62 protein-coding genes and 1 tRNA gene (1 of these 63 running past the window's edge) are annotated in these 55,178 nt (G+C 66.8%); 24 read left to right on the top strand and 39 right to left on the bottom strand.

The genetic code is table 11. The features are described from left to right. The 9 genes from aroA to VF649_RS12400 form a co-directional block, all read left to right on the top strand. Positions 1 to 214 carry the 3' end of a 3-phosphoshikimate 1-carboxyvinyltransferase gene (gene aroA, locus VF649_RS12440; RefSeq protein ID WP_331012269.1) on the top strand. Its footprint begins 1,127 nt before the window's first position, so only the last 214 of its 1,341 coding nucleotides appear in the window; its start codon lies beyond the left edge, outside the window; its stop codon occupies positions 212 to 214. After that, positions 211 to 1,194 carry a proline iminopeptidase-family hydrolase gene (locus VF649_RS12435; protein WP_331012268.1) on the top strand — a complete coding sequence of 328 codons (984 nt, stop codon included), beginning with the start codon at positions 211 to 213 and terminating at the stop codon, positions 1,192 to 1,194. The genes aroA and VF649_RS12435 overlap by 4 nt, the downstream gene beginning before the upstream one ends. Then, positions 1,191 to 1,820: a (d)CMP kinase gene (locus tag VF649_RS12430; RefSeq protein WP_331012267.1), complete on the top strand. Its 630-nt coding sequence runs from the start codon at positions 1,191 to 1,193 to the stop codon at positions 1,818 to 1,820. Before VF649_RS12435 ends, VF649_RS12430 begins: the two co-directional genes overlap by 4 nt. Before the next feature lie 242 nt (positions 1,821 to 2,062). Beyond that, a complete protein-coding gene (gene rpsA / locus VF649_RS12425; RefSeq protein ID WP_331012266.1) occupies positions 2,063 to 3,781 on the top strand; it encodes a 30S ribosomal protein S1 in 1,719 nt (572 codons plus the stop codon). A gap of 209 nt (positions 3,782 to 3,990) precedes the next feature. Then, positions 3,991 to 4,281, top strand: a complete 291-nt coding sequence (locus VF649_RS12420; protein WP_331012288.1) for an integration host factor subunit beta — start codon at positions 3,991 to 3,993, stop codon at positions 4,279 to 4,281. A 53-nt stretch (positions 4,282 to 4,334) separates the two neighbouring features. Next, positions 4,335 to 4,419: transfer RNA gene (locus tag VF649_RS12415), tRNA-Leu, on the top strand. A 120-nt stretch (positions 4,420 to 4,539) separates the two neighbouring features. Beyond that, on the top strand, positions 4,540 to 5,373 hold the full coding sequence (locus VF649_RS12410; RefSeq protein ID WP_331012265.1) for a ferredoxin--NADP reductase: 834 nt from the start codon (positions 4,540 to 4,542) through the stop codon (positions 5,371 to 5,373). Positions 5,374 to 5,437: 64 nt separating this feature from the next. Further along, positions 5,438 to 6,883: an ABC transporter substrate-binding protein gene (locus tag VF649_RS12405; protein ID WP_331012264.1), complete on the top strand. Its 1,446-nt coding sequence runs from the start codon at positions 5,438 to 5,440 to the stop codon at positions 6,881 to 6,883. 12 nt (positions 6,884 to 6,895) lie between these two features. After that, complete coding sequence (locus tag VF649_RS12400) at positions 6,896 to 7,330, top strand: DUF4112 domain-containing protein (RefSeq protein ID WP_331012263.1); 435 nt, start codon at positions 6,896 to 6,898, stop codon at positions 7,328 to 7,330. A gap of 8 nt (positions 7,331 to 7,338) precedes the next feature. Here VF649_RS12400 and VF649_RS12395 read toward each other — a convergent pair whose 3' ends face one another. The 12 genes from VF649_RS12395 to VF649_RS12340 all read right to left on the bottom strand — a co-directional run bounded on the left by VF649_RS12395 (position 7,339) and on the right by VF649_RS12340 (position 15,394). Beyond that, positions 7,339 to 8,061, bottom strand: a complete 723-nt coding sequence (locus VF649_RS12395; protein WP_331012262.1) for a ribonuclease T2 family protein — start codon at positions 8,059 to 8,061, stop codon at positions 7,339 to 7,341. A gap of 32 nt (positions 8,062 to 8,093) precedes the next feature. Further along, the gene (gene nadC / locus VF649_RS12390) at positions 8,094 to 8,939 is read right to left on the bottom strand and encodes a carboxylating nicotinate-nucleotide diphosphorylase (RefSeq protein WP_331012261.1); all 846 of its coding nucleotides are present in this window, start codon (positions 8,937 to 8,939) and stop codon (positions 8,094 to 8,096) included. Positions 8,940 to 8,983: 44 nt separating this feature from the next. Continuing rightward, positions 8,984 to 9,985 (bottom strand): quinolinate synthase NadA, encoded by a 1,002-nt coding sequence (nadA, locus tag VF649_RS12385; RefSeq protein WP_331012260.1) that lies wholly within the window; start codon positions 9,983 to 9,985, stop codon positions 8,984 to 8,986. A gap of 45 nt (positions 9,986 to 10,030) precedes the next feature. Continuing rightward, complete coding sequence (locus tag VF649_RS12380; protein WP_331012259.1) at positions 10,031 to 10,648, bottom strand: DUF2238 domain-containing protein; 618 nt, start codon at positions 10,646 to 10,648, stop codon at positions 10,031 to 10,033. Further along, entirely contained in the window at positions 10,638 to 11,339 is a 702-nt protein-coding gene (locus VF649_RS12375) for a DUF4230 domain-containing protein (protein WP_331012258.1), read from the bottom strand. Before VF649_RS12375 ends, VF649_RS12380 begins: the two co-directional genes overlap by 11 nt. Beyond that, positions 11,321 to 12,166 carry an MBL fold metallo-hydrolase gene (locus VF649_RS12370; protein WP_331012257.1) on the bottom strand — a complete coding sequence of 282 codons (846 nt, stop codon included), beginning with the start codon at positions 12,164 to 12,166 and terminating at the stop codon, positions 11,321 to 11,323. Before VF649_RS12370 ends, VF649_RS12375 begins: the two co-directional genes overlap by 19 nt. A gap of 146 nt (positions 12,167 to 12,312) precedes the next feature. Continuing rightward, positions 12,313 to 12,645 (bottom strand): Grx4 family monothiol glutaredoxin, encoded by a 333-nt coding sequence (gene grxD, locus VF649_RS12365; protein WP_331012256.1) that lies wholly within the window; start codon positions 12,643 to 12,645, stop codon positions 12,313 to 12,315. A 31-nt stretch (positions 12,646 to 12,676) separates the two neighbouring features. Next, complete coding sequence (locus VF649_RS12360; protein WP_331012255.1) at positions 12,677 to 12,913, bottom strand: BolA family transcriptional regulator; 237 nt, start codon at positions 12,911 to 12,913, stop codon at positions 12,677 to 12,679. Positions 12,914 to 12,918: 5 nt separating this feature from the next. Beyond that, on the bottom strand, positions 12,919 to 13,242 hold the full coding sequence (locus VF649_RS12355) for a DUF1476 domain-containing protein (protein WP_331012254.1): 324 nt from the start codon (positions 13,240 to 13,242) through the stop codon (positions 12,919 to 12,921). Between the two features lie 76 nt (positions 13,243 to 13,318). Continuing rightward, complete coding sequence (locus tag VF649_RS12350) at positions 13,319 to 14,323, bottom strand: NADPH:quinone oxidoreductase family protein (protein WP_331012287.1); 1,005 nt, start codon at positions 14,321 to 14,323, stop codon at positions 13,319 to 13,321. A 49-nt stretch (positions 14,324 to 14,372) separates the two neighbouring features. After that, positions 14,373 to 15,128, bottom strand: a complete 756-nt coding sequence (locus VF649_RS12345; RefSeq protein WP_331012286.1) for an NAD-dependent deacylase — start codon at positions 15,126 to 15,128, stop codon at positions 14,373 to 14,375. A 17-nt stretch (positions 15,129 to 15,145) separates the two neighbouring features. Further along, positions 15,146 to 15,394 carry a hypothetical protein gene (locus VF649_RS12340; RefSeq protein WP_331012253.1) on the bottom strand — a complete coding sequence of 83 codons (249 nt, stop codon included), beginning with the start codon at positions 15,392 to 15,394 and terminating at the stop codon, positions 15,146 to 15,148. Between the two features lie 103 nt (positions 15,395 to 15,497). On the opposite strand from VF649_RS12340, the gene VF649_RS12335 reads away from it, so the two are divergent. Then, positions 15,498 to 16,223 (top strand): fatty acid desaturase CarF family protein, encoded by a 726-nt coding sequence (locus VF649_RS12335; RefSeq protein ID WP_331012252.1) that lies wholly within the window; start codon positions 15,498 to 15,500, stop codon positions 16,221 to 16,223. A 6-nt stretch (positions 16,224 to 16,229) separates the two neighbouring features. Here VF649_RS12335 and VF649_RS12330 read toward each other — a convergent pair whose 3' ends face one another. The 18 genes from VF649_RS12330 to VF649_RS12245 all read right to left on the bottom strand — a co-directional run bounded on the left by VF649_RS12330 (position 16,230) and on the right by VF649_RS12245 (position 32,381). Then, entirely contained in the window at positions 16,230 to 16,643 is a 414-nt protein-coding gene (locus tag VF649_RS12330; protein WP_331012251.1) for a flagellar export chaperone FliS, read from the bottom strand. A 49-nt stretch (positions 16,644 to 16,692) separates the two neighbouring features. Beyond that, a complete protein-coding gene (fliD, locus tag VF649_RS12325) occupies positions 16,693 to 18,300 on the bottom strand; it encodes a flagellar filament capping protein FliD (RefSeq protein WP_331012250.1) in 1,608 nt (535 codons plus the stop codon). A gap of 87 nt (positions 18,301 to 18,387) precedes the next feature. Beyond that, complete coding sequence (locus VF649_RS12320) at positions 18,388 to 19,527, bottom strand: flagellar type III secretion system protein FlhB (RefSeq protein ID WP_331012249.1); 1,140 nt, start codon at positions 19,525 to 19,527, stop codon at positions 18,388 to 18,390. Between the two features lie 3 nt (positions 19,528 to 19,530). Further along, a complete protein-coding gene (fliR, locus tag VF649_RS12315) occupies positions 19,531 to 20,316 on the bottom strand; it encodes a flagellar biosynthetic protein FliR (protein ID WP_331012248.1) in 786 nt (261 codons plus the stop codon). Next, positions 20,313 to 20,582 carry a flagellar biosynthesis protein FliQ gene (gene fliQ, locus VF649_RS12310; RefSeq protein WP_331012247.1) on the bottom strand — a complete coding sequence of 90 codons (270 nt, stop codon included), beginning with the start codon at positions 20,580 to 20,582 and terminating at the stop codon, positions 20,313 to 20,315. The genes fliR and fliQ overlap by 4 nt, the downstream gene beginning before the upstream one ends. A 10-nt stretch (positions 20,583 to 20,592) precedes the next feature. Continuing rightward, positions 20,593 to 21,510: a flagellar type III secretion system pore protein FliP gene (gene fliP / locus VF649_RS12305; RefSeq protein WP_331012246.1), complete on the bottom strand. Its 918-nt coding sequence runs from the start codon at positions 21,508 to 21,510 to the stop codon at positions 20,593 to 20,595. Positions 21,511 to 21,556: 46 nt separating this feature from the next. Then, positions 21,557 to 21,847, bottom strand: a complete 291-nt coding sequence (locus VF649_RS12300) for a flagellar biosynthetic protein FliO (RefSeq protein ID WP_331012245.1) — start codon at positions 21,845 to 21,847, stop codon at positions 21,557 to 21,559. After that, positions 21,844 to 22,140 (bottom strand): flagellar motor switch protein FliN, encoded by a 297-nt coding sequence (gene fliN / locus VF649_RS12295; RefSeq protein ID WP_331012244.1) that lies wholly within the window; start codon positions 22,138 to 22,140, stop codon positions 21,844 to 21,846. Before fliN ends, VF649_RS12300 begins: the two co-directional genes overlap by 4 nt. A 5-nt stretch (positions 22,141 to 22,145) precedes the next feature. Beyond that, positions 22,146 to 23,093, bottom strand: coding sequence for a flagellar motor switch protein FliM (locus VF649_RS12290; RefSeq protein WP_331012243.1), 948 nt, complete (start codon positions 23,091 to 23,093; stop codon positions 22,146 to 22,148). A 12-nt stretch (positions 23,094 to 23,105) separates the two neighbouring features. Continuing rightward, complete coding sequence (locus VF649_RS12285; protein WP_331012242.1) at positions 23,106 to 23,666, bottom strand: flagellar basal body-associated FliL family protein; 561 nt, start codon at positions 23,664 to 23,666, stop codon at positions 23,106 to 23,108. Between the two features lie 13 nt (positions 23,667 to 23,679). After that, positions 23,680 to 25,518 carry a hypothetical protein gene (locus tag VF649_RS12280; RefSeq protein WP_331012241.1) on the bottom strand — a complete coding sequence of 613 codons (1,839 nt, stop codon included), beginning with the start codon at positions 25,516 to 25,518 and terminating at the stop codon, positions 23,680 to 23,682. Next, entirely contained in the window at positions 25,515 to 25,937 is a 423-nt protein-coding gene (locus VF649_RS12275) for a hypothetical protein (RefSeq protein WP_331012240.1), read from the bottom strand. The genes VF649_RS12280 and VF649_RS12275 overlap by 4 nt, the downstream gene beginning before the upstream one ends. Continuing rightward, positions 25,934 to 27,256, bottom strand: a complete 1,323-nt coding sequence (locus tag VF649_RS12270; RefSeq protein WP_331012285.1) for a FliI/YscN family ATPase — start codon at positions 27,254 to 27,256, stop codon at positions 25,934 to 25,936. Before VF649_RS12270 ends, VF649_RS12275 begins: the two co-directional genes overlap by 4 nt. Positions 27,257 to 27,309: 53 nt before the next feature. After that, positions 27,310 to 27,954, bottom strand: a complete 645-nt coding sequence (locus VF649_RS12265) for a hypothetical protein (RefSeq protein ID WP_331012239.1) — start codon at positions 27,952 to 27,954, stop codon at positions 27,310 to 27,312. Next, positions 27,947 to 28,966, bottom strand: a complete 1,020-nt coding sequence (gene fliG / locus VF649_RS12260; RefSeq protein ID WP_331012238.1) for a flagellar motor switch protein FliG — start codon at positions 28,964 to 28,966, stop codon at positions 27,947 to 27,949. The genes VF649_RS12265 and fliG overlap by 8 nt, the downstream gene beginning before the upstream one ends. Continuing rightward, positions 28,959 to 30,737: a flagellar basal-body MS-ring/collar protein FliF gene (gene fliF / locus VF649_RS12255; protein ID WP_331012237.1), complete on the bottom strand. Its 1,779-nt coding sequence runs from the start codon at positions 30,735 to 30,737 to the stop codon at positions 28,959 to 28,961. Before fliF ends, fliG begins: the two co-directional genes overlap by 8 nt. 1 nt (position 30,738) lies before the next feature. Continuing rightward, on the bottom strand, positions 30,739 to 31,116 hold the full coding sequence (gene fliE, locus VF649_RS12250) for a flagellar hook-basal body complex protein FliE (protein ID WP_331012236.1): 378 nt from the start codon (positions 31,114 to 31,116) through the stop codon (positions 30,739 to 30,741). Beyond that, on the bottom strand, positions 31,113 to 32,381 hold the full coding sequence (locus VF649_RS12245; protein ID WP_414713676.1) for a sigma-54 interaction domain-containing protein: 1,269 nt from the start codon (positions 32,379 to 32,381) through the stop codon (positions 31,113 to 31,115). Before VF649_RS12245 ends, fliE begins: the two co-directional genes overlap by 4 nt. Positions 32,382 to 32,637: 256 nt before the next feature. Between VF649_RS12245 and VF649_RS12240 the strand changes: the two genes are divergently transcribed. Together VF649_RS12240 and VF649_RS12235 are read left to right on the top strand one after the other, a co-directional pair. Continuing rightward, on the top strand, positions 32,638 to 33,471 hold the full coding sequence (locus tag VF649_RS12240; RefSeq protein WP_331012235.1) for a flagellin: 834 nt from the start codon (positions 32,638 to 32,640) through the stop codon (positions 33,469 to 33,471). A gap of 197 nt (positions 33,472 to 33,668) precedes the next feature. Next, the gene (locus tag VF649_RS12235) at positions 33,669 to 34,502 is read left to right on the top strand and encodes a flagellin (RefSeq protein WP_331012234.1); all 834 of its coding nucleotides are present in this window, start codon (positions 33,669 to 33,671) and stop codon (positions 34,500 to 34,502) included. Between the two features lie 431 nt (positions 34,503 to 34,933). Here the strand turns inward: VF649_RS12235 and VF649_RS12230 are convergent, their stop codons facing one another. Both VF649_RS12230 and VF649_RS12225 read right to left on the bottom strand, forming a co-directional pair. Continuing rightward, positions 34,934 to 37,288, bottom strand: a complete 2,355-nt coding sequence (locus VF649_RS12230) for an HAD family hydrolase (RefSeq protein WP_331012233.1) — start codon at positions 37,286 to 37,288, stop codon at positions 34,934 to 34,936. Positions 37,289 to 37,370: 82 nt separating this feature from the next. After that, positions 37,371 to 39,251 carry an FkbM family methyltransferase gene (locus VF649_RS12225; protein ID WP_331012283.1) on the bottom strand — a complete coding sequence of 627 codons (1,881 nt, stop codon included), beginning with the start codon at positions 39,249 to 39,251 and terminating at the stop codon, positions 37,371 to 37,373. On the opposite strand from VF649_RS12225, the gene VF649_RS12220 reads away from it, so the two are divergent. The 3 genes from VF649_RS12220 to VF649_RS12210 all read left to right on the top strand — a co-directional run bounded on the left by VF649_RS12220 (position 39,159) and on the right by VF649_RS12210 (position 42,534). Further along, a complete protein-coding gene (locus VF649_RS12220; protein ID WP_331012289.1) occupies positions 39,159 to 39,485 on the top strand; it encodes a hypothetical protein in 327 nt (108 codons plus the stop codon). The two genes, VF649_RS12225 and VF649_RS12220, sit on opposite strands and share 93 nt — an antisense overlap. 206 nt (positions 39,486 to 39,691) lie before the next feature. Then, positions 39,692 to 41,500 (top strand): hypothetical protein, encoded by a 1,809-nt coding sequence (locus VF649_RS12215; protein WP_331012232.1) that lies wholly within the window; start codon positions 39,692 to 39,694, stop codon positions 41,498 to 41,500. 32 nt (positions 41,501 to 41,532) lie between these two features. After that, positions 41,533 to 42,534 (top strand): KpsF/GutQ family sugar-phosphate isomerase, encoded by a 1,002-nt coding sequence (locus tag VF649_RS12210; RefSeq protein ID WP_331012231.1) that lies wholly within the window; start codon positions 41,533 to 41,535, stop codon positions 42,532 to 42,534. Between the two features lie 122 nt (positions 42,535 to 42,656). Here VF649_RS12210 and VF649_RS12205 read toward each other — a convergent pair whose 3' ends face one another. The 7 genes from VF649_RS12205 to VF649_RS12175 form a co-directional block, all read right to left on the bottom strand. Beyond that, positions 42,657 to 43,382: a FliA/WhiG family RNA polymerase sigma factor gene (locus tag VF649_RS12205; protein ID WP_331012230.1), complete on the bottom strand. Its 726-nt coding sequence runs from the start codon at positions 43,380 to 43,382 to the stop codon at positions 42,657 to 42,659. 54 nt (positions 43,383 to 43,436) lie between these two features. After that, entirely contained in the window at positions 43,437 to 45,494 is a 2,058-nt protein-coding gene (gene flhA, locus VF649_RS12200) for a flagellar biosynthesis protein FlhA (RefSeq protein WP_414713677.1), read from the bottom strand. A gap of 154 nt (positions 45,495 to 45,648) precedes the next feature. Beyond that, positions 45,649 to 45,978, bottom strand: a complete 330-nt coding sequence (locus VF649_RS12195; protein WP_331012228.1) for a hypothetical protein — start codon at positions 45,976 to 45,978, stop codon at positions 45,649 to 45,651. Continuing rightward, positions 45,975 to 46,253, bottom strand: a complete 279-nt coding sequence (gene flgM / locus VF649_RS12190; protein WP_331012227.1) for a flagellar biosynthesis anti-sigma factor FlgM — start codon at positions 46,251 to 46,253, stop codon at positions 45,975 to 45,977. Before flgM ends, VF649_RS12195 begins: the two co-directional genes overlap by 4 nt. A 69-nt stretch (positions 46,254 to 46,322) precedes the next feature. Then, positions 46,323 to 46,868, bottom strand: a complete 546-nt coding sequence (locus VF649_RS12185; RefSeq protein WP_331012226.1) for a flagella basal body P-ring formation protein FlgA — start codon at positions 46,866 to 46,868, stop codon at positions 46,323 to 46,325. A 97-nt stretch (positions 46,869 to 46,965) separates the two neighbouring features. Further along, positions 46,966 to 47,427: a flagellar motor protein MotB gene (locus tag VF649_RS12180; RefSeq protein WP_331012225.1), complete on the bottom strand. Its 462-nt coding sequence runs from the start codon at positions 47,425 to 47,427 to the stop codon at positions 46,966 to 46,968. Beyond that, the gene (locus VF649_RS12175; protein ID WP_331012224.1) at positions 47,424 to 48,104 is read right to left on the bottom strand and encodes a motility protein A; all 681 of its coding nucleotides are present in this window, start codon (positions 48,102 to 48,104) and stop codon (positions 47,424 to 47,426) included. The genes VF649_RS12180 and VF649_RS12175 overlap by 4 nt, the downstream gene beginning before the upstream one ends. Positions 48,105 to 48,351: 247 nt before the next feature. Between VF649_RS12175 and VF649_RS12170 the strand changes: the two genes are divergently transcribed. The 9 genes from VF649_RS12170 to VF649_RS12130 all read left to right on the top strand — a co-directional run bounded on the left by VF649_RS12170 (position 48,352) and on the right by VF649_RS12130 (position 55,155). Further along, positions 48,352 to 48,705, top strand: coding sequence for a flagellar basal body rod protein FlgB (locus tag VF649_RS12170; RefSeq protein ID WP_331012223.1), 354 nt, complete (start codon positions 48,352 to 48,354; stop codon positions 48,703 to 48,705). Between the two features lie 3 nt (positions 48,706 to 48,708). After that, positions 48,709 to 49,113 (top strand): flagellar basal body rod protein FlgC, encoded by a 405-nt coding sequence (flgC, locus tag VF649_RS12165; RefSeq protein ID WP_331012222.1) that lies wholly within the window; start codon positions 48,709 to 48,711, stop codon positions 49,111 to 49,113. Next, positions 49,110 to 49,781, top strand: coding sequence for a flagellar hook assembly protein FlgD (locus VF649_RS12160; protein ID WP_331012221.1), 672 nt, complete (start codon positions 49,110 to 49,112; stop codon positions 49,779 to 49,781). The genes flgC and VF649_RS12160 overlap by 4 nt, the downstream gene beginning before the upstream one ends. A 43-nt stretch (positions 49,782 to 49,824) precedes the next feature. After that, positions 49,825 to 51,120 (top strand): flagellar hook protein FlgE, encoded by a 1,296-nt coding sequence (locus VF649_RS12155; RefSeq protein WP_331012220.1) that lies wholly within the window; start codon positions 49,825 to 49,827, stop codon positions 51,118 to 51,120. A gap of 214 nt (positions 51,121 to 51,334) precedes the next feature. Further along, the gene (locus VF649_RS12150) at positions 51,335 to 52,090 is read left to right on the top strand and encodes a flagellar basal body rod protein FlgF (RefSeq protein ID WP_331012219.1); all 756 of its coding nucleotides are present in this window, start codon (positions 51,335 to 51,337) and stop codon (positions 52,088 to 52,090) included. Between the two features lie 22 nt (positions 52,091 to 52,112). Continuing rightward, positions 52,113 to 52,901, top strand: coding sequence for a flagellar basal-body rod protein FlgG (flgG, locus tag VF649_RS12145; RefSeq protein WP_331012218.1), 789 nt, complete (start codon positions 52,113 to 52,115; stop codon positions 52,899 to 52,901). A 133-nt stretch (positions 52,902 to 53,034) separates the two neighbouring features. After that, positions 53,035 to 53,685, top strand: coding sequence for a flagellar basal body L-ring protein FlgH (locus tag VF649_RS12140; RefSeq protein ID WP_331012282.1), 651 nt, complete (start codon positions 53,035 to 53,037; stop codon positions 53,683 to 53,685). A gap of 10 nt (positions 53,686 to 53,695) precedes the next feature. Further along, positions 53,696 to 54,796, top strand: a complete 1,101-nt coding sequence (locus VF649_RS12135) for a flagellar basal body P-ring protein FlgI (RefSeq protein WP_414713675.1) — start codon at positions 53,696 to 53,698, stop codon at positions 54,794 to 54,796. Beyond that, positions 54,793 to 55,155 (top strand): rod-binding protein, encoded by a 363-nt coding sequence (locus tag VF649_RS12130; RefSeq protein ID WP_331012216.1) that lies wholly within the window; start codon positions 54,793 to 54,795, stop codon positions 55,153 to 55,155. Before VF649_RS12135 ends, VF649_RS12130 begins: the two co-directional genes overlap by 4 nt. Positions 55,156 to 55,178: the final 23 nt, after the last annotated feature.

The following is a 55,178-nucleotide window of genomic DNA, read 5'->3' as shown; positions in this document are numbered from 1 at the left end:
GCTGGTGATCGATGGCCGCGACGGGGCGCCCTTCCCTGGCGGCGCGACGGTGGCCGCCCGGCTGGATCACCGCATCGCGATGAGCTTCGCGATCGCCGGGCTGGTGTCCGCCGCACCGGTGGTCATCGACGATATCGCCCCGATCGCGACCAGCTTCCCGACCTTCCCGACCTTGCTCGAATCGCTCGGCGCGCGGCTGGATCCGGCGCCGTGAGGGCGCTCGGCCGGCGCGCGCTGCTGATCGCCACCGCCGGCGGCGCCCTTGCGGGCCGCGCATCCGCCGCCGACCCCGCCGTCCCGCCACCTACCCGCGAACTGCGGGTGGCGGTGCCTGGCGGGTCGATCTACGTCCGCGTCAACGGGCGGATCGGCGATGGCCGGGCGCCGCTGTTGCTCGCTCATGGCGGCCCGGGCGGCTGCCACGCGTCGCTCGTACCCGCGCTCGCGCTGGCGGGCGACCGGGCGGTCATCCTCTACGACCAGCTCGACGGCGGCCGGTCCGATCGCCCGGCTGATCCCGCCAACTGGACCGTCCCGCGCTTCGTGGCGGAGGTTCAGGCGATCCGCGCCGCGCTCGACCTCGATCGCTTGCACCTGCTGGGCCATAGCTGGGGCGCCACGATCGCGCTGGAATATGGCGCGCGCCGCCCGGCCGGGCTGCAAAGCCTGATCCTGATGGGACCATTGATCTCCACCCCGGCCTGGCTGGCCGACGCCGCCACCCTGCGCGCCCGGCTACCGGCCAGGGTGCAGGCGGTGCTCACCGCGTGCGAAGGACCGAACCCGCCCGATGCCGCCGCCTGCGCTGCGGCCACCGACGCTTTCTACGCCCGGTACTGGCGGCTGCGCCCGGTCGCGCCGGCGGTCGCCGCCTATGAGGCGTCGATCCCGCAGTGCCGCGCGACCGGCCTCTATGAGGCGATGTGGGGGCCAAGCGAGTTCCGCGCGACGGGCACGCTCCGCGACTATGACGGCACGGCCTTGCTCGCCCGGCTCGACGTCCCCACATTGGTGATGATCGGCGATCAGGACGAGGTCACCGTCCCGACCGCCCGGCACTTTGCCGGCCTGGCGCCGCGGGGCGAACTGATCGTCGTCCCCGATGCCGCGCACCGGCTGCAAAGCGACCGGACCGATCTGTTCCTCGCCCATCTGCACGACTGGCTGCGGCGCCACGACGGAGACACCGCATGATCATTGCCGTGGACGGCCCTGCCGCATCGGGCAAGGGTACCATCGCCCGTGCGCTCGCGGCGCATTATGACCTGCCCTATCTCGACACCGGGCTGCTCTACCGCGCGGTCGGCACCAATGTCGTCCGCGGCGGCGGCGATCCGGCCGATCCCGATGCCGCGCTGGCGGGCTGCGCGTTCGATGACCTGCTGCTCCGGGATGCGGCGCTGCGGTCGGAACAGGCCGGCGCCGCGGCGTCGATCGTTTCCGCCCATCCCGCGGTCCGCGCCGCGCTGATCGAACGCCAGCGGGATTTCGCCGCGCGCCCTGGCGGCGCGATCCTGGACGGCCGCGACATCGGCACCGTCATCGCGCCGCATGCCGATGCCAAGCTGTTCGTCCGCGCCAGCCCCACCGTGCGTGCGCAACGGCGCCATGCGGAGATGCTGACCATGGGGCAATCGGTTTCGGTCGACACGCTGCTGGCGGAGATTCGCGATCGCGACCGCCGCGATTGCACGCGCGATGCGGCGCCCCTGGTTCAGGCTCCGGATGCCGACTTGCTGGACACGAGTTTTTTGAGTATAGACGCGGCCGTCCAGCGGGCGATCGCGCTCGTGGATGCCCGGACGGCCGTGCGCACCTGAGCGTCGACCCTCAAGGCGCGCAGGTCCGGTCCCCGATCGGCTGGTTCATGATCGGCCGTTGACCGATCGGGATTTCCGGCGCGCCCTTTTGCCTTGAGCCTCCGCGCTGAAGGTTCCCCGCATCCGCGTACTTGATCGGCCAAGGATGCTGCGCCGGCATGGGGTCGTCGCGGCAATTCGGCCTCCCAAAGACCTCCGGATCCAACCGGATGGCCGGAAATACTCTAGGAATATCCATCTTTATGGCCACTGCGGCAAACCCGACCCGCGACGATTTCGCGGCGCTCCTCAATGAAACGCTTGGCGGCGAGAATGAAGGCTTTGAAGGCCGCGTCGTCAAGGGCACCGTCACCGGTATCGAAAACGACATGGCCGTCATCGACGTCGGTCTGAAGTCCGAGGGCCGCGTGCGCCTCAGCGAATTCGCAGCGCCCGGTCAGAAGGCCGAACTGGCGATCGGCGACACCGTCGAAGTCTATGTCGATCGCGTCGAAAACGTCCACGGCGAAGCGATGCTGTCGCGCGACCGCGCCCGCCGCGAAGCCGCCTGGGACAAGCTGGAAGCCGAATTTTCCACCACCGCCCGCGTCGAAGGCGTGATCTTCGGTCGGGTCAAGGGCGGCTTCACGGTCGACCTGTCCGGCGCCGTCGCGTTCCTGCCCGGCAGCCAGGTCGATATCCGCCCCGTGCGCGACGTCACCCCGCTGATGGACATTCCGCAGCCGTTCCAGATCCTGAAGATGGATCGTCGCCGCGGCAACATCGTCGTGTCGCGCCGCGCCATTCTGGAAGAGACCCGCGCCGAACAGCGCACCGGCCTCATCCAGTCGCTGGCCGAAGGTCAGGTGATCGAAGGCGTGGTCAAGAACATCACCGATTATGGTGCGTTCGTGGATCTCGGCGGCATCGATGGCCTGCTGCACGTCACCGATCTCAGCTACAAGCGCGTCGGCCATCCGAGCGAGATGATCAACATCGGCGATACGCTGAAGGTGCAGATCATCCGTATCAACAAGGATACGCAGCGCATCTCGCTCGGCATGAAGCAGCTCGAAAGCGATCCATGGGAAGGTGCCGCGGCGAAATATCCGATCGACGGCAAGTTCACCGGCCGTGTCACGAACATCACCGAATATGGTGCGTTCGTGGAACTGGAGCCGGGCATCGAAGGTCTCGTTCACGTTTCCGAAATGTCCTGGACCAAGAAGAACGTCCACCCCGGCAAGATCGTCTCGACCAGCCAGGAAGTCGACGTCGTCATCCTCGAAGTCGATCAGGACAAGCGTCGCATCTCGCTGGGTCTCAAGCAGGCGATCAACAATCCCTGGGATGCATTCATGGAACAGCATCCGGTCGGCTCCACGGTCGAGGGTGAAGTCAAGAACGCGACCGAATTCGGCCTGTTCGTCGGGCTCGACGGTGATGTCGACGGCATGGTCCACATGTCGGATATCGCCTGGGGCGTGACCGGTGAGGAAGCGCTGGCGCTGCATCACAAGGGCGAAACCATCCAGGCGGTCGTGCTCGATATCGATCCGGAGAAGGAGCGCATCTCACTCGGCATCAAGCAGCTTGAGCGCGGCGGCGTCGCGGTTGGCGGCGGCGCGGCGGCTTCGTCCGGCGGCGTGAACAAGAACCAGGTGACCACGGTCACCGTGCTCGAAGTGCGCGACGGCGGTCTCGAAGTCCAGATGGGCGACGACGGCGTCACCGGCTTCATCAAGCGCACCGATCTCGGCCGCGACCGCGACGAACAGCGTCCGGAACGCTTCCAGGTTGGTCAGAAGTTCGATGCGATGGTCATCGGCTTCGATCGGTCGAAGAAGCCGAACTTCTCGATCAAGGCCATGCAGATGGCGGAAGAGAAGCAGGCCGTGGCGCAATATGGGTCGTCCGACTCGGGCGCGTCGCTCGGCGACATTCTCGGCGCGGCGCTGAAGGCGCGTAACGAGGAAAATTGATCGGGCAGATCGTTACTGACCCGTTTCGGGGCGCGAATCGGAAGGTTCGCGCCCTTTTTCTTTGCGAATTGTATAAAATCGGCACAATCCTGCCCCTGATCGAGATTGACGATTCTCATCGACGTCCGGTAACCCGTGCCACAGGTGGGGAGGGGGTTCCGCACTGGGAAAATGCGACTCGTGTTCGGGTGTCGAACGCGGTCGCGGTCGTGGGACAGCAGATGATCAGATCCGAACTCGTCGCCAGCCTCGCCGAATCCAATCCCAATCTGACCACGCAGGATGTCGAACGGATCGTCGGCCTCGTCTTTGACGAGATCGTGGAGCGCCTTGCCGCCGGGGGGCGGGTCGAGTTGCGCGGTTTCGGGACATTTTCCACCCGCGCCCGCGCCGCGCGCCAGGGCCGCAATCCGCGTACCGGCGACACCGTCGATGTCGATGCGAAGCGGGTGCCCTATTTCAAGCCCGGCAAGGACATGCGTGCCCGCCTGAACGTCTGATCGGGCTTGACCGCGCACCCTGGTTGCGGCCAAGCCGCTCGGGCATCGACCCAGCGGACGTGGCGAAACCGGTAGCCGCGACGGACTTAAAATCCGTTTCCTCAGGGAGTGCGGGTTCGAGTCCCGCCGTCCGCACCATCGGGGCACAGGCTCAGCTTTCCCGCCTGCATCCCTAACTCGGGTGCAAAGCCGTGAACGGTTCGCTATGGGGTGGCCGATCCCCCAAACCGACGCCGCCGTGGCGGCGAAAGGACCGACATGACCGACCCCGTGGCCACCGTGGCCGCCCCTTCCGCCACTGGCCTGGAATCCACCGCGGCGCTGTCCGTCGAAACCGTGCTCTGGGTTCGCCACTGGAACGAACATCTGTTCAGCTTTGCGGTGACCCGTCCGGCCAGCTTCCGGTTCCGCTCCGGCGAATTCGTGATGATCGGCCTGCCCGGTCCCAAGGGCAAACCACTGCTGCGCGCCTATTCGATCGCCAGCCCGGCCTATAGCGAGGAACTGGAGTTCCTCTCGATCGCCGTGCCGGACGGTCCGCTCACCTCGCAGCTCCGCAAGGTCGAAGCGGGTGACCAGATCTATCTGGGTCGCAAGCCCACCGGCACGCTGGTGGCCGATGCGCTGCTGCCGGGCCGGCGCTTGTTCCTCATCTCCACCGGCACCGGCCTTGCGCCATTCCTGTCCGTCGCGCGCGATCCCGACATCTACGAACGCTTCGCGGAAATCGTGATCGTCCACAGCGTCCGGCGCGTCGCCGATCTCGCCTACCGCACCGAACTGGAGGCGGCGTTCGCCGACGATCCGCTGATCGGCGAACAGGCGCAGGACCAGCTCGGCTATGTTGCCACCGTCACCCGCGAGCCCTTCCACACCACCGGTCGCATCGCGACGCTGGTCGAATCGGGCGCGCTGTTCGTGCCGCCGCTGACCGGCGGTCGCGCGTTCGATCCGGAGGAGGATCGGGTGATGCTGTGCGGCAGCATGGCGATGATCAAGGATTTCGCCGGCTACCTCGACAGCCAGGGGTTCGAGGAGGGGTCGAACGCCGCCCCCGGCCATTATGTGATCGAACGCGCCTTCGTCGGCTGATCGCATCGCGACGGCGGCACGGAACCGGGTTCCCGTCGCCGTCGCCTTTCCCTACTGTCCTGTCATGCGTGCCGTGCTGCCTCTTGCGATGTTGCTGCTGGTCGGCTGCGGAACCGCGGGCGGCGCTCCGGACGACGCGCCGATCACCGTCGGCGTGATCGGGGTGTCGCCACGACTGGCCAGCCCGTCGCGGCGTCCGCCGACCCCCGCCGACGCGGTGCTGCTCGCCAGCGTGGCGCAGGGGCTGGTCCGCTTCGACGCCGCGGGCCAGATCGAACCCGGGCTCGCCATTCGCTGGGACGTGTCGGACGACGGTCTGTATTACACCTTCCGGCTGGCGCAGGACGCGCCGTTCGACGCACCGTTGGTCGCGCGGCTGCTACGCGACGCGGCCGCCTCCGCTGGGCGTAATCCGCTGGCGTCCGAATTGGCCGCGGTTGCGGAAATCGTCGCGGTCACCGATGAAGTGGTCGAAATCCGTCTCTCGGCGCCGCGGCCCGATCTGTTGCAGCTGTTGGCCCAACCCGAACTCGCGCTGGTGGCGCGCAACACCGGCGGTGGTCCGTTCCGGATCGCTGGCCGCGCCGGCGGTCGCTACCGCCTGACCCCGCTCCGCCCTGCCGATGAACCGGCATTACCCGCGCCGGGGCCGGCCGCCGACATCATCCTGCACGGCGAACGCGCCGCAAGGGCGGTCGCCCGGTTCAAGGCAGGGGACGCCGGCGTCATCCTCGGCGGCCGCTTCACCGATATCGCCATCGCTCGCGCCGACGGCGGGGCGGGCACCACGCTCCATATCGATCCCGCCTCCGGTCTGTTCGGGTTCGCCGTCGCCGACAATCGCGGCCTGCTCTCCGCACCCGAAAACCGCCGGGCGCTGGCGCTGGCGCTGGACCGCGACCGCATCGTGCGGCTGTTCGCGGACAACTGGCCCGCGCGCACCGGCATCGTACCGCCGGGCACGGACGATCTGGCCAGTCCCGCCATCCCCGACTGGACCGATGCACCCCGTGCCGCCCGCATCGCCGCGGCGACCGCCGCGATCGCCGATTGGCGCCGCCGCAACCCTATAGCGCCGCGATCACCGCTGCGCGTCGCGATGCCGCCCGGTCCCGGCGCTCGGATGCTGTTCGCGCTCGCGGCCCAGGATTGGCGCAGGATCGGCGTCGATACCGTCGCGGTCGCGGCCGATGCGCCCGCCGATCTCCGCCTCGTCGATCTGGTCGCCCCCGCCTCCGGCGCCGCCTGGTATCTCCACCGCTTCGCCTGCGTGCGCAGTGCCGTGTGCAGCGAGGCCGCCGATGCCGCGCTGGCGGCGGCGGGGGTCGCGCGCGATCCTGCCGCCCGCGCTGCCCTGCTGGGGGAGGCCGATCGCCGCCTGATGGGAACCGGGGCGTTCATCGCGATCGCCACGCCCTTGCGCTGGGCGCTGGTCGCACCCAATCTTGGGGGCTACCGCGACAATCCACGCGCCATCCATGCGCTCGATCAGCTCCGCACCCCGCAATGACAGGATCGTTCCATGCGCGTTACGCCCGATCATCTCGACCAGCTGGCCGCGCGGCTTCCATCCCTCGGACGTGATCCCGCATCGATCCGGCAACGGGTCGAAACCATGGAACATCTGCTCGAACGCGCGTTCACCATTCCCGGCATCAATCGCAAGGTGGGGCTGGACGCGCTGCTCGGGCTCGTTCCGGTCGTCGGCGACATCGCCACCGCCGCGATGGGCGCATGGATCGTGTGGGAAGCCCGCAATCTGGGCATGTCGAAGCTGAAACTGCTCCGCATGATGGGCAATGTCGGGTTCGATACCGCGATCGGCGCGGTCCCGCTGGTCGGCGACCTGTTCGATTTCGCCTTCCGCTCGAACAGCCGCAACCTCGCGATCATCCGCCGCCATCTCGACAAGCATCATCCGGCGACCGGGACGATGGAAGGCGTCCGGACCGACTGACCCCGGCCTTACCGCCCGCCGCCGCGCCAGATCCGGAGCGGCGCCGTCATCGCCAGCCCGCCCTGATGCGCGGGGCACGCCACCGGCCGATACGCCTTGGACAGGCAGATCCACACCTCGTCCAGCCAGCCGCGCCGGGTGGCGGTGACGCGCATCATGTTCGGCCGCATGCCGGGATTGGCCGCGGCAAAGGCCTGCGCGAAACCACCGGCGGTCAGCGGTCGCCGCGACAGCGCCGCCATGTCCGGATAGCGCAAACCACCATATAGCCGCGTCGATTGTGCGAAATATTCCGCCGGCCGCGTGGTCATGCAGGTGCCGTGCTTGGCCCATTCATGCTGCAGAAGCTGCGCCGACGGCGTCGCGCACAGATTGGCGCGGATCACCGGTTCGGGCAGCAATGCGGCCGCCCGGCAATATTGCGGCCATTCCTTGCCCGCCCCGTCCGGCCACAGCCCGTGCAGTGTGAAGCCGAATTTCGGCCGCGTTCCCGCGCACTGGAACGCATCGCGCGCGCTCTGCTTCTTTTCCCGGCAATATTCGGGGGACCAGGTGATCGCCAGCGTATAGCTGCCGATCGGCACCAGCCGTTGCGGCTGGCTTTCGGACGCCAGGTCCGGCCGCGGCGCCTCCACCTGCGCCGGTGCCGCACAGGACCGCGCCTGCGCATCCGCCACGGCGGGTGCCGTCACCGCCAGCATCACGCCTGCCCACATCGATCCCGAATGCATCGCGTTCCTCCCCGATCCGCCCGGTCCGTTGTTCAGAGCAGCGCGAAATCCAGTCCGATATCCGCCGCCGGTGCCGACTGCGTCAACCGGCCGACCGAAACATAATCGACCCCGCTGGACGCGATGGCATGGATCGTGTCGATCCGTACCCCGCCGGATGCCTCGGTCGGCACTCGACCATTCACCCGTGCCACCGCCGCGCGCAACATCGCCGGGTCCATATTGTCGAGCAGCAGATGCGTCGCGCCCGCGGCCAGGGCGGGTTCGATCTGGTCGATCCGGTCGACCTCCACGATGATCCGCGCGATCCCCGCCGCCACCGCCCGGCGCACGGCGGTGGCGATATCGCCCGCCACCGCAACATGATTGTCCTTGATCATCGCCGCATCCCACAGGCCCATGCGATGATTGGTCGCCCCGCCGGTGCGCGTCGCATATTTCTCCAGCACGCGCAGGCCCGGAATCGTCTTTCGCGTATCCAGCAGGGTGGCGCCCGTGCCGGCCATGGCATCGACATAAGCCCGCGTCAGCGTCGCGATGCCCGAAAGATGCTGCACGCTATTCAGCGCCGCCCGCTCCGCCGTCAGCATCGCGCGCGCACGCCCGCGCAACCGCATCAGCTCGGTCCCGCCGGCCACCTGCGCGCCCTCCTCCACCAGGATGTCGATCGCGACCTCGGGATCGAGCGCGCGAAAGAAGGCGGCCGCAATCGGCAACCCCGCCACCGTCACCGGGTCCCGGCTGTCCATCACCCCTGCGAACACCGCGTCAGCCGGAATGACCGCGGCCGAGGTGACGTCCCCGCCCTCGTCCAGGTCCTCCGCCAGCGTGGCGCGGACAAAGCCGTCCATATCGAAACCGACCAGCGAAAACGTCATGCCATATCCATATCTGCTCTCCGGCGGGTGAGGCTCAAGCGCCCTCAGTCCCCCGTCACCCGCTTTGCACCCAGGTCCCCCTGCCCGACCGCGCCGGCGGCCATTGCCAGCATGCGGTCCAGCGGCGCCTTCGCCCGGATCCGCGTCGCCTCGTCGATCTCGATCCTGGGGGTCAGATCGCGCAGCGCGATATACAGCTTCTCCAGCGTGTTCAGCGCCATGTACGGACACATGTTGCAGTTGCAGTTCCCGTCCGCGCCCGGCGCGCCGATGAACGTCTTGTGCGGCGCCGCCTTCTGCATCTGGTGGATGATATGCGGCTCCGTCGCGACGATGATCGTCTCCGCCGGGCTGGACAGCGCGAATTCCAGGATCGCGCGCGTCGACCCGACCTGATCGGCATGGTCCAGGATGTAGGCGGGGCATTCCGGATGCGCCGCCACCGGCGCATCCGGGTGCAGCGCTTTCAGCTTCAACAGCTCGGTCTCCGAAAACGCCTCATGCACGATGCACGCGCCCGGCCACAACAGCATGTCGCGCCCGGTCTTGCGGTTGAAATAGGCGCCCAGATTCTTGTCGGGCGCGAAAATGATCTTCTGGTCCATCGGCAATTGCGCGAGGATCTTCTCCGCCGACGACGAGGTGACGATGATGTCGCTATGCGCCTTCACCGCCGCCGAACAGTTGATGTAGGTCAGCGCGATATGATCCGGATGCGCCGCCCGGAACGCCGCGAACTGCTCGGGCGGGCAACTATCCTCCAGGCTGCACCCCGCATCCATGTCGGGCAGGATCACGGTCTTCTGCGGGCTCAGGATCTTGGCGACCTCCGCCATGAACCGCACCCCGCAAAATGCGATCACATCGGCATCGGTCGACGCCGCCTTGGATGACAGGTCCAGGCTGTCACCGACGAAATCCGCCAGATCCTGAATCTCCGGCGCCTGATAATAATGCGCCAGGATGACCGCATTGCGCTCCTTGCGCAACCGATCGATCTCCACACGCAGGTCAAGCCCGGCCAGGCTGGGCGTCGGTGCATTCATCCCCGTTCTCCTCGGGGTTGCAGATAGGGCGTCACGACGAACTTGTCAGGTAGATTGATCCAGTAGACGGTCCTGCACGCGTGACAGCAGCGTCAGCGCGGCGGCCGCTCCGATCAGGCACAGCAGCATGTCCCATTGCGTATCCCATGGATCGCCCTGCGTCCCCAGGAACGCATCGGCGCCCTGCCCCAGCGTGACCGCGGTTCCGAACTCGATCAGTTCGTACAGCGCGCTGAACGCCAGGCAGTAGGCAAGCACCGACCACGGGAGCAGCGACCCGAGCCGCACCGTGCTGGACAACAGGATCTCCCGTAGGACAATCGCAGGCACGAACCCCTGCATGAAATGCCCAATCCGGTCGTACGGATTACGCGCCAGATGAAATACATCCTGAAGCCAGAAACCAAGCGGCACCCGCGCGTAGGTATAGGCGCCGCCCAGCATCAACACCAAGCCGTGCAATCCGATCAGGATCAGCGCCAACGAGGTGAGACGCCTTCGCCGCTTCAGCAGAAGCAGCGGGTAGACAATCAGCACCGGCGCAATTTCCATCCACCAGGTGGCACGATCGACCGCGATCAAGCCGGATCCTGCAAGGCCCGCCAGCCACACCAATCCCAATATCGCCATCGATGCGCCGCCGCGGGCCACCCTACCGTCCATACACCGCGTCCAGCGACCGCGACCGGTCCATCGGCTGCGTATCCACCGCCGGAAATGCCGGCTCGTCCGGGAACCGCACGCGCACCGTCGCGTCCAGTCCCGCGGCACGCAGCGGCAGCGCGAAGCTGCGTTCCACCGCGCGCCGGGTCGCATCCTTGGCCAGGCCGACCGGCACCGGCGCCCGCGCCTGCCGCAGCAATTCGGCCTGTCCGGCGCGGCGATTGGACTGGTCCAGCACGGTCCGCGCATCGGTCAGCTTCATCAGCAATCCGCCGCCATCATATTCGCGGATGCGGGTCAGGTCGATCTGCGGTCCCACCACCTCGATCGGCGGCAACACCACGGACAGCTGCTTCGCATTGCCGTCCCAGCTCACGTCCTGCGGGCGCAGCCGCGCCAGATCAACTTCGTACCGCACCAGCCCCGGCAGGATCAGCGTCTTTTTCGCCTCCAGCCCGAACCGCGACTGGGTCGACGTCACAACCGCGACATAGCTGGCGACGAATGCCGAGAGCCGATTCTGTTCGCGCAGGCCCTGCAGGCTGGCCGAAACGATCGTCTCCGGCGCCGGATTGACGATACGCTCGGCCCGGTCCGCGAACCACCACAGCCCGGCGAACAGGATCGCGGCGAAACAGGCCAGCACCAACGTCCAGCGCGCCAGCGGCCGCATCACTCCACCAGCCGCCACCGCCCGTCCTCCTTCGGCATCACCCGGACCCGCCGCTCCAGATCGATCAGATGCGCCAGCACCGACCGCGCCGCCGCGCCGCGCAACCGGTCGTCCAAGCCGACATACATCGCCGCCACCATCGCATCGATCGTTGTCGGTCCCAGCGCCAGTTGGCGCAGGATCTGCCCCTCGCGCTGCTTGCGGTGGCCCAGCATGCCGCGCACGATCCGCTGCGGCCGGTCGATCGGATCGCCGTGCCCTGGATAATAGACGGTCTCAGTCCGCCCGATCAGCCGCTCCAGGCTCGCCATATAGGCGCCCATGTCGCCATCCGGCGGCGACACGATCGACGTGGACCAGCCCATCACATGATCGCCGCTGAACAGCGCCTCCGCCTCCGGCAGTGCGTAGCAGAGATGGTTGGAGGTATGCCCCGGCGTCGCGATCGCGGTCAGTGTCCAGCTTGCATCGGCCACCGTCTCGCCGTCGCCCAGCACCCGGTCGGGCGCATAGGCCAGATCATAGGCCGCATCGATCCCGTCGCCGGCATCGGCCGGCACCAGCGCCGCGCACCCGACAACGGCCGCCCCGGTCGCTGCCTTCAACGCCGCAGCCGCCGGGCTGTGGTCGCGGTGGGTATGGGTGCAGACGATCGCGGTGATCCGCTCGCCCGCGGTCGCGGCCACGATGGCGTCGACATGCGCCGGACTGTCCGGCCCAGGATCGATCACCGCCACCGCACCGCGCCCGACGATATAGGTCTGCGTGCCCGTATAGGTATAGGCCGACGCATTCGGCGCGGTGATCCGCCGGATCAGCGGATGCAGGGTGGTGACGTCAGGCATGTCCGGCTCCACGGCAAGAAGTCGATCCAACACATGCCCACCCGGACCGTCATCCCGGCGCACGCCGGGATCTCCTTCAGGTGAAAATTCACCCCTGGTCAAAACTGGATCCCATATGCGCCGTGATGACCAACGGACGCAGAAAATCACCCCTGTCGCACGACCTTCTTCTCGTCGAGCAGCTCGGCCAGTTCGCCCGCCTCGTACATTTCCATCATGATGTCCGATCCGCCCACGAATTCGCCCTTCACATAGAGCTGTGGAATCGTCGGCCAGTCGGAATATTCCTTGATCCCCTGGCGGATGCCCTGATCCTGCAACACGTCGATCGTCGCATATTCGACACCGAGATGATCGAGGATCGAGATTGCCCGGCTGGAAAAGCCGCACTGCGGGAACAGCGGCGTGCCCTTCATGAACAGCAGCACGTCGGCGGATTGCACGGCGGTGGCGATGCGGGCTTGGGCGTCGTCGGTCATGGCGAAACTTCCTACAGGACAATGCGATGGATCAGGAGGTGGGAACGCCCGTCTTCAGTTGCAACGCATGCAGCACGCCGCCCATCCGCCCGCCCAGCGCGTCATAGACCCGCCGTTGCTGGACCACGCGGGATACGCCGCGAAAACTTTCCGCCACGACGGTCGCGGCATAATGGTCGCCGTCCCCCGCCAGATCGGTGATCTCCACCACCGCGTCGGGGATCGCCGCCACGATCATCGCCTCGATCTCGCTCGCCATCATCGCCATCGCGGTTACTGCGCTTCCATCAGCTGCCGCCGCGCGGCGATCGCCTGTTCGTTCATCGCCTCGCGGACCCGCCCCTCGTCCATCTCGACCCCGGCGGACGTCAGGTCGCCCAGCAGCTTGCGGATCACATCCTCGTCGCCCGACTCCTCGAACTCCGCCTGGATCACCGCCTTGGCATAGGCGTCGGTTTCCTCCGGCGTCAGCCGCATCAGCGTCGCGGCCCATTCTCCCAGCAACCGGTTGCGCCGTGCCACCACGCGGAACTGCATCTCATCGTCGCGGGCGAACGCGGTTTCGAAAGCGCGCTCGCGGTCGTCGAAGGTGGTCATCGTCAGGGTCCCCGGTGGCTCGGTCGTTCTGCCCACGGATAGGGACAGCCGCGCCCCCACGCAATCGGTTAGCGTGTCAGGACCCGCCGATCTCCACCACCAGCTTGCCGATCGCCCCGCGCGCGCCCAGCCTGGCAATCGCGTCGCCGCCCCGGGCCAGCGGGAACCGTTCCGTGACCACCGGCGCGATCCGCTTGGTCTCCCACAGGTGGAACAGCCTTTCGATATGCGCGCGGTTCGCGGCCGGCTCCCGCGCGGCGAACGCCCCCCAGAACACGCCGCACACGTCGCAGCTCTTCAACAGCGTCAAGTTGAGCGGCAGCGCGGGAATGCCCGCCGGGAATCCCACCACCAGATAGCGTCCGGCCCACGCGATCGACCGCAGCGCCGGTTCCGCATAATCGCCGCCGACCGGATCATAGATCACATCGGCGCCGTTCGGGCCGACCGCGGCCTTGAACATCGCCGCCACCGCCTTCGACTGCGCCTTGTCGAACGGCGCGCGCGGATAGACGATCACCGTGTCCGCGCCCGCCTTCCGCGCGGCCGCTGCCTTTTCCTCGCTCGATACCGCCGCGACGACGGTCGCATCCTGCGCCTTGCCCAGTTCGATCGCCGCCAGCCCGACCCCGCCGGCCGCGCCCAGCACCAGCAACGTCTCCCCCGCTGCCAGACGCCCGCGATCCAGCAGCGCGTGGATGGTGGTGGCATAGGTCAGCAGCAACGCCGCACCCTGCGCGAAATCCCGGTCTGGCGGCAGGTGGAACGCCATCGCCGCCGGCACCGCCACCTGTTCGGCCAGCCCGCCATGCCCCACCGTCGCCACCACGCGATCGCCGATCGCCCAGTCGGTGACGCCCGCGCCGATGCCCGTGACGACGCCTGCCACCTCGCATCCCGGCGCGAACGGCCGCTGCGGCTTGAACTGATAGCGATCCTCGATGATCAGCACGTCGGGATAATTGATCCCGCACGCCCGCACTTCGACCAGCAACTCGCCGTCGCGCGCGATCGGCGCGTCGATCTCCGCCAGCGCCAGCGTTTCGGGGCCGCCGGGCGCGGTCGACAACAGGGCTTTCATGGTCATCCTCTCGGTTCGTCCTTGCCGAGCCTTGTCCACCATGTTTCCGTTAGCGTAAAGCCCCTCCCGCCAGCACCATGTCCACCCACGCCGGCACCAGCACCCCCGCGCGTCCCAGCCGCGTCTCGTGAAACATCGCGCTGCCCGCCGACGGTTCCAGGTTCAGCTCCAGCGTCTGTGCGCCATGATGCCGCGCCATCTGCACGAACCCCGCCGCCGGATACACCGCGCCCGATGTCCCGATCGATACGAACAGGTCCGCTGCCGCCAGCGCCGCCTCGATCCGCTCCATGTCGTATGGCATCTCGCCGAAGAACACGATGTCCGGCCGCAACGCCCCGGCCGTCCCACACCCCGGACAAAGCGGCCCGTCGATCAACGGCCCCTCCCACGCAAACCGTCCGCCGCACGCCCGGCACAAAGCGGATCGCAGCCGCCCATGCATATGCCACACCTCCGCCGCCGGCACGCCGCCGCGTTCCAGCAGGTCATCGACATTCTGCGTCACGATTGTCAGCCCGCCATCCCATTCCGCCGCCAGCCGCGCCAGTGCGCGGTGTGCGTCATTCGGCGCCACCTCCGCCAGCCCCGCCCGCCGCGCATCGTAAAATCCCTGCACCAACCCCTCATCCCGCGCGAGCGCCTCCGGCGTGCAGACATCCTCCACCCGGTGAAACCGCGCCGCCCCATCCGCATCGCGCGTCTCCCAATAACTCACCGCGCCCTTGGTGCGGAACGTGGGAATACCGGACTCCGCGGACAGTCCGGCGCCGGTCAGGATGACGATGTTGCCGACATCGGACAGGGTGGACGGCGTCCGGATCACCGGTCGCTCCGCTTCATCCCACCACGCCCTGCCACCATACCCTGTATGTCGACATGCGCGTCGGGTGCGATCACCCGCCCGCCGACCATCCCGGTCACCGTCACGACCGCCCCGGCCCCCACGATCAGATCACCGGCGACCATGCCCGATACGCGGACATGCCGTCCGGCGGCGATTTCGACATCGCCTGCGATCATGCCGGAAACCGTGCCATCGCGTTCCATCAGCAGCGATCCTGCGTGCATGCCTCGGGTCATTACGCGACGCTCCGATCACCGCCCCCTCGCAAAATCGCGCCAGATGGGGCATATAGGTCGGCAACCGTACCGCTGGAGTGTACCCGCGCGCATGACGATCCGCCTTGCCCTGATCCTGCTGGCCCTTTCCGCCGTGGTCAACCTCGGCTTTCTGGTGGCCGCGGCGGACTGGTGGATCGTGCCCGGCGCACTGCTCGGCTGGTATCTGGCGGATCTGATGTCGGGCGCGGTCCACATGTATATGGATTACAAGCCGTGCCGCACCGGCATCGGGCTCGACACGCTCTATTTCTACGAAGGCTCACGCGAATCCGCCGAGTATATCGCAATCCGCGACGCGACCTTTGCGAAGCTTGGGCCATTCGAACGGCTGGTGTTCGATTTCAAGAATCATCATCCGCGACCCGACGCGCTCGGCCGGCGGGATATCGTGCGGCTGATCGGGTCGTCGGTGCTGTTCGGCACATTGCCGGTATCGCTGCTGCTCAATCTGGCCTGCCTGCTGCTGCCGCTGCCGGCCGGGCTGATTGCGACGGCGGTCACCTTTCTGGTCGGGACCACCTTCGCACAATATTTCCACGGCTCGCTGCACCGGGCCGACGTGCCCTGGATCGTCCGCGCGCTACGCCGTGTCGGCCTGCTGATGACGCCTGCCGATCACGCCCATCATCACGCGACCCTGCGGCAGGATTTCAGCACCAACAATGGCTGGTCCAATCCGCTCCTCAACCGTGTGTTCGCCCATCTGCTTCGCCGCGGGCGGCTCCGGCCCGAAGGGCTGGAACCGGAACGCAGCGGCCAGGGGCTCTCTGTCTGAACCGCGTCAGGCCGCTTCGCTGTTGGTATTGCCGATCCGGTTCCAGGCTTCGGCAATCTCGTCGATCATCGTGATAGCGCTTTCCAGCGGTTCCAGCGCACGCTGCCGGCATGACTGCGCGATCAGCCGGTCGGATTCGCGATAGACCAGCGCCAGTGCGCGCGCGATCTCCCCGCCGCCCTTGAAATCCAGGCTGACTTCCAGCGCCTGCACGATCGATTGCGCGCGCGCCGCGCATTCGTTCACGCGCAGCAACTCGTTGCGGCGCAGCGCCGTCTTCAACGTCGCCATCGACAGGATCAATTCTTCATACAGGATGCCGATCAGCCGGTGCGGCGACGCGCCCTCGATCTTCGACGTCAGGTCGATGTTGCGATACTGCTGGCCGATATTACCAGGCTTGCGTGCGGGTGCGTACATGTCGCTCTGTCCTGCCTATTGGGGTATGGCCGCGGCACGGCGGCCGGGATCAATTGTTGCTGTTATTCCACTGGTCGATCTGCTGCGTCAGATACGCCTTGGTGGCGTTCAGCGCGGTCACGCGCTTCTCCATGCCGGTGAAGCTCTTGGTCAGCTTCGCCTTGTAGGCGTCTTCCTGCGTCTCCATCCGCTTGCGGTCGACGGTCAGCCGCTCCGAACGCTTCTTGTAGAAATCACGGGCGCGGGTCAGCGGACCATCTTCATCTTCGTTCTCGACGTCCTTCGTCAGCATCTTCCGGATTTCGGACAAGGCACCGCCAATTCCCGAATCGACGGTGATCGTGGCGCTGGTGATCCCCGGCTTGACGGTGAAGGACAGTCCCGCTGCCTCGGTCACACCAGATGCGGACAAGGTCCCGGCAATCGAAACCGCCTTTTTGCCATTGATCATCGCCTTTGCCGGTGGCCCGGCTTCGATGTCGGTGATCTTGTAGGTGCCGGGCTTCGTCTTCCCCATTTCGCTGGTGATCTGCAACAGCGGGGTCGAACTGCGCTGGGTCGGGTTGAACAGACCTTCGACATTCTCCAGCCGTTCGGACAGCATCTTGTCCAACACCTTCGTATCGACGCTCAGCGATCCGTCGCGCTCGGTCTTCACGCCCAGTTCCGTCAATGTGGACGGGCTGCCGCCGGAACTCAGCGTGGTCGACGTCAGCCGTGCAAGCTGGCGCCGCATCTCGGCAACGCCGATGTCGCCGTACAACGGCCCCTTGGTGGTGCCGCCGAACCCGTTCGATGTCAGTTCGTCCAATGACTTCTTCAGCTCGTTGAAGGCACCGGCAAAATCCTGGATGGCGGTGCGGATCGCATCGGTCGGCGGCGCCGCGCCGATCGCGACGCCGTCCGTCCCCGTGACCTTTTTCAGTTCCAGCTGAACGCCCGGGATCAGGTCGGCAATGCTGTTGGTGGAACGCGTGGCTTCGATGCTGTCGATCACCACAACGGCATCCTGCGCTGTCTGAGTGGATTTCATGCCCAGCGCGTCGGTGCCGTCATAGGCCAGGTCGGCAAACGCACCGCTCGCCTGCACCGTGAAGCCGTTCTCCGCCCCGGTTGCGCCCTTCAGCACCAGCCGCGCATTCGCGCCCTGCGTCACCACGCTGGCGGTCACCCCGGCCCCGGCCGCGTTGATCGCCCGCGCGATGCCGGCCAGCGACGAATCGTCGGCGTTGATCGTGATCGGCTTCGCCTCGCCACCCTTGGTGATGGTGAAGCTTCCGGCACCGAACGCCACGTCGCGACCCACGGCGATCTTGGACGTCAGGTTCTGGCCCATGGCCAGTGCCTTGATCTCGATCTGCGCCGAAAGCCCGGTCAGCCGCGCGCCCGTCAGCGCCGTTGCCGTCACCATCGTGGCATTGCTGGTGGTCGGCTGGGTCGCCAGCGTCCCGCCGCTGATCAGCGTGGTCAGCGCCGTATCGAAATTGGCAAGCCCGCTTGCGGCATCCGCCAGCGCGGAAACCTGCGCCTTGTTCGCGGTTTCCTTGGCGGCGATCCGCTGCTCCTTCGGCGCCCGCGATGCGGCGGCCAGGTCGGTCACCAGCTGGGTGGTGTCGATGCCGGACCCAAGTCCCAGGCTCGTTGAAATTGATGCCACGGCTGCATTCCCCTTCGCTAATCGGAGAACGGCTTACACCGGAAATGCTTAAGCATTTTTTTGCACGGCCCGGCCCGGCGGCAGGGATCAGGCGCCGCGACGGCCTTCCTCGTCATACCGCAGCTCGACCGGCACATCGACCACCGGCTGCGGCACGCCGTCCGCCATCGCCTGGTCCAGCCGGAACACGAATGCCAGCACGGACGCGACCGCCAGGAACAGGTCCTCGCGGATCTCCTGCCCCTGCCGCGTGGTGAAATACAGCGAACGCGTCAGCTGGGGATAGCTGAGCAGCGGGACCTTCATCTCCTTGGCGAAATCGCGGATCGCCGCTGCCGTCGCGCCCCGGCCCTTCGCCATGACGGTCGGCACCGAATCCACCCCCGGACGATAGCGCAGCGCAACGGCGAAATGCGTGGGGTTGGTCAGCACCACCGTCGCCTCGGTCACCGCCACCCGCACCGATCCGCGCAGCACCTCGGCCTGGCGCCGGCGGATCTGGCCCTTCACCTCCGGGCTGCCCTCGCTCTGCTTGTGTTCGTCCTTCACTTCCTGCTTGGTCATGCGCAGCCGCGCCGCGCGCTGCATGATCTGCGCCGGCAGGTCGACGCCGGCGATCAGCAGCAGGCCCAGCGCCATGATGAGGAAGGCATGGACGAACGTCTTGCCGACGGCGCGGATCGCGGTGCCGATGTCGGCATTGCCATAGGCGGTGATGTTCGCGATCTCGCCCGACAACAGCCACCAGCCGACTCCGCCCAGCACGATCACCTTGACCAGCGACTTGACCAGTTCCATCAGGCCCTGCGGCCCGAAGATCCGCTTGATCCCGGCCAGCGGGTTCAATTTGGACGCCTTGAACCCCAGCGCGCTCCAGCGAAAACCCAGCGATCCGAGCACCGCCGGCGTGGCGACCGCGGTCACCATCATCAGGAACAACAACGAGAACAGCGGAACGATGACGCCGCCGATCTGATGCTGGATCACGATCGTCGGGTCGAACCCGACAATGTCATCCCGGCCGAAACTGAGACCCGCGACCAGCATGTCGCTCAACGCCGACAGCATCCACGGACCCGCAACCATCAACCACAGCGCACCGGTCAGCACGCTGATCGCGGTGGCCAGTTCCTTGGATTGCAGGACATCGCCCTGCTCGATCGAATCGCGCAGGCGCTTGCCGGTCGGGGCCTCTGTCTTCTCGTCGCGGTCGGGCGTGTCGGCCATCGCTCAGCTGCCACCCGCGGACAATGTCCGCGCATATTCCAGCCCCGCCGTCATCGATCGCGTGATCGCCTCCGCCAGGGACGGCGCCGCAAACGCCATCAGGATCAGCCCGGCCAGCAGCGCCGCGGGCAAACCCACCGAAAACAGGTTCAGCGCCGGCGCGGATCGCGCCAGCATGCCCATCACCAGCTGCACCAGCACCACCGCGAACCCGACCGGCAACGCGATCACCATGCCCGCGGCAAAGATCGTGCCGCCGAACCGCACCAGCCCGCGCAACGCGTCGGCGGTCAGCCACGCCTGCCCCGGCGGCAACGCCTTGTAACTGTCGAACACGATCATCGCGAGCAGCAGGTGCCCACCCATCGCGAGGAACAGGAAGGTACCGAGCACCGTCAGAAACTGCCCGATCGCCTGGCTCTGCTGGCCCGACATCGGGTCGAGCATGCTGGCAAAGCCCAGCCCCATCGCATTGCCCATCGTCTCTCCCGCCAGCAAGGCGGACGAAAACCCGATCTGGACCGCAAAGCCCAGCGCGAGCCCGGCCAGGATCTCGCCCGCGACCAGCGCGAACCCGGCGATGCTGGCAAACCCTTCCGGCGGCAGCGCGAACGGCACCACCGACACCGCGGGGATCCCCACGGCCAGGCTGATGATCAGCCGCACCTGCACCGGAACATGCGCCGCGCCGAAGATCGGCGCCGCCAGAAACGCCGCACCCGGCCGGATCATCGCCAGCATCCAGATCCAGAGCTGGGTTTCGACACCGGCGAAACCAGTTGGGATCACTGCATCAATTCCGGGATACGCGCGAACATGTCGCGCGTGAAATCGGCGATCAGCACCAGCATCGATCCACCGAACAGCGCCAGGCAGATCCCGATCACGATCAGCTTGGGGACGAAGGTCAACGTCTGTTCCTGGATCGACGTCGCCGCCTGCACCATGCCCAGGATGATGCCGACCACCAACGCGGGGATCAGCACCGGCACGGTCGCCAGCGCGACGACCCATAGCGCCTGTTGGGCTACGCCGACGAAATAGTCGGAGTCCATGTCCCGCCCCTCACCCTGTTCCGAACGAGGCGGCCAACGATCCCATCGTCAGCGCCCAGCCGTCGACCATCACGAACAGCAACAGCTTGAACGGCATCGAGATGATCGAGGGCGACAGCATCATCATGCCCAGCGCCATCAGCGTCGATGCCACCACCAGGTCGATCACCAGGAACGGCAGGAAGATCAGGAATCCGATCTGGAATGCGGTCTTCAGCTCCGACGTCACGAACGCGGGCAACAGGATCGAAAACGGGATGTCGCTCGCCTTGGCGAATGGCGGCGTCTTGGCGAGTTCCGCGAACAGCTTCAGGTCGGTCTGGCGGACCTGCTTCTCCATGAATCCGTGCAGCACGGTCGCGGATCGGTTGACCGCTTCCTCGATCCCGATCTGTCCGGCGCCATAGGGGCGAAACGCATTGGCATTGATCGCATCCACCGCCGGCCGCATCACGAACAGCGACAGGAACAGCGCCAGCCCGACCAGCACCTGGTTGGGCGGCGTCTGCGACAGTCCCAGCGCCTGCCGCAGGATCGACAGCACGATGATGATCCGGGTGAAACTGGTCATCATCAGCACCAGCGACGGCAGGACCGTCAACAGGCTCATCAGGACCAGGATCTGCAGCGAAAGCGACAATGGCCGGCCATTGCCGGCGATCGTGCCCATCGCGCGGTCCAGCGCGCCGGTCTGCGCCGCTCCCGCCGTCAGGCCGGTGCCCGGCGGCACGGGTGCGCCCGTCTGCGCCAACAACGGCGCGGCATAGGCCAGGACGATGGTCAACACGAAGGAGAGCAGCAGCGCCTTGGCCCAGAACGCGGGACCATAGCCCCGAAGCGTCGCGCGCAGCCCCGGCCTGCCAACTGCCGGTCGGGAGGACGAGCGGGTCGGTGCGCCCGCTCCCCGTCCGGTTCGCGGGCCTGTCATGCGCGCGCCCGCCGCTCCCCTACCGCCATCGGGAGCGAGCACCGGATCATGCATCCGCATCGTCCGCTGGCACCAGCAACGGCGCCGGGCCGTCCGCCAGCAAGGTCACACCGTTGCGCGACACGGCGATCAACAGGTGACGCTCGTCGAATTCCACCACCGCCAGCCGCGACGTCGCACCCATCGGCACCGCATCGACCAGCTTCACATAGCGCTCACGTCCGCGCAGGCCGAGCCCCGGCTGCGCCTTGCGCCACAGCCAGAGCGCGCCCACCGCCATGCCCGCCACCAGCGCCAGCATCAGCACCAGGTTGAGGAGATAGCTGATGCCGATCATGTCCGGCGTTCGAGCCCCGCCAGCCGGGCGTCGGTGGCGACCACATCGACCACGCGGATGCCGAACCGGCCGTTCACCGTCACCACCTCGCCCTTGGCGACCAGCGTGCCGTTCACCAGAATGTCCAGCAGCTCATTCGCCTGCCGGTCCAGTTCGACCACGGCGCCTTCGGCCAGATCCAGCAGCTCGGACAGCTTCAGCGACGTCGACCCGACCTCGACCGACAACCGCAACGGGATGTCGGACAGCATCTTGTAGTTCCGGCCCTGAAGACCGCCGCCGACCTCGTCCATCGCACTCACTCGCCAGAGTTCCCGACCTTTTCGATCATCAGGGCCGCCCGCCCTTCGCGTTCGCCGATCGTACCATGGGCGAACCGGCGATTGGCGACAATCAGCGGCGCCTTCGGCGCCAGCGTGATCGGAATGACGTCCCCGACCTTCAGCTGCATCAACTGCGACACCGAAAGCTCCGGACGCGCTAGCACCGAGCGGACCGGCAGGCGAACATTTTCGAGCGCATGCGCCATCCGCCCGCGCCAGTCCGCGTCCGCCGGGCCGGCATCCTCATGCACCTTCGCCGACAATTGCGCCTCATAGGGGCGGATCGCCGCCAGCGAATAGACCAGCGACAGCACCGTCGGCATGTGCCCCGACGGGTTCACCAGAAACGCCTGTACCACCACCGGCTCGTCCGGGCGGACCAGCGTTGCATAATCCGCCTTGGTCTCCCGCCCGCCCAGCGATGGGGACAAGGTGATGACCTCGGACCAGGTTTCGACCAGCTGGTCGATCACCCCGCCGGTCACGCGCGCCAGCATCTGATCTTCGATCGGCGTGAATTCGCGCGCGTTCGGCCGTCCGCCACGGCCGGTCCCGCCATAATAGGTGTCGACCAGCCGCGCCAGGAACTCGGGCTCCAACGCCACCAGGATCCCGGCCTTCATCGGCCGGACCCGGAACAGGCTGATGCTGGTGAACGACGGCAAAGTTTCCTTCCACGCGCCGAACATCACTGTTTCCAGCGGCTGCGGAACGACATCGGTGCGCACCCGCACCAGCGGCTCGACGATCGTGCGGATCCCCCGCGCGATCCGCTCCGCCATCCGCTCCAGTCCCGCCAGCCGGGCTGCCGGTTGGAATGCCTTGCTGCCCAGGGTGAACGGACGCGCCTCCGCGGCCGCCGACCGGGTGGTCGGCTGCGCCTCGTCCGTCAGGAACGGAGACCCTGTGCCCGAGTCCGTCACCTCAGGGCCCCGTCACTGGATGATGAAGCTGGTGAAGTACACGTCGTCGACCCCGCCAAAGCCTTCCTTGCTGATCAGCACATCGTTAACGGCGGATTTCAAAGCTTTCTGCAAGGCTTTTTTGCCCTCCGGGGTCGATATGAAATCAGGATCCTGATCGGCAAGCTTCATCAGCACCGCAGATCGGATCGGGGTGTCGTTGCTCTTGACGGCTTCCAGGACGCGCTCGTCATAATAGGTCGAGATGCCTAGCGCCAGTTGCACGACCGACGCACTGTCGCGCAAATTCGACGTGAACGGCTTCTCGATATCGACATAGCTCGGCTTGTAGTCGTGATGGTCGAAACTGCCCAGACCCTGCGGCCCGCCCGCGTCCTCGTCCGCGGTCACGCCCTCCTTGGGGACCAGTTTCGGATGATCGACCTCATGCTTGGCCTTTTCATGGCCGCCGCCCGACGCCCAGATGCCCGCGCCGACCCCGCCGCCGCCCAGCACGATCGCGCCGACGCCGATCAGGATAAGTTTCTTCTTGCCGGCCTTCTTCGGCTTCTCGGCTGGTGCATCGTCGCTCATCGTTCATCCCCGTTCATGCATAAAGATCGCGTGGTGTCGCGGCCGGCCGGCCGGTACGCGTTCCCGCACCCGTTCCGGTGCCGCGTCCCTGCTGGGTCCAGCCAGGCGCCGTCTGCGCCTGCTGGCCGCTGCCGCGCTGGCCGGGTTGCCCGCCCGTCGACTGGCCCTGCGTGGACTGACCGGACGGCGAATCGTTGCGGTTCGTGGTCCCGCCCTGCGACTGCGCCGGTTCCTCGCGGCGCGGCGGCTCGACGCGCGGCGCCTCGACGGTCGTCTCCGCAATGCGGACACCCACCGCGCGCGCATCGGTCACCAATTGCTGTTGCTGATCGGCGATCAGGCTGCGGGTTGCCGCATCGCCGGACTCCAGCCGGACATGCAGGCCGATCGCGTCGCGCGTCATCTCGACGCCCAGCGACCCCAGCCGATGCGAATCGAGCTTGAAGCTCAGCTTGCCGTCATTCCCGGCGGTCGAAACGATATCCCGCGCGACCTGATCCAGTTCCTGCCCGTGCCGCGCGGCATCGACATGGAACCCGACTGCCGCATCGGGCGAGATCACGCCCGTCCGCACGACATCGTGCACGGCGGCTGGCGTGACCGGCGCGGCGTCGCGCATCGACACCGGCGGCGCGACATCCGCCACCAGCATCGTCGGACCATCGCCCGTGATCGGCGATACGGCCTCGTTGGACCGCCCGGCCTCCCGCCGCTTCGGCTCCCGCACCGCGCCCGGCGTCAGCTCCGCGGCGGATGCGGTCACAGGCGCCGCCGTTGACGTCGATCCTACCGCCTGCGGCAATGCCAGCGCCTGGGCCGGGTTGGCCGTGGCGACCGGCGGAACCTGCGCCAGCAATGCCGAAACATCCTGCATCATCGCCATCGCGGGCGGCATCCCGCCATTCGAGGGCTGCGTCAGCGGTGCAACCACCGCTGCCTGCATGTCGGGGCCCGGAACCGCAACAAAGCCGGGCAGCGATGTGACCTGCTGCACCTGCTGCGGTGGCACCGACGCATTCCGGAGCGGCGCAGCCGACAGCCGCGATTTTACATCGCCACCTTTGGGCAGGGCGCCGTTCGCCATTGCCATCTGCCGCTGGATTGGATCGGCCGCAGGTGCGTGATCGGGCTCGGCCGCCCGCGTGGCAACTGGCGGCGCGGCCGGCATCGGCATCGGCATCGGCGACATCGGCGCGATCGTGGCATCACCTGCCATCGCGGCGTCCGGTGCCGGCGCGGAGTCCTCCTCCGCCTTGCTGGGCTCCGCGGCGGACGCCGCGTCCCGCGGCTCCGTCATGATTGTCGGAATGGCCGCCAGTGCCGTGTGTGGCGTCGGCCGCGCCGCGACCGCACCCGCCTTCAGGCTCTGCTCGACGGGGCCCAATGCGATTTCGGGTTCCGCCGAATCGCGCGCGATGACCGGCAGCTCCGGCACCAGCGCCTTGTTCGCCCGAACGCCAGGCACCGCAGCGACGGGCGGCTGATCCGGAGCAGCAGGCGGTGTCGCCGCAACGTCCTTCACGACGAAGATCGCCGGCGGCGCAGCCGCACGCCGGGCGTGCGGGCCGTGATCCGCGGGCAGCGGCAAAGTCGGTGCCGGAACAGGTGCCGCGATCTCCTCGCCCGGTTTTGCCACGCGCAACGCGGTCGGAACCGCCACCGCCGCCAGCTCCGGCTCCGCCTCTGGCCCTGGCATGATCACCGCTACTGGCGCCGCCGCATCGATCGGGGTCGCGCCGGCCAGCATCGCCCCGAAATCCAGTCCCAAGGCACCCGCGCCGGGTGCGGCGGACGGCATCGCACCGCCCGCAATCGCGGTCTTGGCGCCGGCAACGGGTATTGCGGTCATCATGACAGGGGCCCTTCGCTTCGGCGGCCACCGCGCGCGGCGGCCATGCGGCGCTCGCGGTCCGCATTCCACTCTATCTCCGAGCGCTCCTTAAGACGGAGTGCACTCTCTTCGCGAATTCGGGCCGCCAGCCGCAGCGCGGCCTGTTGCGCGGCATTGGCGCGCGCGCTCACGATCGCATCGGTCAACCCGTCGCGCACGCGCTCCAGCCGCTCGCCCAGCTCGGAAACGCTCGACAACGCCGACCCGAACGTCGTTCCCGGCGTCGGCATCAGGCTCTGGCGCAGGTCGCGCAGCCGTTCGGACGTCGACTCCAGCTGCGCCGCACGCCCTTCCGCTGCCGCCGCGGCGGCTGCCACCTGCAGATGCTGGACCCGGCGCACGCGCACGATCCGCTCACGGCGGCGAATCACCGCCTTCACCGATCAAATCCCGCGATCAGGGTCATGACCGACGTCGGATAATCCACTCGCTCCTTCTGTCCCTGCTTCAGGAACAGCAGGATATCCTCATGCCGCGCGATCGCTTCGTCGACGATCGCATCGCTGCCGGCGCGATACGCGCCCATCAGGATCAGGTCGCGATTTTCCTCATAGACCGACCACAGCCGGCGGAGCCGCATCGCCGCCTGCGCATGATCGTCGGGCACGATGTCCGCCATCACGCGGCTCAACGACCGGCCGACGTCGATCGCCGGGAACACGCCCTGTTCGGCCAGCGACCGCGACAGCACGATATGCCCGTCGACGATCGCGCGCGCCGTATCCACGATCGGATCGTCGACATCGTCACCATCGGCCAGTACGGTATACAGCGCGGTGATCGATCCCCCGGTCCGTGCGCACGCGCCCGCCCGCTCGCACAATCGCGGCACCAATCCCAGGGCGGAGGGCGGATAGCCCTTCATCGTCGGCGGCTCGCCCAGCGACAGCCCGATCTCGCGCTGCGCATGGGCGACGCGCGTCAGGCTGTCGATCAGCAACAGGACCTTCAACCCGCGTTCGCGGAAATATTCGGCGATCGCAGTGGCCCGCATCGCAGCGCGCAGCCGCAGGATCGGCGGATGATCGGCCGGCACCGCCACCACCACGCTCTTGCGGCGGACATCGCCGTTCAGCTTGGTCGCCAGAAAGTCGGAAACTTCGCGACTGCGCTCGCCGACCAGCCCGACGACGATCACATCGGCATCGGCGCCGGCGATCATCTGCCCCATCAGCACCGATTTGCCGACGCCCGATCCCGCCATGATCGCGATCCGCTGTCCGACACCGGCGGTCAGCAGCGCGTTCACGCCGCGCACGCCCATGTCGAACGCCTCCGTCACGCGCCCGCGTTCCAGCGGATTACCTGGCCGTCCGGCCAGCGGCCATTTCTGTGCGGTCGCGACCGGCCCCAGCCCGTCCAGCGGATTGCCGAGCGCATCGACCACCCGGCCGAGCAACCCGTCGCCGACGTCCGCCATTCCGCCTTCGCCGTCCGGTTCGACACGCGCGCCGCACATATGCGGCGCCTCACCGTCCAGCGCGACCATCAGCGTGCGATTGCCCCGAAATCCGACGACTTCGGCGCGGGTGCGCTGGCCATTGGCATCGATCACGCGCGCGCCGCTGCCGATCGGCCGCCGGAACCCGGTCGCCTCCAGCATCATGCCGTCGAACGCGGCCAGCTTGCCGATCCGGCGCGGCCCGTCGCCCGCCAGGTCGATCGCGTCCAGCAGCGCGCCGGCGCGCGTCGCCAGCATCCCCGGCGTCGCGGATCTGGCCGGCGTGAAGCCCTGTTTGCCGATATCGGGCATCAGCCCGCCACTCCCATCCGGTCGAGCAACTGTCCCAGCCGGTCGAGCGCCGCGCCCGGACCGTCCTCGATCCAGCCCTCCACGCCTTCGACCGACACCGAACCCGGCGCGATCGTGGGATCGGCGACCAGTTCGACCGGCAGGGCCGCGCCCGCCAGCCGTTCATAATCGGCCGGATGCACGCACATCCGCGCCGGCGCGGTCTCGTCGGCGATCAGCTCGGCCGCTGCGGTCGCCCGCGCGATCAGACGGGCATCGTCGATCGCCACCTCGCCGACCACCTGCCGCACCAGCCGTTCGACCGTCCGCGCCAGCAGCGCGGCAAGCGGCCCCGCCGGTTCGGGCCGCAACCCGTCCAGCGACTGCGCCAGCCGTGCCACCGCCACGCGTTCGTCCAGGATGGCGCGCTCCAGCATCGCCAGTCCCTCGGCATGGCCGGCCGCAAAGGCCTGGTCGTGAATCGCGGCGGGATCGATGATCGCATCCTCGTCCAGATCGGAACCGAGAGAGTCCAGCTCCTGCGCGGCGGGCACCAGCCCCGCGGGCGTGGGCACTCGGCCCCATGCGGTGAACGTCGCCGGCGGCGCCGCCAGCGATGCGACCCGCGCGGCCTGCGCCCCGATGTCCTGCCAGATCTCAGACAAAGTCGTCGCCCTTTCCACCCAGCATGATCGTTCCTTCCGCGGCCAGCTGGCGCGCGGTCCGCAGGATCACCTTCTGTGCCTCGGTCACATCGGCCAGGCGCATCGGACCGCGTTCCGCGATCTCGTCCTGGATCGACTGTGCCGCGCGGCTCGACATGCAACCGAAGATCTTCTGGCGCAGCGAGGAATCCGCACCCTTCAGCGCGACCACCAGCGTATCGTTCTCGACTCCGCGCAGGATCGCACCCATCGATTTGTCGTCGACGCCCATCAGATCGTCGAAGATGAACATCTCGTCCTCGATCGTGCGCGCCAACGCCTTGTCCAGCTTGGACAGCGCCTTGATCAACCGCTGCTCGGCGGTCGTGCGCGTGCTGTTGACGATCTTGGCCGCCTCCGCCGCGCCGCCGCGCTTGGAACTGCTGCCGCTGGTCGACTTGGCGACCTGCTTGACCAGGATGCGCTCCAGCTCTTCCAGCGCTTCGGTCGATACCTCGCCCAGCGTGGCGATCCGGTACACGATGTCCGCCTGGAACTCCTCGTCCAGCAATTGCAGCACATCGGCCGCAATGCCAGATTCCAGATGCGCCAGCACGACCGCCGCCACCTGCGGATGCTCATGCTCGATCAGCTGCGCGATCGTACGGGCGTCCATCCACTTCAGCGAATCGAGCGACACGACGCGTTGCGGCGGCGTGATCCGTGCCATGACGTTTTCGGCGCGGTCCTGGCCCAGCGCGCGTTCCATCATCCCGCGGATCTGCACGTCCGCTGCAAAGCCCAGCGTCGTGCGGGTCTTGGCGCGGTCGACGAACAGGTCGAGCACCCCGTCGACCTGCCGTTCGCTGACGTCCGCGACCGAGAACATCGCGCCGCCCAGCTGCTGGACCTCGTCGGGTTCCAGCCGGCTCAACACCTCGGCTGCCTCGTCCTCGGCCAGCAACATCAGCAGGATCGCCGCGGCTTCGCTACCACCCTTCAACGACATCGGGTCCGCTTTCTTGTCAGCCATTGGCCCCGACCTCTTCTGCGGCGTCCTGTCGGATCAGGTCGCGCACCACCAGGGCGGCACGCGCCGGATCCTGCTTGACGAAGTTCCGGATCAGATCGGCGCGCGCCGAATAGCTGGGCGCACTTTCGATCATCTCCAGCGTCACCGGCGCCGACAGAGCGCCATTGGCGGCCAGTGCGCTGGCAATCTCGTTGCCCATCGATCCGCTTCCGCCGCCGGACGTGACCGCCGGAACACCGGCCTTGCCTCCGCTCTTTGCGGCATCGCCCTTGGCGGCGGGTGCGGCGGCGGGTGTCGCGCGGCGCTTCAGCAGCGGGCGGGCCACCCCGAACACCACCAGCAGCGCGATCAGCACGGCCGATAGGTTGCGGCTCGCCATCGGGATCCAGCTCGCCTCGTACCAGGGCAGCTTCTCCGCATCGATCGATGCAAAGCTGCGGGACGACAGCGCGATCACATCGCCCCGCCGCTGGTCATAGCCGACCGCCCCCTGCACCAGCTTTTCCAGCGCCGCGATCTCGGCGGGCGACCGCTTGGCGCCCTTCTCATCCTTCAGTGCGACCGCCACCGACAGGCGGCGAACGGTGCCGGCCGGGTTCTTGGTCACGGACACTTCACGGCCCAGCTCGAACGTCCGGTTGTAATTCTCGGTCGTCCGCGCCGCTTCGCCGGTCAGCGCGCCCGCGGCCGCGGTGGTGCCGGCCGCCGGCGGCGCCGCAACGGTCTGGTTCGGTGCGGTGGATACGGTCGCGGCGGACGGCGGCGTGTTCGACAAGGCCCCCGGAATGCCGGAAGCCAGCCCCTGCGGGCCACCCTCCTTGGTCCAGCCGCCTTGCTCCGCCCGCACCGCCTGCAATTCCTTGGGATAGCTTTCCCGCGTCGCCTGCACTTCGGCGAAATCCAGGTCGGCGTGCACTTCGGCGGTGAAGTTGCCGGCACCCACCAGCGGGGTCAGCAACTTGTCAAGCGCATCGGCATAACGCTGCTCGACCTGGTTCTGGATCGCGATCTGCCGGTCGGCGACCTGCGCACCCGGGTCCTGGCCTGCCTTCGACAGCAACCGTCCCGACTGGTCGACGATCGACACCGCGTCGGGGGTCAGCCCGGGAACGGATGATGCGACCAGATTGGCGATCGCCTGCACCTGCGCCTCGGACAGCGACCGGCCACCATTCAGCTTCAGCATCACCGATGCCTGCCCCGGCCTCTGGTCGCGTAGGAAGACGCTCGGCTGCTCCACCGCGATATGCACTTTCGCGGTCTGCACCGCATCGATCGCCTCGATCGTGCGCGCCAGGTCCAGTTCATGCGCCGCGCGCAGCCGCTCGCCCTCGACCGCGCGGCTCGCGCCCAGCGGAAGCGACGCCATCGCGCTTTCCCCATCGGGCGCGCTCTTCGGCAGGCCGGCCTGCGCCAGCAGCATCTTCGCTTCATAATATTTGTCGTCCGGCACGGTCAGTGCGCCGGTGCTGCGATCGATCGTGTACTGGATGCCTGCGGTCTGCAGCGCATCGGCCACCGCCGCCTTGTCCCCGTCGGGCAACCCGCGGAACAGGTCGCGTTGCGGCGCGGCAGAAAAGCTGGACCAGATCAGGAAAGCCAGGCCGATCATCGCGAGCAGGCCGACCGCGGGCATCGCCTTGGCGACCGCGGGCTGGCCCGCAAAGCTGCGGATCCGTTCCAGCACGGACCCGAATCCGCTGGTGGATGGGATGCGTGCGGGCATCGGCATGGTCCGCACGTCGGTGGGGGTGGCGACCAGTTCGCTCATGTCAGACCGGCATGCTCATGATATCCTTGTACGCGGCGAGCAGTTTGTTCCGGACCTGCAACGTGGCCTGGAACCCGACCGATGCCTTTTCGCGCGACAACATGACCGCCGCGATGTCGTTGGTTTCACCGCGGTCGAACGCCTCCGCATCGGTGGCGGACTTCGCCTGCAGGTCGTTGACCTGCCCGATCGCGTCCTTGATCGCCGCACCGAAATCTGCCTTGCCCGACGGCGGAACCGCACCGGCATCCGACCCGGCCACGCCGACGCCCAGCCCGTCCAGGGCATTGCTGCCCGCGGACGCTTTCTGGAGCGCGCTGTTCTGCTGCAGGATGGTGGCCCGCATCTGCAGAAGGGATGAAGCGTCTATGCGGGTCATGCGGCGTTCCTCATGTCAGCAAGGCGGTAGCGGAGGGTACGTTCGGAAATTCCCAGCAGGCGCGCGGTCTGCAACCGGTGTCCGCCGGTCTGGACCAGCGCCTCCTCGATCGCCTGCGCCCGGATCGTACGGGTCAGGTCGGACAGGCGCGTCACCGCTGCCCCGCCGATCGGCACCACCGGATCTGCCGCAACGGTGGCGACCGGCATGATCGCGGGGACCACCGCGGTGTCCAGCGTCAGGTCACCCGCGTCCAGCCGGTCGCCGGTACGCAGCAGCAGCGCGCGCTGGATCACATTTTCCAGCTCGCGGACGTTGCCGGGCCAGTCATGGGCCATCATCCGGTCGAGCGCGGCCTGCGTCGGCCACGGAAACAGGTCGTCCGTGCGCACATGGCGCAGCATCAGCGCCGCCGCGATCGCGCGGATGTCCAGCCGCCGCTGTCCCAGCGGACGCAGGGTCAGCGGCATCACGTTCAGGCGCCAGTATAGATCGGCCCGGAACCGGCCCGCCGCCACTTCGGTGGCCAGGTCGCGGTTGGCCGCGGCCACGATCCGCACGTCGATCGCGATCGGGCGCGTGCCGCCGACCGGCAACACCTCGCGCTCCTGGATCGCGCGCAGCAGCTTCGCCTGCAACGCCAGCGGCAGTTCCGCGATCTCGTCCAGCATCAGCGTGCCGCCCTCAGCCGCGCGGAACAGGCCCTCGCCCGCCGCGCCGGCGCCGGTGAAGCTGCCCTTCTGGTGGCCGAACAACATCGCTTCCAGCATCGTCTCCGGCAGCGCCGCGCAATTGACGGCGACGAACGGGCCGTCCCGCCGTGCGGAACGATCATGCAGGTAACGGGACAGTCCTTCCTTGCCGGTTCCGGTTTCGCCCAGCACCAGCACGGTCGCATCGCTTGCGGCAATCCGCGCGGCCAGCGTCAGGAAAGCGGCGCTGTCGGGCTCGCCACAGGCCGGGCGCAGGGCCGGGCGCAACAGCTCGGCGATCAGCGCATGGCCGAATGCCATGTCGTCGAAACCGAACCGCACCCGGGCCGGCATGCCGCCGCGCGCACGGTCCAGTACCGGCACGCCGTCGGCCAGCTCGATCAGGATGTCACGGTGCGTGGCCCATGCCTGTTCGCTGGTATGCAGCACGGCGATGTCGGCGCGATCGCGCGCCACCGCGGCATCCTGTACGCGGCACCCGATGCCGGCGCCGGCCAGCCAGGCGGCCAGTGCCGGGGCTTCCTGTGCGGCCTTGGTGGAAATGGTGGTCACGGTCGTGGTCCCCTCTGATCCCGACTCAAGTACCGCTGTCTTGGTTAATGCATGGTAAAACCCACGCCTCACCCTTTGGTACGGGCCTGCGCCCGGCGGCGCGCGAACGGCGGGGGACTGGAAAACTTTAGGCGCCACCCCCCGAAACTATTCTGCTGAAACGCGGTAAAGACCCGCCTGCCCGCGCCGTTACCCGGTTTGTGGCTGACGAAGAGTGCTTCACCAGCCGGTAGCTTCAAAATGGGAAGGGACTTTCATGGCCGTCATCAACACCAACACCGGTGCTCTCCGTGCACAGAATGCCTCGCGTCTCGGTGCCGCAATGCAGGCGACCGCGACCGAGCGCCTGTCGACCGGCAAGCGCATCAACTCCGCCAAGGACGACGCCGCCGGCCTCGCCATCGCCAACTCGATGACGTCGCAGATCCGCGGCATGAACCAGGGCATCCGCAACGCCAACGACGGCATCTCGCTCGCCCAGACCGCCGACGGCGCGCTGGCCGAAGTCACCAACGTGATGCAGCGCATCCGTGAACTCGCCATTCAGTCGAAGAGCGGCACCTATTCCGACGACGACCGCGAGAACATCCAGTCCGAAGTGACCGAGCTGGCGGCGCAGGCCAAGTCGATCGTGCAGGACGCGAAGTTCAACGGTGTCGCCCTGTTCAACTCGGGCAGCGCGGCCAGCTCCTCCAGCGACGCCTTCACAATCCAGGTCGGCGCCAACTCGGGTGACACGGTTGCGATCTCGCAGGCTCAGGTCGACGTGACCAGCTTCGACTCCTCGGGCATGGACGTCACCGATGTCGACGGCGCTTCCGCGACGCTCGAAGCAGTCGACGACGCAATGGCGCAGATCAACACCGCCCGCGCCGGGCTCGGTGCATCGCAGAGCCGCCTGGAATCGATCGTCAACGTGCAGTCGTCGAACGTGACCAACCTGTCCGACGCCCGCAGCCGGATCGAGGACACGGATTACTCCACCGAATCGACGAACCTGGCGAAGGCGGGCATCCTGGCACAGGCATCCACCGCGATGCTGGCCCAGGCGAACCAGTCGCAGCAGGGTGTTCTGAGCCTCCTGCGCTAAACACTTCACCCTAGGGTGGCTGCAAGGCCCCGGCGTCCCTTCCGACGCCGGGGCCTTCGTGCGTCTTCGGCCCGCGCGTGAAGAGCGGATGGTAAAACCGTTATTAAGCGCATTCGGCCAGTTGTTGTTAACCATTTGATAGGAGCCGCGGGTGCAAGGAAGACCAGTGTAGTTCAGAGAGGAAGGACTCGAACATCATGTCTGTCATCAATACCAATTCCGCGGCGCTTCGAGCGCAGAACGCCTCGCGCATGGCGACTGCCATGAACGCGATCGCCACCGAACGCCTGTCGACCGGCAAGCGCATCAACTCCGCCAAGGACGACGCAGCCGGCCTCGCCATCACCAATTCGATGACGTCGCAGATCCGCGGCATGAACCAGGGCATCCGTAACGCCAACGACGGCATCTCGCTCGCGCAGACCGCCGACGGGTCGCTCGGCGAAGTCACCAATGTTCTCCAGCGCATCCGCGAACTGGCCGTGCAGTCGAAGAGCGGTACATACTCCGACGACGACCGCGCCAACATCCAGGCCGAAGTCACCGAACTGGCAGCACAGGCAAAGGCGATCATCACCGACGCCAAGTTCAACGGCGTCGCGCTGTTCAACTCGGGCAGCACGGCCAGCTCGTCGAGCGAGGCGTTCACCATCCAGGTCGGCGCCAATTCGGGCGACACGGTCGCGATTTCCAAGCCGCAGGTCGATGTCGCCGACTTCGATGCTTCGGGCATGGATGTCACCAGCGGCTCCGCTGCCGCGGACACGTTCACGAATGTCGACAATGCGCTGGCGCAGCTCGCCACCGCGCGCTCCAGCCTCGGTGCGTCGCAGAGCCGCCTCGAAACCATCGTCAACGTCCAGTCGTCGAACGTCACCAACCTGTCCGACGCGCGCAGCCGGATCGAAGACACCGACTATTCGACCGAAACCACGGCGCTGGCCAAGGCCGGCATCCTGGCACAGGCCTCGACCGCGATGCTTGCGCAGGCGAACCAGTCGCAGCAGGGTGTCCTGAAACTGCTCGGCTGATCCTGATACCCTCTCCGAAGACCATCATCCCGGCGTCGAATCCTCGACGCCGGGATTTTCGTGCGCCGCGGACATGCCATTCCGCGACCTGAAACAACCAATCCAAAGCTGATCCCTCCATCCCGATCGCCTGCTCGCGATCCGCATGACGGGAAGAACGCCCGACGCCCTGAGATCGGATCACTCTGCCGCCGTTCGGTTCGAGCCTGTCGAGAACCGCCCGCACCTTCCCGACAGGCTCCGACCAAACGGACCGGCGTGCAATCGATCGACGTCCTGTCGGCGGACGCGGGCGATGGACGGTTCAGGTCGCGCGCTTGTTGGCCCGGCCGCGATGCCGGCTTCAGACTACCGCACATGAAAAAGACCGTCCGCATCGCTGCGGACGGTCTTCGATGACCCGGTAGGCAGACCGCTTAACGGCCCGCGCGTCAGGCCGCCTTCTGCAGTGCCACGCCGCTGCGATGCACGATCGGGCGGAACACCACCACCAACAGCTGCGGACGCAAGTGCTGCCCTTTGGGCGGTTCGACGAACATCAACCCCGTCTCGTCGCATCGGAACACCTTGTCCGATACGGGCGTCATCGCATCGTAGACAGGGATCCGGGACGTCGGCCTTGCCCCTTTCGCGCCGAACGACTGCAGGTCGAACACACTCACCTCGTCGATCTGCACCATTTCGAACAGCGTCCCGAACTGGATCGCCGCGGAGAAACGCGCGGCGCCGATCGGCACCGACATCATGTAATAGCCGTCATGGGTCGGGTGTGCGCCGAACCCGGTCACCGCGTCGGTCGCGCCATCGGTCAGGATGGTGGGAATCTGGATCTCGCCCGTCTGGAAATCCGATCCGCGCAGGTCGAGGCCGAACCGGCTGATGTTGAAGAACGCCATGTTCAGCGGGATGCCCTGCGGCTGCAGCTCCGCCGAAAGGTACATGCGGTTGGCATCCTTCAGATACTGCATGCCACGGCGGCGCAGACCATCGGCGGACAGTTCGGTGTCCACCATCTTGATCATGTCCTTCACGCCCAGGTTGACGTCCTGATCGAAGGTCCGGAACAACTCGACTTCCTCGTTCGACGGCAGGAACAGCAGCCGCGCGAGGATCGCGACCGCCATCTGGCGGCGTCCATCCTCGTCGTCGGAGGCCGGCGGCCGATACATGCCCGCACGCGCGGTCTTCACATAATCGATGCAACCCGCCTGAACCGCGTCCCGTGTCGCCGCCTGTGAATCCTTGATCGAGAACACATCGCGGATCGGATCGCCGGCCGGTGTATAGTCGATCACCGATCCTTGCGCGACCGTCGCCAGCTGCTCCACGACCGCGATCGCTAGGCTCAGCGCATGCAGAGCGCGATAATCATAATGCCGCGTATCGAAATAGCCGCGCTTGTCGTGGCCGGTCGTCTCCTGTTCGCGCAGCAACAGGTAGCGCCCGGCTACCGTCAGGCCCATGCGCGCCTCCAGCACCGGCTGGATCATGTTCTGCACCGATCCGTTGTAACCCAGATCCACCAGCATGACCGCGTCGCCATCCTCGACACCGCGCGAACGGAAATGCGCTTCCAGCCGATCGGCATAGGCTTTCGACCGGGTCACGATCCGCGCGCGGATCGGCGGAGCCAGCACGGCACGCTTGAAATCCAGATGATCGCCCTTGCCTTTCAGCTTGGCGACTTCGGCGTCGGTCAACAACAGCGCACGGCCGACCGTATCCTCGCGGCGATGCAGCGCGCGGATGATATAGCGATCGACGGCCTCATGATCGAAGAAGCTGGAACGGGTCGAGGTCAGCCGGCTGACCTCGACCGCGACGCCCTCCCCGCCCATCGCCTGCAACACCCTCATGGGCAGATAGCCGTCCCGCATCAGGAACAGGATCTTGACCGGCTTGCCGGCCGCTTCCTCCATGCGCGCGGCCTCGGCCCGGATCCATTCCAGGAAACCATGCATGATCGGTCCGATCACGTCATGACCCGTCGTCCATTCCTGCGTTCCCGCGGTGCGCAGCGCCAGTGCGACACGGTGCGGCTGCAAGGCCGGCACATCGGTTCTGACTCTATGGTCCAGCATCGTCGCCATCGACGCTTCCAGCCGCAAGCGATGCTGCACCGCCGAGTCGAACTGCCGCAGATGCACCGTCGACACGCCCAGCTGGGACGGCGCCCGCTGATCGGCACCATGATTGTCGCCGACGTGCAAAATGGTGTCCGGAGCCACGCCCAACGCCTTCAGCACCGGCTTGAACAGCCCGGCGCCCTTGCTCATGCCATATTCGGACGAGGCAAAGATCCGGTCGATCGCATCCGCGACCTCCTGCCCGGCGGCGCGCGCGATCAACGTGCGCAGCTGTTCGGCGCTCAGATAGGTATCGCTGATGATGATCACGTCCAGTCCGCGCGCCTTGGCCGCGCGGATCAGGGCGACGGCCGGTTCGAACCCGAAACAATGCCGGGCCTCGGCGTCCAGTTCATGCTGCACGGCGGCCGCGACGGTTTCCGGCGATGCTCCTGGCAACAGCTTCTGGTAGATCTGCTCGATCGACACCTCGGCCTTGCCGGTGACGAACCCCTTCGTCCGCCGCGCCAGTGCCTCCGCGGTCGTCCGCGGCTCGCGCGCGCCGCCTGCGAACGGGATGTCGGCGAATACGTCACCCGGCTGATGCGTGTTCCGCCACAGCAACGTATCGAAGCAATCCAGAGACAGGATCCGGGTCTGCTCGGGCATCCTATCGAGCAACGTCGCCAGTTCGCTCCCACATACCGATATTTTCATCATGATCCGGCTCCCGCCTCAGCTGTTCTTTTCGATTGTTCATGGACGGTGGCGGTTCACTGAACCGCCGCCGCCGCGCTCGACATCATGGTTTCAGGGCAAACCAGGTCGGAAATCTGGATTTTCCGTTATCTTCCCGGCATTTGACGACATGGAGTTCAAGACCATGAGTCGCTGTGAAGGCGTTGACCGCCTTCACGACCAGCGGCCAGTGCGGATCATAGTCACCGCCAGCGATGATGCCGCCCGAGCGAAGCTTGGGATACCAGTCTTGGAAGGTCTGGCCGCCCTCCTCGCCGTTATGGGCGTATCCGTCGGCATAGATGAAATCGAGCGAGTGATCGCCGAACAGGCTCAACGCTTCGTCGAACCGCATCCGCAAAATGGCGTTGCGATCACGATAGGGGGCGAGCCGGGCGATCGCTTCCTTATATTGGTCGACACCGTGGCCACGATCTCCGGCCCACATGTCGACGCTGTACAGATAACCCAGCTTCGATGTCGTCAGCACACGCTCCGAGAAATCACCGGCGGCCACGCCGAGTTCGATGCCGACACCGCCTTCGCGGACCAATTGCGCGACATCTTCCCGCCGGGTGAACGTGGATGCCAGCATGCGCAGCGCGCGGCTTAGTTCCTGCTCTTCCGCCGTCGCCGTCGCCGTCGCGGGCGCAGGCGCAGGCGCGGCCGGTGCCGATACCGACGCTGCCGGCTTTGACCGGTACTGCTTTCCTTTGAGATAGATGGTCAACGCGATGGAATTCCGCGCCTTTTCATGATCCGCCAGTTGGTCGACACTGTGCCAGCTTTGATCCGTGCGTACGAAGGCATAGGCCGTGTTCGGACGGAAAGAGTTGGTCTTCAACCGTTCGAACCCGCTCGGGGTACGCCGGTGAAACGACGTTCCCAGGTGCGATTGGCTCTCATCGGCGGGCAGATAAAATTGCAGTGTCGCCACCTTGGTGCCGATGTCGGGATGGATCCCGATCCGGTAACCGGCATAGTCACGATAGAAGATGGGCACGGCCACCATCTCCGGCCGGGCGTCGCCGAACCGCGCGCGCAGGGTCGATCCGAACTTTTCGACTATGGCGTCGGTGATGGCTGGTGCCGTGAAGACCGCCATCATCTTGCGCCAGAACGCACGATCCTGCGGATCCAATCGCGTGAGCGACTCGTCGGTCAGGTCAAGCAGACGACGGGTTATACGCCCATCAGGGGCGACCGCTTCCGGATGAACGATGTCATCAAGCATGTCGTCTGCCGGCAAACGCTCCAGCATTTCTTGATAGATATCTTCGGGGAACACGTTCTCCATGAAGATGTTTTCGCTGGGCTCCGGATCTGTCTGCGCGGCGGCAATACCGCTCCGGATGCAGTCGACGATCTCGTCGACTGCGGGGTCCTCCGGCTCTGCGGACACGGTCGCTGGCTTACGGAACAGATAGTTCAGCACGTCGCGCGTGTTCGGGGTTGCGAAGGCAATGTTGTGCTTTTTGTGAACCAGTTCGAGGCCGGCGCGTGCCATGATGGCGGTCACGGCCGAGACCTGCCCCAGATCGGTTTCGATCAGCTCGATCGACACAGACCGCAGCGCCGGGTCTGCCAGCGTCTTTTCGGCACCGGCCACGATCGCCAGCTCGATGCCGTCCACGTCGATCTTGAGGTGGTTCGGAACCTCCATTCCGAAATCGCGCACGAAACTGTCGATGTCGTAGCCGATCATGCCCTGCCGAAATGCCGGTACATAAGGGACGCCTCGGAAATCCACCGATTCCCCGAAACTGCTCATCGATGTGCCATATTCGATGCTGGCGAGGTTGATGACGCCGACGGCCTTGCGATCCGCCAGCGCCAGGCAGAGCGGGCTGACATGGTCCTGCAGGTCGTTGAGTGCGACATGGACGCACAGCTGGTGATAATTGGCGAAATGCGGCTCGAACGCGAAGGTCCGAATGCCCTTCATCCCGGCATAGATGCTGTAGATGCCGACATTGGCGCCGATATCCCAAAGGGTTTCCCCCGGTGCGAACCCGTCGATCCACTCGATCGTCTCCGGCTCCTTCTGCATCAGCGTCTCGTACCGCCATCCGGCCGCGCCCCGAAGATACCGGATATCGTGGTCCCCGGCGCGCAGCAGCCCGATAGAACCGGTTTCGAAACGATGACGTTCGGCGCCCATGATGCATTATCCCGATAGTGGATGACCACGCCCCCACCTCGGAGAATGGCGGGTCGCTGTATCGGGAATGAAGAAATGTCGTTAAAATGGTATTAACGACGATTTTGTCGCTCCTGTGCGAGCAACGGCGCACCTGGCCGTATTCTTAAACAGCTTGTTAACCAACTCCCGTCATTCTCCGGCCAGAAATCGTGCGCGCATGGCGCCAGGAACGGGAAATCCGGATGTCGATCCAATATGCCGCGTCGTTGATCAAACGTGTCGGGCCCAGCCACATCTTCATCGATCGCGAACCGAACGCGGCTCTGGTCCAGGAACTGGTGCTTCAGGGTTGCCGGGTGTCCGATCTGGCGGCGGCGGATACCGAGCGGGGCGGCGCCGACGTTCGGCGGGTCGGCATTCTCCAATGGCCGGGCGCGCGCATCGGCGCGGCGGCGGTTCGGCGCTACGCCAGCATGGACGTCCTGGTCCTGGTGTCCGGCGACCATCAGCGTCCCGAAATCGATCAATGCCTGTTCGCCAATGGCTGGGCACGTCATGCCGCCGGAATGATGTCGGGCGAACAGGCACAGTTCACGGACCACACGCTACCGGGCACCAGCTATTATCAGCGCATTGCGCCCGACGCCGCGCATCGCCGCACGGTCTTCCGGAAAAGCCATGCCGACGCCGATCTCTTTCTCGCGCGCTATGCCACCGCGGCGAAGCATGTCCGGTCCGGGGATCATGTGCTGATCGACGGGGAACAGTGCGGCGACGCGATCACCCTGCTGGCCGCGCTGTCGCGCGCCTCCGCGGTCACCTGCACCACGCAGCGGCCGATGGCGGTGCCCGACGCGCCACCGCTGGACGTCACGCTGGTCGAACCGGATCTGGCCAGGATCCCGGATCATACGATGGATATCGTGATCGCGCTGGAACCGGCCACCCCCGACGGCTGGCAACAGCGCCTGCGGGATTATGCGCGCATCCTCCGCTTCGACGGCAGGATCGTCATCGGCTGGAAACAGGATGATCGCGCCGGCAATGGCCGTATCCCCGCCGGCTGGGACGAATTGCACGCCGAGGCCTGTGAACAGTTCCTGCCGGAATTCCGCTATATCCAGCGCACCCATGGGGACCGACGCATCGTCCAGGCGGTCGGCGTCGACAATCCCGCGGCATCCGACTGGATGATGCTGGTCGGCTCGGTCAACCCGCTGGATGGCGAAGCCCATCGCGATCTCTATGTCCATCACGGCTTCCCCGTTCCACGGGTGGAAGGCGGCCCGCCGGCGGTCATCGATTTCGGCGGGGGCTACGACAATCCCTACCTCTACCGCACCATGGTCCAGATCGGCGAACGGCTGCACGACGAAGCCAAGCTGGCGCGGATGGCCGAATGCGTGGTCGAGGATGCCCGGCCCGACTCCGCCGATCGCGGCGCTGCCATCGCCGTGCTCGGCTATCGCATCTTCGAACAGCGGCTGCTCCACCATGTTGCGCCGGTTCTGGATCTGATCGGACGCTATCACGAACACAGCGCTGCGGCTGCGGATCAGCCCCACGTCGCCCGCTGGCGGCTGTCGCTCGCCTTCCTGGCCGGGCGCCTGGCGGAACTGGTCGAGGATCGTGCCGGCGCGATCGCCTGGTACCACCTGGCTTCGGAATCCGATTGGGCCAGTTTTTCGCCGCTGCTGGCCACCAAGGCCATCGCGTCGGCCTTTTACGAGGCGCGGCTGCATCTTTCGGACGGAGATGTCCCGGCGGCCAGGATCTGTTTCCAGCGCGGGGTCGCCACCACGCTGGCCGCGGCGCAATCGTCGCACGCCGCCGGCATCGGCGATCCCGAATGTCCGATCCCCTTCTATCTGCAGGAACTGGCGGAGGTCATGGACATGGGATCGCAATGCGCCAACGCCGTCGCGAACCTGTCGCTCTGGCCACGCGATCCGGGGGCATTCTGGCGCACCGTCGACGTCCGCCGCTTCGGGCTCAGTTCCTGGGCACGCGATCTGCAAAAGGAAAATGACCGGCTGCGTCAGGCGGCCTGACCGCCCTTGGCCCCCGATCGAAAGGCATGATGATGTTCCAGCCTGGCAAGGCGGCGTGGCCGCTCACCGACCTTCAGGAAGCGCGCCTGCACGAAGGCCGTTCCGTCGTCGGGGTCGAAGCGGCGGCGCTGCTTCGGCTGCGCGACGCGCTGGATCGGTCCTTCTGCGATGCGGTCGAACTGCTGCTGGGCGTTACCGGGCGCGTCATCGTCACCGGCATGGGCAAGTCGGGCCATGTCGCGCGCAAGATCGCGGCGACGCTCGCCTCCACCGGCACCCCGGCGCTGTTCATCCATCCGGGTGAGGCCGCGCACGGCGATCTCGGCATGATGGTGGCGGGCGACGCGGTCATCATGCTGTCCAACTCCGGCGGGACCAGCGAATTGCGGCCCATGCTTGATCATGCCGCGCGGCTGGCGTTGCCGATCATCGCGATCTCGTCGGGGGGCACCTCCACGCTGATGCGGGCGGCATCGATCCGGCTCCAGCTGCCCGCCGCGGCGGAGGCGTGCCCGTCCAACATCGTACCCACGACATCGACCACGATGATGCTGGCGCTGGGTGACGCGCTGGCGATGGCGACGATGCGCGAACGCGGCGTATCGCGCGACAATTTCGGCACGCTGCACCCCGGCGGCACCATCGGCCTGCGCCTGATGCGCGTCTCGGCGGTCATGCATCAGGGCGCGGCGATGCCGATCGTCCCGCTCGACATGCCGATGCGCGACGTCATCCTCACCATGACGCGGCTGACCTTCGGCATTGCCGGTGTCGTCGACGCCTCCGGTCATCTGGCCGGTGTCGTCACCGACGGCGATCTTCGCCGCCATGTCGACGACCTGATGACGGGTATCGCACACCAGGTCATGACCCCGCACCCGATCACGATCGAAGCCAGCACCTTCGCCGAAGATGCGCTGACGCTCATGAACGATCGCAAGATCACCGCGCTGTTCGTGACGGACACGCCCGACGACCGCCAGGCGGTCGGCCTCGTCACGCTCCACGATCTGCTCCGGCTCGGCATCGCCTGATCGCCGGCCAGCGTTCGGACGATCCCGCTTCGGCCGACACCTGACCCCTTCGCCTCGGCGACGCACCCTTGGCGTTCACCCGTCGCCGGTTCGATCCGGCGACGGGCGCATTCACGCGGCGATCACTGCCACTCGCTCAGGCTGCCGCGCAGCTTGTCGAGCGCCGATTTCTTGATCTGGCAGATCCGCGCCGCGCCGACGCCCAGCGTCAGGCCGATTTCCTCCAGGTTCATCTCCTCGACGAAATACAGCTGCAGCACGGTCGCCTCCCGCGTGGGCAGTTCCGCGATCCGCGCGGCCAGTGCGGCTTTCAGCTGGTCGCGCTCCATCACGCGATCGGCCTGGTCGTCGACATCGGCGAACCACATCGAATGATCGGAATAGACGTCATCCAGGCTTTCCTGCCGTACCGTCGCGGTCGCGTCGGCCATTTCGCGGAACGCGGCCGGGGTCATGCCCATCGCTTCGGCCAGTTCGATCTCGGTCGCGGTGCGGCCCAGCTGCGTCTCCAGCGTGCGGCGGGCACCGTCCATCTGGCGCTTGTTGGCCATCGCCGATCGGCAGATGGTGGCATGCCGCCGCAGATGATCGATCATCGCCCCGCGGATCCGCATCGACGCATAGGTCGCAAAGGCGAAGCCGCGATCCTCGAAGCTGTTCGCCGCCTCGACCAGCGCGACCATGCCGATCTGGACCAGATCCTCGACATCGATCGCGTTGGAAACCCGGCCATGGACGTGCCAGGCCAGCCGCCGCACCAGCGGCATATGCGTCCGCGCCAGCGTCGACGGATCGGATCGCGCGGGTTTCCGGCCGTAAATGCCGGGTTCGGGATCATCGCGCGCCATACACTGCGTCCTGTTCGGGGTTCGGAAAACGGGTCAATCCTGCTCGCCGGCGCATCAATATGCCATTTCCGGCTGCGCCTGACTGGCGGTAGCGCGCCCCTGTGGCTGCGGCGCCGTGCCGCCGACGATCGCGACGACCTCGACCGGCTTGCCGTCGGGAATCTCCAGGAAACTCAGCACCGGCGTTTCCGCCAGATGCGGGCGCAGCAACCGGCCCAGCGCACGCCGCGCAATCGGTGACGTCACGATCGCGAACCGGCGCGCTTCGTTGGCCAGCGGCAACGCGGCTTCGCTGATCGTCTGCACGATGCGTGCCGCCAGTGCCGGCTCGAACGGATGGCTCGCGCCGGGGCCCGCCCGCACCGCCTGCGTCAACAGCGATTCCAGTCCCGGATCCAGCGTGATGACCGGCAACGGCATCTTCACCGGCACCAGCACCTGGATGATGATCGCACCGATCCGCGCCCGCACCGCCTCCACCAGCGCATCGGCGCCGGTTTCGGTCCGCGCGGCATCCGCCATCGCTTCCGCGATCCGGCGGAAATCCTTCAACGGCACGCCCTCGGCCAGCAACGCGCGGCACAGCATCGTGATCGACGCCAGCGGCAACGGGTTTGGCGTCAGGTTCGCGACCAGCTGCGGCGAATTCTCCTTCAGCGCGTCCAGCAGCGATTGCGCCTCGTCCATGCCGAACAGGTCCGCGGCCCCGCCGATGATCATCTGGTTCAGGTGCGTCGCGATGACGGTGGCCGGATCGACGACGGTATAGCCGGCGATCACCGCCTCGTTGCGGCGGTCGGCGGTGATCCACACCGCTTCCAGCCCGAAACTCGGATCGCGCACGTCGCGACCCGGAATCGTGCCTTCCAGCGCGCCGCTGTCCAGCGCCAGCAGCTCGTCGGGCCACACCTCGTCCTCGCCCACGATGACACCCGCCACCGTGATCCGATAGGCATTGGGCGACAGCGTCAGATTGTCGCGCACCCGTACCAGCGGCACCACGAAGCCCAGGTCGCGGCTCAGCTGGCGACGAATGCCGGTGATCCGCGCCATCAGCGGCGCGCCCTTGCGCTCGTCGACCATCGACACCAGGCCATAACCCAGTTCCAGGGTCAGCGCGGCGCCGTCCGACACCTCGTCCCAGCCGATGCTGGCCGGGGCCGCGGTCTTCGCGGCGACATCCTCGGCCCCGGCGGTGACGATCGCGGCCTTCCGCGTCCGCAACTGCCAGGCGATGTAGCCGGCGATCGCCGCCGCCGGCAGGATGATGAAATGCGGCATGCCGGGCGTCAGGCCCAGGATCGCCAATATGCCCGACACCGGCACCCACGCCTTCATCGACGCGAACTGGCTGGTGATCTGCCCCGACAGGTCGAGCGGCGAGGACACGCGCGTCACGATCGCGGCGGCCGCGATCGACAGCAGCAGCGCCGGCACCTGCGCGACCAGCGCGTCGCCGATCGCCAGCAGGATATAGGTCTGCGCCGCTTCGCCGACGCTGAGTCCGTGGCTCACCACGCCCAGCACCAGCCCGCCCAGGATGTTGACGATCAGGATCATGACGCCGGCGACGGCATCGCCCTTCACGAATTTGGATGCACCGTCCATCGAACCGTAGAAATCGGCTTCGGTCGCCACTTCCTGGCGGCGCAGCTTGGCTTCTTCCGGGGTCAGCAGGCCGGCGTTCAGGTCGGCGTCGATCGCCATCTGCTTGCCGGGCATCGCGTCCAGCGTGAAACGCGCCGACACTTCGGACACGCGGCCCGCGCCCTTGGTGATCACGACCAGGTTGATGATCATCAGGATCATGAACACGAACAGACCGACCGCATAGTCACCGCCGATCAGGAACGACCCGAACGCCTCGATCACATGCCCGGCAGCCGCCTCGCCCTCATGCCCGTTGACCAGCACCACGCGCGTCGATGCGACGTTCAGGGCCAGTCGCAGCAGCGTGGTGAACAGCAGGACGGTGGGAAAGGAGGAGAAGTCCAGCGGCTTGGTGACGTTCAACGACACCATCAGCACCGCCAGCGAGATCATGATATTGGCGATGAAGCCGACATCCAGCAGCCCTGCCGGAACCGGCACGACCATCAGGCCCACCAGCATCAATGTCGCAAAGGGCAGGATCGCGCCCTTGCCCGCGCTTAACCACACTGCCTTGTTGATCGCTTTGGTCGCCACTGTCGCGCTCTCCTGTCGAGCACGTACATAGCAAATATCATGCCAGGATCAGGCGCCCGCAGGCGCCACCGCGCAGTCGCTAGAATGTATCCAGCCGGAACCGGCCGGTTGGGCCATAGCCCGCCACCGCCACGGGGCGCCGCAGCATCGCGACGGCGGACAGGTCGCGGCGCGCACGCTCGCGGTGATACAGCGCGCGGATCCGCCCCGCCTCGCTGCGCTTCAGGATCAGCTCCAGCTGCTCGATCAGGTCACGGCGATCGCGCCATCCGCCAACGGCCCGCACGCCGGTCAGCGCCGCGTCGACCGCCGCCGTGGCGATCCCGACTTCGTCCGCATCGCCGGCGTCCAGCGCGGCGATCAACGCCAGTTGCGCATCCGCCAGGGTTTGGAGAGCCGCCTCGCTCACGACTGTTCCGGGATATCCTGATCGACCATCTTCGCGGCAATCGCCTGCGGATCGACGTTGTACCGGCCCTCCGCAATCGCCGTGCGGATCGCTTCGATCTTCTTCATGTCGACCGGCGGGCCCAGCGCCACGACCATGTCGGCCGCGATCGTGGGGCCGGTGATCTCCGCGTCAGGCAGCGCGCTGGGCGCGTTCGTGACCGAAGTGACGGGCGCCACGGCGCTCCGCGTGCTGTTCAGACGCCCGTTCGGCGGGGTTCCGATACTGTTGATCATCGTCGATCGTCCCACTGTCCCGGCCATTCTGGTCAAGGACTTCATAGCTCTTAACGGCTGCATTGCCGATCAGTTAAATCCCGATATGCGGACCCGCCCCTCACCGACGACTTCCGCCAGGATGATGCCCGCTTTCCCATCGGTCTTGACCCGGATCCGGCCGCCCGGCGCGCCATCCTCCTGCGCCACCGCGGCGGTGCTGACCTGAAAGCTGTCCGACCCCGCGATCAGGTCGACGGGATCGCCGCGCCGGATCACCGGCTCTGCCCGCGGGGCGGGGCGATAGCTGACGGCCTGCATCGCCGTCGGTGTCGACGCCGCCATGGCCGCCGTCTCCGTCGGGCGCCCGCCGGGGGACAGGGGCACGCGCAACCGCCAGCCGATCGCTGGACAGCGGACCGTCAGCGCGTTCATCCAGACCGGATCGACCGCCAGTTTCGGGCATTGCGCCAGCTTCAGCCGTCGATCCACCGGTGCCACCGGTCCGCCAGGATCGCCGATGTCCGCCCCTGCGGCGATCACCACCGCGCGTTCGACCGCCGCCAGGTCCTGGAACGTCTCCGCCCCTGCCGCGGTGGACAGCGACAGCACGGACAAAGCGAGGATCAGTTTCATGGATGTCGGACTCCGGACATGTTCCGGCGCGTCTAAGCAATAATGGTGCCAGCGCGTAAAATCCCGTGCCATTCCGGCATGCTAGGGATGGGGGGCGTCACCGCGGCAGGATCTGGATCCGCTGCCCGCGCGTACCGGGGCCTGGAACGGGCACCATTGCCATATCGATGCGGTCGGCCGGCAATCCCCCCGATCCCACCGCCCGCGCCACCGCGGCGGTGCGCGCGGCGGCCAGTTCCCAGCCGTCATAGCGGCGGGTCAGCCGGTCGGCGCCGGTGCTGGTGACGGTCACGCGCCGCCCGTCCGCCGCCGCCCGCCGGCCGATGGCGACCAGCGGCGCGGCGGCATCGCCACGGAACACCGCTTCGCCCGGCTGGAACAGCGCCGCGGACGCATAGCTTGCGGGGGCAGCGCCCTTCGCCTGGAACGCGCCGCGTACGCTGTCCACCACCCGGCCGCGGTCGGCGGAATGCGCCTGCAGGATGATGAAGAAACCCAGCAAGACCAGGCATAGATCGGCAAAGCTCAACGCCCAGCGTGAATTGGTCAACGCCTTCATGCGACGACGCGCAGCGACGGCACCCGCGCCGGCCCACCATCCAGTTCGGCCTGCGCCAGCAACGTCATGCGGTTGAGCGCCCAGCCACGCCAGGCGGCCTCCTCTTCGGACAATCGTTCCAGCCGCGCCGCGATCGGCCCGGCGATGGCATTGCCCAGGATCAGCCCGTACAGCGTGGTCAGCATCGCGATCGCCATCGCCGGCCCCAGGCTGGCGACGTCGTCCATTACCGAAAACATCCGCACCAGCGCCACGACGGTCCCGACCATGCCCATCGCCGGCGCGGCGTCGGCGATCGCGCGCCACACGCCGGCCGCGCGTTCATGCCGCGCCCGCATTCCGGCCATCTCGTCCTCCGCCCACAGCGCGAAGCCGGTTGCGGTCTTCGCATCGGCCAGGTGCACGGCCGCGCGGCGCAGGAACAGGCCCGTCGTCTTCACCCGGTCTGCGCAGGCGATCGTGCGCAGTTCCGCAATGGCCTCGATCCGCCCGATCGCCAGCCGCGCGGCCAGCGCGTCGGCGGCCGGATCGGCGCGCAGCAGCTGGCGCAGCGCTCCGAACGCCGCCGCGATGTCCGCGCGCGTCGAACGCAGCACCGCGACACCGAACGCGCCGCCGAACACGATGGCGATCGCCACCGGATCGACGAAGCGGCCGGCCGTTTCCATGAACTCCATCGCCCACCCCTCGTCACACTGCACCACGCTGCGTCACCATTGCCGCCCGGCAAGGACCGGCAATGTCTTGCCGCACCCCGGCAAAACCGTGCCGGTCAAGCGGCAGACCTTTGTCCGCCCGCGATTCGAACCGATCCGAACGGATTTGGCATGACCCATGCATATCCGTCCGCATCCAGTCTGATCGGGAATGCTCAGACCCGGTTACGACCCCACCGCACCAAACTTTAGGAAGAAAGGGAACGACATGGCCGGCAACGATCCGCTCTTCGGCGTTCACGGCAATGCCCTCGAACTGCGCAGCAAGCGTCTGGAGATGCTGGCGTCCAATATCGCGAACGCCGCGACCCCGGGCTACAAGGCGCGCGATATCGATTTCGGCAAGGCGCTCAGCGCGGCGCAGGACGGGTCCACCCCGACCGCCGCGATGGACGCCTCGGTCAAATACCGGATCCCGCTCGAAACCTCGCTGGACGGCAACACCGTCGAACTCACCACGGAGCAGACGGCGTTCGCCGAAAATGCCGTGAAGTACAAGACGACGCTGTCCTTCCTGGAAGGCCGCATCTCCACCATCATGTCCGCGCTGCGGGGGGAATAAACCATGGCCGGTCCACTGTCCGTCTACGACATCGCCGGGCGCGCCATGTCCGCGCAGATGCTGCGCCTCAACACCACCGCCTCCAACCTGGCCAATGCCGGAACGGTCGCGGGGTCGAAGGAAGCCGCGTTCCGTTCGATCAAGCCGATCTTCACCGCCGTCAACGAAAGCCCCGGCATTGCGACCGTGAAGGTCGAGCGCATCGTCACCGCATCGGCCGATCCCATCCGCCGCCACGCACCGGATCATCCCCTCGCCGACAAGAACGGCGATGTCTGGGATGCCGCCGTCGATAGCGCGGCGGAGATGGTCGAGATGATGGAGACCGCGCGCCAGTATCAGAACAACGTCCAGGTCATGCAGACCGCGAAATCCCTTACCCTAGACACGCTGAGGATCGGCAAATGAGCACCGTATCGGCCACCAACACCAGCACGCTGGCGCTGGAAACATCCACTGCGAACAAGAAGAAGCAGACCGGCGATCTCGACCAGACCGACTTTCTGGCGCTGCTCACGACCCAGCTGAAGACGCAGGATCCGCTGTCTCCGATGGACAATACCCAGATGGTGGCGCAGCTCGCGCAATTCTCGAACACCACCGGCACGGCGGAAATGAACGCCAGCCTGAAGACGATCCGCGACGATCTCGCCGCCTCGCGCGTCGGCGACGCCGCCAGCTGGATCGGCCGTTCCGCGCTGGTCCAGTCCGATGTCGCCGCCCCGCTCCCCGACGGCAGCTATGCCGGCGAAATCGCCCTGCCCTCCGCGGCGGGCGACGTCATGATGAACCTGATCGACGGCAGCGGCCAGATTTTGCATAGCGAAACCTTCGGCGCCCAGCCCAAGGGCAGTGTGCCTTTCGCGTGGGACGGCAAGGATGCCGACGGCAATCTCTATGCCGGCGGCCCGCTGAAGATCAGCGTGTCGGCCATGGACAGCAAGGGTGCGATGGCCACCACCACCGCCAGCTGGGCCATGATCGGTGGCGTGCAATCGCCCGCCGGCGGTCTCGCCACCAAACTCGTCACATCGCTCGGCGTCATCTCGCCGGAAGCCGCGCTGAAGCTCGGCTGATCCCTCTTTTTCCCCATTTGCCTGAAGACCAAGGAGACCCCCCATGTCCTTTTACACCTCCCTGTCCGGCCTCAAGGCTGCCCAGACCGATCTGTCGGTCATCTCCAACAACGTCGCCAATGTCGGCGCGCTCGGCTTCAAGAAGAGCCGCACGGAGTTCGGTGACGTCATGTCGACCTCGCCTTATTCGTCGGGCGCCACCGCGGGTCAGGGCACGCAGCTGAAGAGCATCACGCAGCAGTTCACGCAGGGCGGCACCCAGACCTCCGATCGCGCGCTCGACGTGCAGATCAACGGCCAGGGCTTCTTCATCACCAAGGAAGGCCTGACCGGCAACGGCCAGGTCAGCTACACACGCGCCGGATCTTTCGGCATCGACAGCAGCCGCTATGTCACCGACAGTCGGGGCGCCTATGTGCAGGTGCTTCCGGTCGATGATCAGGGCAACGTCGTCTCGACATCGGCCGAAACCACCACCAATCTGCAGATCCCATCGGAGGCCGAAGGCACAGCCAAGCCGACTGGCGCGCTGTCGCTGCAGCTGAACATGCCGAGCACGGCGTCGGACATCAGCGCGACCTTCGACCGCGCCAACCCCAACACCTATAATTTCTCCACCTCAACCACGGTGATGGACGACACCGGCGCGCCGTTCCAGGCGACCACCTACTACACCCGCACCACCGCCGCATCCGCGACCGCCGGCAATCTCACGGCCACTTGGGAAGCCCGCACCTACGTCGGCGACAGCGAAATCGGCAACGCCGCGGCGACGCCGCCCTCCGGTCCCATCCTGCTGAAGTTCGATGCAACGGGTGCGATGATCGCGCCCACTGGCCCTACGACGCCGGGCAAGACCACCTTGACCGGTGCGGACGGCCTGCCGACCAGCATCACGATGACGGTCGACTATGCCAATTCTAAGGCCAGCAACGCCAATTTCGCGCTGCGCACCTTCAAGCAGGACGGCTTCGCCTCCGGCCAGCTCAGCGGCGTCGCGGTCGGCAAGGACGGCATGATCTCCGCCAGCTATTCCAATGGCACGACCAAGATCCTCGGCAAGCTGGCGATCGCCAACTTCAACAGCCCCGAAGAACTGCGTCAGACCGGCGGTGCCGCCTGGGTCGAAAGCGAGAATTCGGGCAAGGCCACGCTGGGCCAGGCCGCCAGCGGCGGTCTCGGCGCGATCCAGTCGGGCGCGCTGGAACAGTCGAATGTCGACATCACCGACGAACTGGTCGCGCTCATCACCGCGCAACGCAACTTCCAGGCAAATGCCAAGGCGATCGATACCGCCAGCCAGATGACCCAGATCGCGGTCAATCTGCGCACCAGCTAAGGTTTAATTAACCATGATGGCGCAGGGTGGCCATCAGCAATCCCACAAGGATCGTCATCCCGGCGAAAGCCGGGATCCACGCCCGCCGATGTCATGAAGGACCATGGCGTCGCGCATCTGGACCCCGGCATCCGCCGGGGTGACGAACACGGAAACGGGCGGCGCCTCCTTCCCAACAGGATGCGCGAAACCGCCATAGGAAAGGACGCATGCCATGGATCGTCTCGGATACGCCGCCGCGTCGGGCATGCGGGCCGCCATGGCGCGCCAGACCGTCGTCTCCAACAATCTCGCCAACGCCAACACCATCGGCTTTCGCGGCGATCTCTCCAACTCGCGCGCGCTCTATATCCAGGCGAAGGGCGTCGGCGTCCCCGGTGTCACCTCGCGCGCGATGGCCTCCGAAGAGGTCGTGTCCGCCAACATGGCGGAAGGCGCGTTTAACCATACCGGCAACCCGCTCGACATCGCGATGCAGGGCGACGCGCTGCTGACGGTCCAGGCCGATGACGGGCAGGAAGCCTATACCCGTCGCGGCGATCTCCAGATCAACGACAGCGGCCTGCTCACCAATGGTGAAGGCAAGCCCGTGCTGGGCGAAGGTGGCCCGATCACGCTGCCGCCCAATGACAAGGTCGCGATCGATCATGACGGCACGATCCGCATCGTCCCCGCCGGCGCCCCGCCGACGACGATGGTGGTGGTCGATCGGCTGAAACTGGTCTCCCCCGCCGGGTCGCAGGTCGTGAAGGGGCTCGACGGTCTGTTCCGGGTGCGGAACGGCGGCGCGCTGCCCACCGATCCGGAAGCCAAGCTGGAATCCGAAACGCTCGAAGGCTCCAACGTCAACGCCTCGCTCGCGCTGGTGGAGATGATCGAAGCCAGCCGATCCTGGGACAACCAGGTCAAGATGCTGGCATCGGCGAAGGAAATCGACACCGACGCCTCGAAGCTGATGGCCGTCGACTGACCCGTTCTAGGAGGTAATCCCCATGTCCAACGCCGCACTCCACGTCGCCCGCACCGGTCTTGATGCGCAATCCAACCGGATGCGCGTGATCGCCAACAACCTTGCCAACGTGAACACCACGGGGTTCAAGCGCGACCGCGCCTCGTTCGAAACGCTCGCCTATCAGGCGATCACCTCGGCCGGCGCGACATCGTCCGCGGACAACAAATATGCGGTCGGCACCAATCTCGGCTCCGGTGTGCAGATCAACGGCACCGCGCGCATCGATACGCAGGGATCGAACCAGCAGACCGGCAATGCGCTCGACATGGCGATCGAAGGCAGCGGCTATTTCCAGATCCAGATGCCGGACGGCAAGACCGGCTACACCCGCGCCGGCGATTTCAGCCAGTCCGCGGAGGGCAAGCTGGTCACGACCGACGGCATGCCGCTGATCCCCGAAGTCACCATTCCCGAAGGCGCGTCGAAGATCACGATCGGTGCCGACGGCACCGTCTCCGCGACGCTGGCGGGGCAGAGCGAAGCCAGCGAGCTGGGCAAGATCCAGCTGGCGCGCTTCACCAATCCCGCGGGCTTGGAATCGGTCGGCAACAACCTGCTGACCGAAACCGCCGCGTCGGGCACCGCGCAGATCGGCGATGCCGGCGTCGAGGGCCGCGGCGCAATCCGCCAGGGCAGCCTGGAGGCGTCGAACGTCAACATCACCGAGGAGTTGGTCGACATGATCGAGTGCCAGCGCGCCTATGAGGTCAATTCCAAGATGATCAAGGCGACCGACGAGATGCTGCAATATGTCAACCAGCAGCTCTGAGGCCGGTGGCATGACCGCCCCCGCCCATTTCCACACCGTCGCCGCGGCGCCGCCGTCGGACGACGCCCGCCGCGCCCACGATGCCGCATCGCTGCGGATCGCGCGCCACGGCGCCGCGATGTGGGCGATGACGATGGTGACCGGCGTCCTGTTCGCCGTCCACGCCAACCCCGTCGAGGCACGCAAGCCGAAAGTGCCGCCGATCGACTATACGCCGGTCGCGCCCGTGGCGCTGCCCGCGCCAGCCGGCAACGGCTCCATCTTCCAGGTTTCGCACGGCTATGCCTCGCTCACCTCCGGCGCGCGCGCCTCGGCGGTTGGGGACACGCTCACCATCGTGCTGGTCGAACGGACGCAGGCGCTGAAAAGCAATTCGGCCCAGACCGACCGCAACGGCAATATCGGGCTCAGCCCCCCCACCACCGGGCCGCTGTCCTTCTTCCAGCCGTCGGACGTCGCCGTCGGCGGCGGCAGTACCTTCAAGGGCACCGGCTCCGCCGCGCAGTCCAACGCACTGACGGGCGAGGTCACCGTCACGGTGGCGCAGGTGCTGCCCAACGGCAACATGCTGGTCCGCGGCGAAAAACAGGTAACGCTGAACCGCGGTGACGAATTCATCCGCATTTCCGGCATCGTCCGCCCGGCCGACATCCTGAACGACAACCAGGTGCTGTCGACCCGCGTCGCCGATGCGAAGATCACCTATTCCGGATCGGGCGAGATCGCGCGCGCCAGCCGCGCCGGCTGGCTTAACCGCTTCTTTACCAGATTCAGTCCTTTCTAGGGCCATGACCATGATCTCCCTTCGCACCCTGATCGCGGCGCTTGCCGGCCTGCTGCTGGTCGCCGGCCCGGCGCATGCCGACCGGATCAAGGATCTCGGCACCTTCCAGGGTGTCCGCTCCAACCAGCTGACCGGCTACGGCATCGTCGTCGGCCTCAGCGGCACCGGCGACGACGGCCTGGAATATACGGTGCAGGGGATGAAGGGCGCGGTCCAGCGCTTCGGGCTCACGCTGCCACCCGGCATCAATCCCTCGCTCAAGAATGCGGCGGCCGTGCTCATCACCGCCGAACTGCCCGCCTTCGCCAAGCCCGGCCAGAAACTGGACATCACCGTCTCCGCGCTGGGCAAGGCGAAGTCGCTGCGCGGCGGCGCCCTCATCGTCGCGCCGCTGTTCGGTGCCGATAATCAGATCTACGCGATGGCGCAGGGCAATCTCGCGGTCGGCGGTCTCGGCATCGATGCCGCGGACGGATCGAAGCTGACCGTCAACGTGCCCACCGCCGGCCGCATTCCCGGCGGGGCCTCGGTCGAACGCGCGGTCGATACCGGCTTCGCGTCGAACGCGCTGGTGTTCAACCTGGCCGAAGCCGATCTCACCACCGCCGGCCGCGTTGCGACGGCGATCAACGCCGCCTTCGGTCCTGGCCGCGCCCACGCCGTCGATGCCGTATCGATCGCGGTCGATGCGCCCGCCGGCGCCGAAAACCGAACCATGCTGATGGGGCAGATCGAAAATCTGGCGGTCAACCCGGCCGATGCGCCGGCGCGCGTGATCGTCAATGCCCGCACCGGCACCGTCGTCATCAACGGCGCGGTCCACATCGCGCCGGCCGCAGTCGCGCATGGCAAGCTGACGGTCAAGGTCGACGAGGATCCTCGCATCGTCCAGCCGGCGCCCTTCTCCAACGGCGTCACCGCGGTCGAACAGTCGAGCACCATCGGCGTCGAGGAAAAACGTAACCCAATGGTAAACTTCCGCCCCGGCGCGTCGTTAGCCGATATCGTCAAGGCGGTGAACGCGATCGGGGCATCGCCGGCCGATCTCGTCGCCATCCTCGAAGCCCTGAAACAGGCCGGCGCCATGAAAGCGGAGTTGATAGTGCTATGATCGGCTCGGTCTCCACCGCGACCAACGGCGTCGCCCTCACCGCGCAGAAGGACGGTTTGGCCAAGGCTGCCAAGCAGTTCGAAGCGGTCTTCCTGCGCCAGATGATCGGATCGATGCGCCAGGCGACCCTTGCCGACGACGTGTTCGGGTCCAGCGCGTCCGAACAGTTTCGCGATATGCAGGACGGCAGGCTGGCCGACAACATGGCGGACTCCGGCGGGTTCGGCATCGCCCAGATGCTGTTGAAGCAGTTCGAGACCAATCCTGCCGCGGCCGCTGCGGCAACCGGCACGGCGACGACCGCCACCACCACCGCCCCGGCGCCCACGCCGGCCACCATCACGGAGCGCCCGGCATGAGCGATCTCTTCAACATCGGTTCC

The organism is Sphingomonas sp., assembly GCF_036387535.1.
GTDB lineage: Bacteria > Pseudomonadota > Alphaproteobacteria > Sphingomonadales > Sphingomonadaceae > Sphingomonas_R.
This window is presented reverse-complemented; position numbering and strand designations above follow the sequence as displayed.

Excerpts from the sequence above, each read along its gene's own strand:
- flhA (WP_414713677.1), bottom strand. The coding sequence starts at position 45,494 with ATGCTGGTGGGCCTGATGGTCGTGCCGGTTCCGGCAGGGCTGCTGGAT.
- VF649_RS12430 (WP_331012267.1), top strand. The coding sequence starts at position 1,191 with ATGATCATTGCCGTGGACGGCCCTGCCGCATCGGGCAAGGGTACCATC.
- fliE (WP_331012236.1), bottom strand. The coding sequence starts at position 31,116 with ATGACCCGCATAGACGCTTCATCCCTTCTGCAGATGCGGGCCACCATC.
- VF649_RS12235 (WP_331012234.1), top strand. The coding sequence starts at position 33,669 with ATGTCTGTCATCAATACCAATTCCGCGGCGCTTCGAGCGCAGAACGCC.
- VF649_RS12130 (WP_331012216.1), top strand. The coding sequence starts at position 54,793 with ATGATCGGCTCGGTCTCCACCGCGACCAACGGCGTCGCCCTCACCGCG.
- VF649_RS12320 (WP_331012249.1), bottom strand. The coding sequence starts at position 19,527 with ATGGCCGACACGCCCGACCGCGACGAGAAGACAGAGGCCCCGACCGGC.
- VF649_RS12285 (WP_331012242.1), bottom strand. The coding sequence starts at position 23,666 with ATGAGCGACGATGCACCAGCCGAGAAGCCGAAGAAGGCCGGCAAGAAG.
- VF649_RS12210 (WP_331012231.1), top strand. The coding sequence starts at position 41,533 with ATGTTCCAGCCTGGCAAGGCGGCGTGGCCGCTCACCGACCTTCAGGAA.
- VF649_RS12180 (WP_331012225.1), bottom strand. The coding sequence starts at position 47,427 with ATGAAGGCGTTGACCAATTCACGCTGGGCGTTGAGCTTTGCCGATCTA.
- VF649_RS12405 (WP_331012264.1), top strand. The coding sequence starts at position 5,438 with ATGCGTGCCGTGCTGCCTCTTGCGATGTTGCTGCTGGTCGGCTGCGGA.
- VF649_RS12185 (WP_331012226.1), bottom strand. The coding sequence starts at position 46,868 with ATGAAACTGATCCTCGCTTTGTCCGTGCTGTCGCTGTCCACCGCGGCA.
- VF649_RS12170 (WP_331012223.1), top strand. The coding sequence starts at position 48,352 with ATGGCCGGCAACGATCCGCTCTTCGGCGTTCACGGCAATGCCCTCGAA.
- fliQ (WP_331012247.1), bottom strand. The coding sequence starts at position 20,582 with ATGGACTCCGACTATTTCGTCGGCGTAGCCCAACAGGCGCTATGGGTC.
- VF649_RS12220 (WP_331012289.1), top strand. The coding sequence starts at position 39,159 with ATGGTCCTGCAGGTCGTTGAGTGCGACATGGACGCACAGCTGGTGATA.
- VF649_RS12340 (WP_331012253.1), bottom strand. The coding sequence starts at position 15,394 with ATGCACGCAGGATCGCTGCTGATGGAACGCGATGGCACGGTTTCCGGC.
- fliG (WP_331012238.1), bottom strand. The coding sequence starts at position 28,966 with ATGGCTGACAAGAAAGCGGACCCGATGTCGTTGAAGGGTGGTAGCGAA.
- VF649_RS12350 (WP_331012287.1), bottom strand. The coding sequence starts at position 14,323 with ATGAAAGCCCTGTTGTCGACCGCGCCCGGCGGCCCCGAAACGCTGGCG.
- VF649_RS12230 (WP_331012233.1), bottom strand. The coding sequence starts at position 37,288 with ATGATGAAAATATCGGTATGTGGGAGCGAACTGGCGACGTTGCTCGAT.
- VF649_RS12160 (WP_331012221.1), top strand. The coding sequence starts at position 49,110 with ATGAGCACCGTATCGGCCACCAACACCAGCACGCTGGCGCTGGAAACA.
- VF649_RS12360 (WP_331012255.1), bottom strand. The coding sequence starts at position 12,913 with ATGGCGATGATGGCGAGCGAGATCGAGGCGATGATCGTGGCGGCGATC.
- VF649_RS12205 (WP_331012230.1), bottom strand. The coding sequence starts at position 43,382 with ATGGCGCGCGATGATCCCGAACCCGGCATTTACGGCCGGAAACCCGCG.
- nadA (WP_331012260.1), bottom strand. The coding sequence starts at position 9,985 with ATGAATGCACCGACGCCCAGCCTGGCCGGGCTTGACCTGCGTGTGGAG.
- rpsA (WP_331012266.1), top strand. The coding sequence starts at position 2,063 with ATGGCCACTGCGGCAAACCCGACCCGCGACGATTTCGCGGCGCTCCTC.
- VF649_RS12355 (WP_331012254.1), bottom strand. The coding sequence starts at position 13,242 with ATGACCACCTTCGACGACCGCGAGCGCGCTTTCGAAACCGCGTTCGCC.
- VF649_RS12270 (WP_331012285.1), bottom strand. The coding sequence starts at position 27,256 with ATGCTGGCGACGCGCGCCGGCGCGCTGCTGGACGCGATCGACCTGGCG.
- VF649_RS12155 (WP_331012220.1), top strand. The coding sequence starts at position 49,825 with ATGTCCTTTTACACCTCCCTGTCCGGCCTCAAGGCTGCCCAGACCGAT.
- VF649_RS12410 (WP_331012265.1), top strand. The coding sequence starts at position 4,540 with ATGACCGACCCCGTGGCCACCGTGGCCGCCCCTTCCGCCACTGGCCTG.
- VF649_RS12240 (WP_331012235.1), top strand. The coding sequence starts at position 32,638 with ATGGCCGTCATCAACACCAACACCGGTGCTCTCCGTGCACAGAATGCC.
- VF649_RS12300 (WP_331012245.1), bottom strand. The coding sequence starts at position 21,847 with ATGATCGGCATCAGCTATCTCCTCAACCTGGTGCTGATGCTGGCGCTG.
- grxD (WP_331012256.1), bottom strand. The coding sequence starts at position 12,645 with ATGACCGACGACGCCCAAGCCCGCATCGCCACCGCCGTGCAATCCGCC.
- VF649_RS12380 (WP_331012259.1), bottom strand. The coding sequence starts at position 10,648 with ATGGACGGTAGGGTGGCCCGCGGCGGCGCATCGATGGCGATATTGGGA.
- fliF (WP_331012237.1), bottom strand. The coding sequence starts at position 30,737 with ATGAGCGAACTGGTCGCCACCCCCACCGACGTGCGGACCATGCCGATG.
- VF649_RS12370 (WP_331012257.1), bottom strand. The coding sequence starts at position 12,166 with ATGCCTGACGTCACCACCCTGCATCCGCTGATCCGGCGGATCACCGCG.
- VF649_RS12225 (WP_331012283.1), bottom strand. The coding sequence starts at position 39,251 with ATGAAGGGCATTCGGACCTTCGCGTTCGAGCCGCATTTCGCCAATTAT.
- VF649_RS12400 (WP_331012263.1), top strand. The coding sequence starts at position 6,896 with ATGCGCGTTACGCCCGATCATCTCGACCAGCTGGCCGCGCGGCTTCCA.
- fliN (WP_331012244.1), bottom strand. The coding sequence starts at position 22,140 with ATGGACGAGGTCGGCGGCGGTCTTCAGGGCCGGAACTACAAGATGCTG.
- VF649_RS12335 (WP_331012252.1), top strand. The coding sequence starts at position 15,498 with ATGACGATCCGCCTTGCCCTGATCCTGCTGGCCCTTTCCGCCGTGGTC.
- flgM (WP_331012227.1), bottom strand. The coding sequence starts at position 46,253 with ATGATCAACAGTATCGGAACCCCGCCGAACGGGCGTCTGAACAGCACG.
- VF649_RS12150 (WP_331012219.1), top strand. The coding sequence starts at position 51,335 with ATGGATCGTCTCGGATACGCCGCCGCGTCGGGCATGCGGGCCGCCATG.
- VF649_RS12280 (WP_331012241.1), bottom strand. The coding sequence starts at position 25,518 with ATGATGACCGCAATACCCGTTGCCGGCGCCAAGACCGCGATTGCGGGC.
- fliP (WP_331012246.1), bottom strand. The coding sequence starts at position 21,510 with ATGACAGGCCCGCGAACCGGACGGGGAGCGGGCGCACCGACCCGCTCG.
- VF649_RS12330 (WP_331012251.1), bottom strand. The coding sequence starts at position 16,643 with ATGTACGCACCCGCACGCAAGCCTGGTAATATCGGCCAGCAGTATCGC.
- flgC (WP_331012222.1), top strand. The coding sequence starts at position 48,709 with ATGGCCGGTCCACTGTCCGTCTACGACATCGCCGGGCGCGCCATGTCC.
- VF649_RS12395 (WP_331012262.1), bottom strand. The coding sequence starts at position 8,061 with ATGCATTCGGGATCGATGTGGGCAGGCGTGATGCTGGCGGTGACGGCA.
- VF649_RS12175 (WP_331012224.1), bottom strand. The coding sequence starts at position 48,104 with ATGGAGTTCATGGAAACGGCCGGCCGCTTCGTCGATCCGGTGGCGATC.
- VF649_RS12215 (WP_331012232.1), top strand. The coding sequence starts at position 39,692 with ATGTCGATCCAATATGCCGCGTCGTTGATCAAACGTGTCGGGCCCAGC.
- nadC (WP_331012261.1), bottom strand. The coding sequence starts at position 8,939 with ATGACGTTTTCGCTGGTCGGTTTCGATATGGACGGCTTTGTCCGCGCC.
- flgG (WP_331012218.1), top strand. The coding sequence starts at position 52,113 with ATGTCCAACGCCGCACTCCACGTCGCCCGCACCGGTCTTGATGCGCAA.
- VF649_RS12135 (WP_414713675.1), top strand. The coding sequence starts at position 53,696 with ATGATCTCCCTTCGCACCCTGATCGCGGCGCTTGCCGGCCTGCTGCTG.
- VF649_RS12140 (WP_331012282.1), top strand. The coding sequence starts at position 53,035 with ATGGTGACCGGCGTCCTGTTCGCCGTCCACGCCAACCCCGTCGAGGCA.